Annotated in this window: 43 protein-coding genes and 2 pseudogenes (2 of these 45 cut by a window edge); 21 read left to right on the forward strand and 24 right to left on the reverse strand. The window is 70.3% G+C overall.

Going from position 1 to position 57,671, the window contains the following annotated elements:
- Window positions 1–334, forward strand: partial view of a DoxX family protein gene (locus NF20_RS04935; protein WP_050593662.1) — the 3' end only. Its footprint begins 734 nt before the window's first position; the window shows 334 of its 1,068 coding nt (coding positions 735–1,068); its start codon lies beyond the left edge, outside the window; its stop codon occupies window positions 332–334.
- A 4-nt stretch (window positions 335–338) separates the two neighbouring features.
- Here NF20_RS04935 and NF20_RS04940 read toward each other — a convergent pair whose 3' ends face one another.
- From NF20_RS04940 to NF20_RS04960, 5 genes are all read right to left on the reverse strand, one after another.
- Window positions 339–917, reverse strand: coding sequence for an AAA family ATPase (locus NF20_RS04940; protein WP_003876749.1), 579 nt, complete (start codon window positions 915–917; stop codon window positions 339–341).
- 30 nt (window positions 918–947) lie between these two features.
- The gene (locus NF20_RS04945) at window positions 948–1,337 is read right to left on the reverse strand and encodes a TA system antitoxin ParD family protein (protein ID WP_033710872.1); all 390 of its coding nucleotides are present in this window, start codon (window positions 1,335–1,337) and stop codon (window positions 948–950) included.
- Between the two features lie 80 nt (window positions 1,338–1,417).
- Window positions 1,418–1,912 carry a gluconokinase gene (locus NF20_RS04950; RefSeq protein WP_033710858.1) on the reverse strand — a complete coding sequence of 165 codons (495 nt, stop codon included), beginning with the start codon at window positions 1,910–1,912 and terminating at the stop codon, window positions 1,418–1,420.
- Entirely contained in the window at window positions 1,909–3,906 is a 1,998-nt protein-coding gene (locus tag NF20_RS04955; protein WP_033710859.1) for a phosphotransferase, read from the reverse strand. Before NF20_RS04955 ends, NF20_RS04950 begins: the two co-directional genes overlap by 4 nt.
- Before the next feature lie 18 nt (window positions 3,907–3,924).
- Window positions 3,925–5,442, reverse strand: a complete 1,518-nt coding sequence (locus NF20_RS04960) for a carboxylesterase/lipase family protein (RefSeq protein ID WP_011724808.1) — start codon at window positions 5,440–5,442, stop codon at window positions 3,925–3,927.
- A gap of 123 nt (window positions 5,443–5,565) precedes the next feature.
- On the opposite strand from NF20_RS04960, the gene NF20_RS04965 reads away from it, so the two are divergent.
- Entirely contained in the window at window positions 5,566–6,201 is a 636-nt protein-coding gene (locus tag NF20_RS04965; RefSeq protein WP_322887914.1) for a hypothetical protein, read from the forward strand.
- A 97-nt stretch (window positions 6,202–6,298) separates the two neighbouring features.
- On the opposite strand, the gene NF20_RS04970 is transcribed toward NF20_RS04965, so the two are convergent.
- Window positions 6,299–7,522: a cytochrome P450 gene (locus NF20_RS04970; protein WP_081759503.1), complete on the reverse strand. Its 1,224-nt coding sequence runs from the start codon at window positions 7,520–7,522 to the stop codon at window positions 6,299–6,301.
- Window positions 7,523–7,615: 93 nt separating this feature from the next.
- On the opposite strand from NF20_RS04970, the gene NF20_RS04975 reads away from it, so the two are divergent.
- The gene (locus NF20_RS04975) at window positions 7,616–8,245 is read left to right on the forward strand and encodes a TetR/AcrR family transcriptional regulator (RefSeq protein ID WP_009976717.1); all 630 of its coding nucleotides are present in this window, start codon (window positions 7,616–7,618) and stop codon (window positions 8,243–8,245) included.
- 7 nt (window positions 8,246–8,252) lie between these two features.
- Here NF20_RS04975 and NF20_RS04980 read toward each other — a convergent pair whose 3' ends face one another.
- From NF20_RS04980 to NF20_RS04990, 3 genes are all read right to left on the reverse strand, one after another.
- Window positions 8,253–8,861, reverse strand: coding sequence for a hypothetical protein (locus tag NF20_RS04980; protein WP_033710862.1), 609 nt, complete (start codon window positions 8,859–8,861; stop codon window positions 8,253–8,255).
- 108 nt (window positions 8,862–8,969) lie between these two features.
- Window positions 8,970–10,052, reverse strand: a complete 1,083-nt coding sequence (locus tag NF20_RS04985; protein WP_033710863.1) for a dihydrodipicolinate reductase — start codon at window positions 10,050–10,052, stop codon at window positions 8,970–8,972.
- 24 nt (window positions 10,053–10,076) lie between these two features.
- Complete coding sequence (locus NF20_RS04990; RefSeq protein ID WP_009976713.1) at window positions 10,077–10,865, reverse strand: SDR family NAD(P)-dependent oxidoreductase; 789 nt, start codon at window positions 10,863–10,865, stop codon at window positions 10,077–10,079.
- A gap of 212 nt (window positions 10,866–11,077) precedes the next feature.
- Here NF20_RS04990 and NF20_RS04995 point away from each other — a divergent pair, with 212 nt between their 5' ends.
- The 7 genes from NF20_RS04995 (at window position 11,078) to NF20_RS05025 (ending at window position 16,355) form a co-directional block, all read left to right on the forward strand.
- The gene (locus NF20_RS04995) at window positions 11,078–11,677 is read left to right on the forward strand and encodes a TetR family transcriptional regulator (protein ID WP_033710864.1); all 600 of its coding nucleotides are present in this window, start codon (window positions 11,078–11,080) and stop codon (window positions 11,675–11,677) included.
- Between the two features lie 175 nt (window positions 11,678–11,852).
- Window positions 11,853–12,560, forward strand: a complete 708-nt coding sequence (locus tag NF20_RS05000) for a hypothetical protein (RefSeq protein ID WP_009976710.1) — start codon at window positions 11,853–11,855, stop codon at window positions 12,558–12,560.
- A 151-nt stretch (window positions 12,561–12,711) separates the two neighbouring features.
- Complete coding sequence (locus NF20_RS05005; RefSeq protein ID WP_033710865.1) at window positions 12,712–14,250, forward strand: nitric oxide reductase activation protein NorD; 1,539 nt, start codon at window positions 12,712–12,714, stop codon at window positions 14,248–14,250.
- A 22-nt stretch (window positions 14,251–14,272) separates the two neighbouring features.
- A complete protein-coding gene (locus NF20_RS05010; protein WP_033710874.1) occupies window positions 14,273–15,067 on the forward strand; it encodes a CbbQ/NirQ/NorQ/GpvN family protein in 795 nt (264 codons plus the stop codon).
- A gap of 17 nt (window positions 15,068–15,084) precedes the next feature.
- On the forward strand, window positions 15,085–15,213 hold the full coding sequence (locus NF20_RS28000) for a hypothetical protein (RefSeq protein WP_011724800.1): 129 nt from the start codon (window positions 15,085–15,087) through the stop codon (window positions 15,211–15,213).
- A complete protein-coding gene (locus NF20_RS05020) occupies window positions 15,210–15,908 on the forward strand; it encodes a hypothetical protein (protein WP_033710866.1) in 699 nt (232 codons plus the stop codon). Before NF20_RS28000 ends, NF20_RS05020 begins: the two co-directional genes overlap by 4 nt.
- A 12-nt stretch (window positions 15,909–15,920) precedes the next feature.
- Window positions 15,921–16,355, forward strand: a complete 435-nt coding sequence (locus NF20_RS05025) for a hypothetical protein (protein ID WP_033710867.1) — start codon at window positions 15,921–15,923, stop codon at window positions 16,353–16,355.
- A gap of 20 nt (window positions 16,356–16,375) precedes the next feature.
- Here the strand turns inward: NF20_RS05025 and NF20_RS05030 are convergent, their stop codons facing one another.
- From NF20_RS05030 to NF20_RS05040, 3 genes are all read right to left on the reverse strand, one after another.
- On the reverse strand, window positions 16,376–18,982 hold the full coding sequence (locus tag NF20_RS05030; RefSeq protein WP_033710868.1) for a sugar epimerase family protein: 2,607 nt from the start codon (window positions 18,980–18,982) through the stop codon (window positions 16,376–16,378).
- A 7-nt stretch (window positions 18,983–18,989) separates the two neighbouring features.
- Window positions 18,990–31,502: a type I polyketide synthase gene (locus NF20_RS05035; RefSeq protein WP_033717219.1), complete on the reverse strand. Its 12,513-nt coding sequence runs from the start codon at window positions 31,500–31,502 to the stop codon at window positions 18,990–18,992.
- A gap of 406 nt (window positions 31,503–31,908) precedes the next feature.
- Window positions 31,909–32,259 (reverse strand): hypothetical protein, encoded by a 351-nt coding sequence (locus tag NF20_RS05040; RefSeq protein ID WP_003878051.1) that lies wholly within the window; start codon window positions 32,257–32,259, stop codon window positions 31,909–31,911.
- Window positions 32,260–32,429: 170 nt separating this feature from the next.
- On the opposite strand from NF20_RS05040, the gene rbpA reads away from it, so the two are divergent.
- Window positions 32,430–32,765 (forward strand): RNA polymerase-binding protein RbpA, encoded by a 336-nt coding sequence (gene rbpA, locus NF20_RS05045; RefSeq protein ID WP_003872122.1) that lies wholly within the window; start codon window positions 32,430–32,432, stop codon window positions 32,763–32,765.
- A gap of 7 nt (window positions 32,766–32,772) precedes the next feature.
- Here the strand turns inward: rbpA and lnt are convergent.
- The 3 genes and pseudogenes from lnt to NF20_RS05065 all read right to left on the reverse strand — a co-directional run bounded on the left by lnt (window position 32,773) and on the right by NF20_RS05065 (window position 37,622).
- A pseudogene (gene lnt / locus NF20_RS05055) lies at window positions 32,773–35,456 on the reverse strand (apolipoprotein N-acyltransferase).
- A complete protein-coding gene (locus NF20_RS05060; protein ID WP_255343264.1) occupies window positions 35,449–36,981 on the reverse strand; it encodes an amidohydrolase in 1,533 nt (510 codons plus the stop codon). Before NF20_RS05060 ends, lnt begins: the two are co-directional and overlap by 8 nt.
- Before the next feature lie 125 nt (window positions 36,982–37,106).
- Window positions 37,107–37,622 (reverse strand): FxsA family protein, encoded by a 516-nt coding sequence (locus NF20_RS05065; RefSeq protein WP_033712191.1) that lies wholly within the window; start codon window positions 37,620–37,622, stop codon window positions 37,107–37,109.
- 72 nt (window positions 37,623–37,694) lie between these two features.
- On the opposite strand from NF20_RS05065, the gene NF20_RS05070 reads away from it, so the two are divergent.
- Window positions 37,695–38,396, forward strand: coding sequence for a dienelactone hydrolase family protein (locus NF20_RS05070; RefSeq protein ID WP_019733657.1), 702 nt, complete (start codon window positions 37,695–37,697; stop codon window positions 38,394–38,396).
- 23 nt (window positions 38,397–38,419) lie between these two features.
- Here NF20_RS05070 and NF20_RS05075 read toward each other — a convergent pair whose 3' ends face one another.
- Window positions 38,420–38,800 carry a PPOX class F420-dependent oxidoreductase gene (locus tag NF20_RS05075; RefSeq protein ID WP_003878054.1) on the reverse strand — a complete coding sequence of 127 codons (381 nt, stop codon included), beginning with the start codon at window positions 38,798–38,800 and terminating at the stop codon, window positions 38,420–38,422.
- Between the two features lie 226 nt (window positions 38,801–39,026).
- Between NF20_RS05075 and NF20_RS05080 the strand changes: the two genes are divergently transcribed.
- Genes NF20_RS05080 through NF20_RS05095 form a run of 4 tightly spaced genes read left to right on the forward strand, consistent with a single transcriptional unit; the run spans window position 39,027 to window position 42,871 of the window.
- Window positions 39,027–40,256, forward strand: a complete 1,230-nt coding sequence (locus NF20_RS05080) for a DUF1214 domain-containing protein (RefSeq protein ID WP_023899723.1) — start codon at window positions 39,027–39,029, stop codon at window positions 40,254–40,256.
- Entirely contained in the window at window positions 40,253–41,398 is a 1,146-nt protein-coding gene (locus NF20_RS05085; protein WP_019734571.1) for a sulfotransferase family protein, read from the forward strand. Before NF20_RS05080 ends, NF20_RS05085 begins: the two co-directional genes overlap by 4 nt.
- A 4-nt stretch (window positions 41,399–41,402) precedes the next feature.
- Window positions 41,403–42,050, forward strand: a complete 648-nt coding sequence (locus NF20_RS05090; protein ID WP_033712186.1) for a TetR/AcrR family transcriptional regulator — start codon at window positions 41,403–41,405, stop codon at window positions 42,048–42,050.
- A gap of 17 nt (window positions 42,051–42,067) precedes the next feature.
- A complete protein-coding gene (locus NF20_RS05095) occupies window positions 42,068–42,871 on the forward strand; it encodes an SDR family NAD(P)-dependent oxidoreductase (protein WP_019734570.1) in 804 nt (267 codons plus the stop codon).
- A gap of 58 nt (window positions 42,872–42,929) precedes the next feature.
- Here the strand turns inward: NF20_RS05095 and cobN are convergent, their stop codons facing one another.
- From cobN to NF20_RS05120, 5 genes are read right to left on the reverse strand one after another with little or no spacing between them, the layout of a single operon-like run.
- Window positions 42,930–46,505 carry a cobaltochelatase subunit CobN gene (cobN, locus tag NF20_RS05100; protein WP_033712181.1) on the reverse strand — a complete coding sequence of 1,192 codons (3,576 nt, stop codon included), beginning with the start codon at window positions 46,503–46,505 and terminating at the stop codon, window positions 42,930–42,932.
- Entirely contained in the window at window positions 46,498–47,181 is a 684-nt protein-coding gene (locus NF20_RS05105) for an alpha/beta hydrolase family protein (RefSeq protein WP_019733949.1), read from the reverse strand. Before NF20_RS05105 ends, cobN begins: the two co-directional genes overlap by 8 nt.
- A 52-nt stretch (window positions 47,182–47,233) precedes the next feature.
- Complete coding sequence (locus NF20_RS05110; RefSeq protein WP_009976677.1) at window positions 47,234–48,244, reverse strand: ABC transporter substrate-binding protein; 1,011 nt, start codon at window positions 48,242–48,244, stop codon at window positions 47,234–47,236.
- Window positions 48,241–48,996, reverse strand: coding sequence for an ABC transporter ATP-binding protein (locus tag NF20_RS05115; protein WP_019733948.1), 756 nt, complete (start codon window positions 48,994–48,996; stop codon window positions 48,241–48,243). Before NF20_RS05115 ends, NF20_RS05110 begins: the two co-directional genes overlap by 4 nt.
- A gap of 17 nt (window positions 48,997–49,013) precedes the next feature.
- Window positions 49,014–49,841 (reverse strand): ABC transporter permease, encoded by an 828-nt coding sequence (locus tag NF20_RS05120; RefSeq protein WP_003872134.1) that lies wholly within the window; start codon window positions 49,839–49,841, stop codon window positions 49,014–49,016.
- 90 nt (window positions 49,842–49,931) lie between these two features.
- Between NF20_RS05120 and cobG the strand changes: the two genes are divergently transcribed.
- Genes cobG through NF20_RS05135 form a run of 3 tightly spaced genes read left to right on the forward strand, consistent with a single transcriptional unit; the run spans window position 49,932 to window position 53,150 of the window.
- Complete coding sequence (gene cobG, locus NF20_RS05125) at window positions 49,932–51,032, forward strand: precorrin-3B synthase (RefSeq protein WP_019733947.1); 1,101 nt, start codon at window positions 49,932–49,934, stop codon at window positions 51,030–51,032.
- Window positions 51,033–51,036: 4 nt separating this feature from the next.
- On the forward strand, window positions 51,037–51,663 hold the full coding sequence (locus tag NF20_RS05130) for a precorrin-8X methylmutase (RefSeq protein WP_033712178.1): 627 nt from the start codon (window positions 51,037–51,039) through the stop codon (window positions 51,661–51,663).
- Entirely contained in the window at window positions 51,660–53,150 is a 1,491-nt protein-coding gene (locus NF20_RS05135) for a precorrin-2 C(20)-methyltransferase (RefSeq protein WP_033712176.1), read from the forward strand. The genes NF20_RS05130 and NF20_RS05135 overlap by 4 nt, the downstream gene beginning before the upstream one ends.
- A 3-nt stretch (window positions 53,151–53,153) precedes the next feature.
- On the opposite strand, the gene NF20_RS05140 is transcribed toward NF20_RS05135, so the two are convergent.
- Window positions 53,154–54,806 carry a PPE family protein gene (locus tag NF20_RS05140; protein WP_033712172.1) on the reverse strand — a complete coding sequence of 551 codons (1,653 nt, stop codon included), beginning with the start codon at window positions 54,804–54,806 and terminating at the stop codon, window positions 53,154–53,156.
- 176 nt (window positions 54,807–54,982) lie between these two features.
- On the opposite strand from NF20_RS05140, the pseudogene NF20_RS28005 reads away from it, so the two are divergent.
- Both NF20_RS28005 and sigC read left to right on the forward strand, forming a co-directional pair.
- A pseudogene (locus NF20_RS28005) lies at window positions 54,983–55,675 on the forward strand (DUF2275 domain-containing protein); the annotation flags it as partial.
- 114 nt (window positions 55,676–55,789) lie between these two features.
- Window positions 55,790–56,344, forward strand: a complete 555-nt coding sequence (gene sigC / locus NF20_RS28010; RefSeq protein ID WP_031348810.1) for an RNA polymerase sigma factor SigC — start codon at window positions 55,790–55,792, stop codon at window positions 56,342–56,344.
- Here the strand turns inward: sigC and NF20_RS05150 are convergent.
- Complete coding sequence (locus NF20_RS05150) at window positions 56,341–57,078, reverse strand: cobalt-precorrin-6A reductase (protein WP_165928402.1); 738 nt, start codon at window positions 57,076–57,078, stop codon at window positions 56,341–56,343. The genes sigC and NF20_RS05150 overlap by 4 nt on opposite strands.
- A protein-coding gene (gene cobM / locus NF20_RS05155; RefSeq protein ID WP_023899671.1) for a precorrin-4 C(11)-methyltransferase crosses the window boundary here: on the reverse strand, window positions 57,075–57,671 show its 3' portion. The gene runs 159 nt beyond the window's last position; only the last 597 of its 756 coding nucleotides appear in the window; its start codon lies beyond the right edge, outside the window; its stop codon occupies window positions 57,075–57,077. The genes NF20_RS05150 and cobM overlap by 4 nt, the downstream gene beginning before the upstream one ends.

Genomic DNA, 57,671 nt, shown 5'->3' on the forward strand with positions numbered 1-57,671 from the left:
GCTGGCCAAGAAGGCACGCAAGCGCGGCGAGGAATTGGCCGACGAGGCCGCCGAGCGGGCGGCCTATCTGGCCCAGAAGGCACGCAAGCGCAGCGAGGAACTGGCCGAGGAGGCCGCCGAGCGCGGCAAGCCGCTGGCCAAGAAGGCGCGCAAGCGCAGCGAGAAGCTGGCCAAGAAGGCACGCAAGCGCAGCGAGAAGCTCGCCGGCACGGCGCGGGTGCGCGGCGAGGAGCTGGCCGAAACCGCCCGGCAGCGTGGCAGCCTGCTGGCCGACACCGCCCGCGAGCGGGTCGGCGGCCAGGTCGGGACCGGACGCCGCAAGCTGTCCTGGTGAGCGGTTAGACCGGCCAACGCGACCGCAAGGTCTCGGGTGCCCACGCCGGCCAGTCGACGGCACCGACCGTCAGCCCGCCGCTGAGCCGGGCCACCACACGCGGCCCGCGCAGCCGGCTGTTGTCGTAGCCGGTGGCCAGGTCGGCCAGGGTCATCGCCTCGGCGACCGGAGTCCACAACCGGCGATGCCGCTCGCGGATCTTGGTTTCCGGCACGTCATGGCCGCCGGCCCGCACGCGGTGCCGGACCCGTTCGACGGCAAGGTCTTCCGGGATGAGCAGCACGTGCAGCACGACGGTGAAGCCGGCGCGGCGGGCGGCGTGCAGCAGGTCCAGCTTGGACGGGTGGGAGAACACGGTCTCGGCGATGAACGACCGGCCCAGGTCGATCAGCTTCGCCCGGGTGTCGGCGGCGACCTTCGCGGCGTCGTAGGCGTGCGACGCCGGATCCTGCGGCCAGCGCTGCCGCGCTATCTCGTCGGCGTTGACCACCACGCTGCCCGGCAGCAGCGGCGCCAGGGTCAACGCGATGAACGTCGACTTGCCGGCGCCGTTGGGCCCGACCACCACGTCGAGTCGCTCCATCCGGCCGCCGGACCGCCCGCCGGTGCCGGGTCAGCGCCGGCCGGCCAGCACCACCGCGGTGCCGTCGGGCCGGTGCTCGACGATCTCGCCGTCGTCGTTGAGGGCCACCGTGGTGACACCCTGCCCGGCCAGCGTCGCCCCGTAGTTGGTGCGCGCCAGGCTTTCGTCGATGGCCGCCGAGATCTCGGCGTTGAACACTACGCCCTCTTCGAGGGTGAGTTCGGCGGTGGACAGCCGGCCGGCCAGCGCGGCTTCGACCCGCCGCCGGGACGCGGTGTGCTGGCTGGACACCGCACGCCCGACCCGCGCCCAGTGGTCGAGCTGCTGCTTGGCCGAGCGGCTCTGACGGGCGCCCTCGGCCGCCGCGCTGTCCATCAGATCGGACGCGACCCGGGTGACCCGATCGACGGCCTCGGCCATCACATCCTCCTCGACGCCCCGCGACCGCAACACCCCGTTACAGTCCGTAGCAGAATGCTACACGACGGCCCGGGGGTCGGCTACCGGCGGGCCCGCAGGACGGCGTCGACGATCGAATCCACCTCGCGGCCGGCGTCCACGGTCAACCCCGCCTCGTCGGGGCCCAGCGGCTCCAGGGCGTCCAACTGGGACTGCAGCAGCGCGGCAGGCATGAAGTGGCCGGACCGGGCCGCCAGCCGGGGGCCGATGAGCGCCGCCGAACCGGACAGATGCAGGAACGCGACGTCCGGGCAGTGCGCGCGCAGCCGGTCGCGGTACGCCCGCTTCAACGCCGAACAAGCTGCCACGCCGCCGTCGCGGTGGGCGGCCAGCCATTCGCCGACCTCGTCCAGCCAGGGGCGGCGGTCGTCGTCGCCGAGCGGTGTGCCGGCCGCCATCTTGGCGATGTTGGCGGGCGGGTGCAGGGTGTCGGCGTCGACGAACGGCACCCGCAAGCGCCGCGCGAGCGCCACCCCGACCGTCGACTTGCCCGACCCGGAGACGCCCATCACCACGACGGGTGCCGATCCGCTCACCCGATCCGTTCGCCGAGATTGCGGTTCCATTCCAGCCAACCGACGCCCCGGCGGCCGTCTCCGGTGCTGACGGCGGCCCAGACACGGGGGAACTGGCTGACCCGCCCGTCGGCGGCAACCAGCCGGACCGGCGCCTGGCCGCGCACGTCCACCTGCGCGGTGATCTCGCCCGGGTTGAGTTCCAGCGTCGCGTCCAGCGGTAATCCGTTGTCGCCGAAGGATTCTCGCGAGTCGACGGTCTGCAGTTCGGTGACTTCGCCGTCGGCGCCCTGGGTGTAGCCGATGCTGAAGGCGGGTGCGCCGGGGATGCGGATGTTCACCCCGTGCAGATGGGTGCCGTCGTCGAGGTGTAGTGCGCTCCAGATCCAGTCCATGCTCCACCAGTCGCGCACCCCCCAGGAGTGATCGCGTTGTCCGGCAACGGATTCGATGCGGTAGGCGGTGTCGCCGATGGTGACGCTGCCGGTGACGGTGCACGGAATCTCGTAGCGGGTCGTCATCGCGTATTTGTAGGGCGTGCCGTCGGTGTGCCAATCCAGGTTCATGGTCATCGCGACGGGGGCGCCGGGCTCCCCGCGCAGCAGCGCCGCCGGGTCGGCGTAGGCCTGGGCCAGGGCCCGCACGTCGACGCGGTAACTGCGCAGCGGCACGCCGGCGGAATGCGTGATCTCGAAGGTGTCGGTGCGCACCGTCCACGGATCCGGCGGCAGCGGCACCTGCGCGTCGACGGCGACGGTCGGCATGTCGGGGCCGCACACCAACGCGTGCACCCACGCGGTCTGCTGATTGGCGACCAGGCCGAGGCGAAACCAGCCGCCCAATCCCTGTGCGGGATCGGCGAAGTCGGCGTACCAGCTCTCGCTCCACAGCGGTTCGGTGGTGGGATCGTGGGCGAGTTCGTCCTCGGGCGACGGCCGCAACGGCTCGGGCGCGCTCGCGGCCGGCAGCGTCGCCAGCGCGTCGGTGTCGAGCACGTGGTCGCAGTGCCGCCGCAGCATCGTCATGAACATCTGGTCGCCGCGGTCGGTGCGTTCCACCAGCATCGAGGAGACGATCGCCATCATCACCCCGAAGAAGCTCTGCCGGCGGACCCCGTCGGCGACGTCGGCCAGGGTGATGGGCGGCTGCGGGCCCAGCGCCTCGTGGTAGGCCCGCAGCAGCGCGTCGTAGTGTTCGCGGCGGTCCTCGGTGGGCAGCGCGCAACCCAGGAAATAGGCGAGATCGGTCAGCGCGGGTCCCCACGACACGGTCTGCCAGTCGACCACCGTCAGCGCGCGCTCGGCCCCGGCGGTGCCGAACAGCATGTTGTCCAGCCGGTAGTCGCCGTGCACCAGGCCCCGGACGCCCGGCTCCTGAGCAAGATAGCCGTCGAACGCGGCCACGAGGCGTTCGCACACCGCCCGATGCTCGGGCGCGATCTGGTCGCCGTAGCGCTCCACGAAACCCGCGTACAGCGGCGCGATCATGGCCTGGTTCAGCGGCGCGTCGCGATTGAGCCACGGCGCCTGCGCCAGCGAGATGTCGCCGAGCAGCGGGCCGTGCAGCCGCCCCAGCTCGACGACCCCCAGCCGGGCCTGTTCGATTGTGGCACCGGCGATTTCGTCGCCGACGACGGCCGGTCCGGCGTCGCCCAGCAGCAGGTCGAACACGCCGGTCGAGGTGTCGACGGCCGCGTGGTAGCAGGGCGCGATCGGTCCGCCCAGCCGCGGCGCGAGGTCACCGTAGAAGCGGACCTCCCGCTCGTAGAGGCCCAGCGCCAGGCCGGTCTGCCGGCTGACCGGATCGGTGGCCGCGACCTTGAGCACCACCGACTCGGGTCCCCGCGCATCGGCCTGCGCGTAGCGCAGCCGGATCCGGTAGCACTCGCTCATCTGACCGGTGCCGATGCGCTCGACCGAGAAGTCCGCGATGGGGCCGGTGCCGATCACCGCGGCCAGCCAGGAGGCACTCAGGTCGCTGGGTCGTTCGATGACTTGCTCGGTCTCGGCATGCATGAGGGTTAGCGTGCCAGGTCAACGCGCCAGTGAGAAGCCGTCCCAGGCCATCCGGCGGTGCGGGTGCGGATCGAACTCGACGCGCGATTTCCGGTCGAAGACCAGCACGGCGCGATCGGCGGCGGTGTAGCGCGGCCAGTCCTCCCCCGGCACGCCGGTGCGGCTGAAGGCCCGCCAGCGCCGCTGCACCTGATTGCTCACCCGCAGCGCGGCCCGCCGATCGGCCGCGGCGGTCAACAGCGCGCCGAACCTGGTGCGGTAGACGTCGAACACGGCGAGCAACTCGGTGGCGTGGGTGGCGCCGAAACCCGACCAGCGCAGCGTGCGCGGGGCGTAGTCGTACCGGTAGAGGTAGGTGGGTGCGTGCGCGCAGTGGGCCTCGGCGATCTGCCAGGCCGCCGAGCCGAAGGCGAAGTCACCGCCGAGCTGGATGCACGCGGACCGGTCGGGATAGTCCGGATAGGCGGCGGTAATGCGTTCGCGCACAGCCGGTTCCGCGTCGGCCAGCAGCTCTTCGACCATCGATTCGTTGGTCGGCAGCATGGCCAGGAACCGGGTGAACAACCGGCCCTCTTCGGCGTTGGTGCCCACGATGAGCGGCACCCGGTGCGCCTCGCCGCGCCGCATCGCCTCCACCGGGTCCGTCGGCAGGATGTCGTCACCGACCACGGGCCCGATCGGGAAGGCGCCCAGCCTGTCCTGCATGCCCTCGTCGATCAGCCGGTGCTGGGTCTTGACCAGTTGGGCCGCCGACGCCTGCATCAGCGCGTTGGCCGCGTCCTGGCGGCGCACACCGAGCAGGTTGGCGAAGCGGTTAGCGAATTCGGCGGCGACCTCCTGGGAACGCACCAGTCCTGAGGCCGGGCTTTCTGAAATCGCTTGGGCGAACAGGCCTTTGGCGGCCGGGACGGCCAGCAGCGTGGCGGTGATGCAGGCGCCGGCGCTCTCCCCGAAAATCGTGACGTTGTCCGGGTCGCCACCGAACTCGGCGATGTTGTCGCGCACCCACTGCAACGCCAGCACCAGGTCGCGCAGGTACAGGTTGCTCTCCAGGGGGATTTCCGGCGTCGACAGCGACGAGAAGTCCACGCAGCCCAGCGCACCCAGGCGATAGTTCACCGACACGTAGACACACCCGCGCCGGGCCAGCGCCGCCCCGTCGTACAGCGGTGTCGCCGAGCTGCCCAGGAAATAGCCGCCGCCGTGGATGAACACCATGACGGGCAGCGGCCCCTCGGCCGGCGCCTCCGGCGTGACGACGTTGAGGGTGAGGCAGTCCTCGCTCATGGGCTGATAGCGGCCGCCGAGGCCGGAGAGGCCGAGCAGGGTGTAACGGCGCTGCTGCGGCGCGCAATTGGCGAAGCCGTGGCAGTGCCGGACGCCCGACCACGGCTGCGCGGGCTGCGGCGCGCGGAAGCGCAGGTCGCCCACCGGCGGGCGCGCGTACGGGATGGACCGCCACCGGTGGACCCCGTCGCGGGTGAAGCCCTCGACGATGCCGGTGGCCGTGCGGGCGCGGACGGTGCGGTCATGCATGAATCGACGGTAACCGACGTGACGGCGCCGACGCGCGCGCAGCGCCTTGTTTGCCCGGCGCGCCGGTTAGCCTGACTGCATGCGGATAGCTGCGATGATCGCCGCGTCAGTACTGGTCGCCGGGTGCGCACACACGACGGGCGGCCGTTCGGAGCCCACCCCGAGCGGTGCGGCGACGCCGTCGGGGTCCGCCGCCGGTCCGTCGAGCAGCAAACCGCCGGGGCCTCGGCCGCGCCGGCCGCCGGTGCGGCGATGTCGGACGTCATCACCTGGATCGAGGCAGGCCACCCGGCCGATCCGAGCCGCTACCACACGGCGACCCGCGACGGCGTGGCCACGCCGCTGGGCGACGACATCGCGGTGTCGGCCCTGGCCGGCAAAGTCTCGTGCATGACGGATGCCAAGCACACCGGCGGCGCGGTGGTCTGCCTGGTGAGCCTGACCCATCCCGCCCCGCCGCCCGCGACGGCCTACGGCCAATGGCAAGGCGGCTGGGTCGATTTCGACGGGACGAGCCTGAAGGTCGGGTCCGCCCGGGCCGATCCGGGTCCGTTCGTCAACGGCAACGGGACGGAGCTGGCCAACGGGGACTCGCTGGCGTTCGGGGAGTACCGGTGCCGCGCCGACCAGGCCGGCCTGTATTGCGTGAACTACGCGCACCAGTCGGCGGCCAAGCTCAGCCCGACCGGGGTCGAACCGTTCGGCTGCCTGCGCTCGACGCCGCCGCCGGACGGCGTGGGCGCCGCGTTCAGCTGCTGAGGCGTTCGCTGCCCAACGTCGACTTGTTGCGTGAAATCGTGGCTTTCGGCGCCAACAACTCGACGCTCGGCGGTGGTGATGTGCGGCGCGGTGGTGGTCACCAGGTGACCGGGAGTTCTTTCATGCCATAGATGTTGGCGTCCTTGAACTTCAGCTGCTCCGGGGGCACCGCCAGTCTGAGCCCGGGCAGGCGGCGCGCCAGCGTGGCGAACGCGACCTGCATCTCGACCCGGGCCAGGTTCGCGCCGATGCATTGGTGCACGCCGTAGCCGAAGCCCAAGTGCCCGCGGGGGTTTCGGTCGGCGTCGAAGGATTCGGGATTATCCACGAATTCGGTGTCCCAGTTCCCGGCGGGCAGGTTCATCACCACGAACTCCCCCGCCCGGATCAGCTGACCGGCGATCGTCAGGTCTTCGGTCGCGACCCGGTCCACCTGGCTGTGCACGATGGACAGGTAGCGCATCAGCTCTTCGACGATGTTGGCGACGACGGCGGCGTCGTCCGTTTGTCCGAGCCTGGCGTAGATCTCCGGATGCCCCAGCAGCGCAACGGTTCCCAACGAGATCATGTTGGCGGTGGTTTCGTGGCCGGCCTGCATCATGATCACGCTGTTCATGGCGGTGGTGGCGTAATCGAGTTGGCCCGTCGCCACGTATTCGGTGATCAGCCGGCTGATCAAGTCGTCGCCCGGTTCGCGTGCCTTGCGCTGCACCAACTCCTCGATGTAGGCGTACATGGCCCCGAAGGCCTTGCCCTTTTCCTCGTCGGAGGATTTCTGGTCGAGCCCCTTGCTGGTGTTGAACTGGAAAAGTTCCAGGTCTTCCGGCGGCACGCCGAGCAGCAGCGCGATCACCAAAGACGGCACCGGCAGGGCGAATTCCCGCACCAGGTCGGCCGGCGCACCGCCGTCGAGCATCCGGTCGAGGTAGTGGTCGACGGTGTCCTGGATCTGCGGTCGCATCGATTCGCACCGCCGGAAGGTGAAGTTGCCGGTCAACATGCGGCGCAACCGATGATGCTCGGGATCGTCGGTCCGGGCGAACATCACCGGGACCTTGTTGTCGGCATCGGTGGGCATGATCGAATCCGGAATGGTCTTGGCGGACAAGCGCGGATCGACCAGCGCGGCGCGAATGTCGTGGTAGCGGCTCACCACCCAGACCGGGTTGCCCTGGAACAGCGCGCGGCGCAGCCCGGGTCGTTGCCGCCAGTCCACGAACTCGGGTGGCGGGGCGAGCGGGCAGTGCGCGGCCCGCGGCATCGGCAACACCGGAAGCTCCGCGTCGGCGCGGGATTCGGAGGTCTCGAAAGATATTGACATGACCCATGTTTCCAGTTAAGTGGCAGAAGCCTGACAGTTAAAGACTGTAAAGCCCCGCCAGTTGGCAGTCAACTGTCGGTTACGCTGGGTCTCATGACCGCGGTTGAGGACCGACCGTTGCGTTCGGACGCGGCACGCAACGTCGAGCGCATCCTGCGCGCGGCCCGCGAGGTGTACGCGGAGTTGGGCCCCGACGCGCCGGTGGAGGCGGTCGCGCGCCGCGCCGGCGTCGGCGAGCGAACGCTTTACCGCAGATTTCCGGCCAAGGCGGACCTGGTGCGGGCCGCCCTGGACCAGAGCATTGCCGAGGATCTCACGCCGGTGATCGACAGCGCCCGCCACGCGAAGGACCCGCTGCACGGGCTGACCCGCCTGGTGGAGGCCGCGATCTCGCTGGGCGCCCGCGAGCAGAACCTGCTGGCCGCCGCGCATCGGGCCGGGTCCCTCACCTCCGACATCTCGGTTTCGCTCAACGAGGCGCTCGGTGAGCTCGTCCGCGAGGGACAGCGGGCCGGCAGGATCCGCGCCGACCTGGTCGCCGACGATCTGCCCCGGTTGGTGGCGATGCTCTACAGCGTGTTGTCCACCATGGATGCGGGCAGCGAGGGCTGGCGACGCTATGTCGCACTGGTCGTCGACGCGATATCGGTCGATGAGCGCCGGCCGTTGCCGCCGGCCGCCGCCCTGCGTTATGCGTCCCAGCCGAACAGCTGGCCCCTGTGAGGTCCGATCAGCCGGCCGGCAAGCCCGCTTTGACCGCGGCGTCTTGTTTGCGGGCGAGGTCGAGCAGAACGTCAGCGGGCGTGGGGTTGCCTATCACACAATCGGATTCGAGGTCGACCATCGCCCTTCCCTCGACGAAGACCGCCTCGGAGATCTCCATCGGGTTGGCCGGATCGCTGCCCTGGCCGATCACCATGAACCCGTTGGAGCCGATGTCGATGGGCTGCTGTGGCCCGTTGACCTTTTTGCCGACGACGTCGCGCATGTTCGCCGCTGTCTGAGCGGCGGTGGCCGGGTCGGGGAACACCGCGATCGTGTCCATGATGGTGCGCTTGCCGTCGGCGTTCTTGAAAACCTGTCCCACGCCGGTGATGCCGCTGGGATTCTGGCTGGGCGGGCCGTCGGCGGTGGCGTTGGGGCCCACGTCGCCGGGCTTGATCAACAGGTTGCTGTAGTCCGCCGGCGCCCCCGCGGAGGGCGATGCGGCGCTGGTGGTGGAGGTCGCCGCGCTCGATGACGCCGCCGGGTTCTTGTCCCCGCCGCAGCCCACCACCGTCGCGCCGACCAGCACCGCGGTGGCCGTCAGGCCGAGCGCGGACGTCCGCACCTTGGTCATGAGCCCTCCTTCCGAAGTCGGCTGTCCGGCCGCCGAACGAATCGTTCACCTGAGGGCACAGCCTATGGGTTCGACGCGATTCGTGAAGCGATCTCGCCCAACGGTGGACTAGCGGTCCTGCCACAGCGCGCCGCGCATGGTCGCCGCGAGCGGAATGTCCTCGACACCGATGAGCCCCTGGGGCGCCCGGCACACCCAGTCGATCGCGTTGACCACCCGGGCGGCCGTCGAAATGCACCCGGCGTCAGTGGAATCGAACAGCGGATGGGAGACATGGGTGTTGATCTCGACCCGCGGCTCGCCCGCCACGACCACGCGGTGCACCCCGGTGTGACCGTCGGGCGGATATTCCCAGTCGGGCGCCGCGGCCCGGGTGAGCCGGGTGACGTGCTCGAGGGTGATGACGGGCTCGCCGTCGCGGACGCCCTCGGTGGCGAACCGGACCGCGGCCATCCGTCCGGGCTGCACCGTCATCATGGTGCAGTCGATGCGCTCCGGGGTGAACCAGCGCTCGATGCGCTGGCGCACGTCGTCGAGCTCGACGCCCAGATGGTCCGCGAGGCTGCGGACCTGACCGCCCCACATCGCCACGATCACCCCGGGCAGAAACATCATCGGCGAGTCGTCGTCCGGGGCGGTTCCGAAACCCATTGCGGCACCGGTGAACTCGGCGTCGTCGTAGTTTCCGTAGTCGAAGATCTCCTGCACGGTGATCGACGAGACCCGGGTGGCCAGGCTGACGGCGGCGTGCACCAGCGTATCGCCGGAGAAGCCGGGATCGATGCCGTTGACGTAGAGCGAGGTGTTGCCCGCCTCGCAGGCACGCTGCAGGGGTTCGCGCAACCACTCGTCGGCGTGACGGGGCGCCACCAGCCAGACCATCGACGTGCCGACCACGTTGGTGCCCGCGGCCAGGAACCTGGACATCTGCTCGATGGCGTCCATCGGCCGGGTCTCCCCCTGCGACGTGTAGACCACGCAGTCGGCGTTCAATGCCACCAGGGCGTCGATGTCGTCGGTGGCGATGATGCCGGTCGGTTCGTCCAGCCCGCACAGCTGCGCCGCGTCCCGGCCGATTTTCTCCGGACCGGCGGCGTGCACGCCGACCAGTTCCAGATCGGGCCGGCCGATGATCGCCCGCAACGAATGCCGGCCAACGTTGCCGGTGGAGAATTGAATGACTCTGCGCACGACTGCCTCGTCCTTTGCGGGGGTTCAGTAATCCGGTATCGGCAGCGGCGAATTGTTCGAGTCGAGGCCACCGTCGACGTGAAAGATCGCATTGGTGGCATAGCAGTCCCGGGTGCACAGGTACACCGTGAGCCGGCCGAGGTCCTCGACGTCGCCCAGCCGGTGCAGGGGCGTGGCCGCCAGCATCTTCTCCAGCGATCCGGGCATCAGGTCCAGGCTGCCCCGCAGACCGTCGGTGGCGAAAGAGCCCAGCGCAATGGCGTTGACCCGGATCTTGGGCGCGAGTTCCTGCGCCATGGCGCGGGTGAGCGCCTCGAGGCCGCCCTTCGCGACGCAGTAGGCGGTCAATGCCCGGATCCCGAACCGGGCCGAGCCCGACGAGATGTTGACGATCGAGCCGTGCCCGGCGGCGAGCATGTGCGCGGCCACGAGCTGGCTCATGATGAACGCCGAGGTCACGCACCAGTCGAAGGTGTGCCGGAAGTCCTCGTCGGTGATGTCCAGAAACCGTGCATAGCTGGAGCCGCCTACGTTGTTGACCAGGATGTCGATGCGGCCGAGACGCTCCATGGCGGTGTTGACCACGCGCTCTCCGTCCGGGCGGCTCATCGCATCGGCCACCAGCGCCAGGCCCTTGCCGCCCGCCGCCTCGATGCCCTCGATCGTGCCGACGATATCGGCCTCGGTGCGCGCGGTCCCGACGACAGTGGCGCCCGCCTCGGCCAGCACCCGGGCGATGCCCGCCCCCACTCCCTTCCCGGCGCCCGTGACGATCGCGACCTGTCCGTCCAGCCGGAATTGCTCCAACGCCATGCCGGACTCCCTCGGTAGCGGGTGATGTCTGCGCCGTTCAATGTAGGTAGCGCGCTGACTATAGTCAATGACTATGCTCAGTTGCTATCCGGGTTTGCTCGATGCCGAGAAGAATAGTCGAGGTATGCAAGCGTTTTTGGTGATGACGCGGCATAATGGGTCGTTGAGCATGCCGTCTTTGGCATGAGTCGGGTCAACCGTAAGGAAGAGCGATGGCTGTGGCGGACCGGCTGTCGGCGCGTGAAGCCAAGCGCCTGCAGACGCGCGAGCGTTTGATGGGCGCCGCGATCGCCGAGTTCGCCCGCGCCGGGATGGCCGAGGCCGACGTGGGCGCGATCGTCGCCGCCGCGGGAGTTGCCCACGGCACCTTCTTCTTTCACTTCCCGACCAAGGAGCATGTACTGCTGGAGTTGGAGCGCCGGGAAGAGGAGCGGATAGCCAAGCAGTTCGCGCAATTCCTCAAGTCCGAGCACGATCTGGCGTCGGCGTTGAACGAGGCGGTCCGCTTGGTGGTCGGGCTGGAGCGCCGATTGGGCCACATGCTCTTCAATGACTTTCTCGCGCTGCACTTCTCCCAGACCCGCCCGCAGACCGAGGATGGCCGCGACCACCCGTTGATCGTCTTGGTGGCCAAGGAGATCGAAGGTGCCCAGCAACGCGGCGAGACGGACCCCCACGTCAATCCCATGAACAGCGCGGTGTTCTTCCTGTTGGGCCTGTACGCCTTGTTGATCACCACCAACCACTGGCCCACCGGACACGCCCTGCTGGAGGACTACGTCGCGAGAACTCTGCGCAGTCTGAAACCCTGACGCCGCAACGCCTTACGGGTGCGGGCCGTCGACTGCGCGGAACAGCCTCGATTCAGTACTCCTTTGCATTGTGCTGCACCGAGGTGTTCGGACGCGGTGTCTTTCGCTGACTATAGTCAGTCTGTTATAGTGCAGGCGCCGATCCAATCAGTGTCGATGGCGGGGAGGGTTCGCGATGCTGCCCAGGCTCGAATCGAGTGACGCCGCCCAGGCCGGCCTGAGCATCGACGAGCACCTGCACCGGTCACAACTCGCGCAGCGGCGGGCGGACAAGTGGCTGATTTCCGGCAGCCTGCTGATCGGCACCGCGGCGCTCGGCGTCTTCGGATTGCCGCTGTTTCTCTGGGGAGTCCGGTTGCTGCGCCGGGCCCAACGCGAAGGCCTGTCCGTCCGGCCGATGCTGGTCACCCTGCTGGGCTATCTCGTGATCATCGACGCCGCCATCAACACCGTCGGGTGGGCGCTCGACCTGGTGGCCAACCACACCCTGCTGGCCCGGGTGCTGCTCAACGGGTGGGGCAACATGTTCGACGCCGGCTACTTCTGGCACTACAACGAGCTGTGGGTCGGCGGCGCGGCCGGTCCCGGCGAGAAGGCCTTGGAGGTCGGGCTCATCCTGACCGTCTTCACCATGCGGATCGCCGCTGCCATCGGCTTCCTGCAGATGAAGCGGTGGGGCCACCAGTGGATGGTCATCACCTGCTGGATGGGCGTGGTCATTTGGATCACCTACGTGTTCAACATGACGATGTTCGCCGACGTGCGTTTTGCCGGCGTCGTGTTGCCGGTCGTCGGCTGGTGGCTCTACGACATCTTCTACATCACCCCGTTTTTGGCCATCCCCTATCTGCACACCGTCAACCGCGAACTCTTCGCCGACTGAACCGCGCGCACGCTGAAAACCACTACGCCACCGAGGAAGTCACATCATGAGCTATCTATGGGAGATCCTCCGCTACGTCGCCGCGTGGGGCGGCACCGGGCTGATCATCTGGTTCTGGTACTGGCTGTTCTCCAACATCGGTACGTTCTGAATGACCGAGCGTTCCGAGTACTCCGACGGCCGCGCGATGGCGCTGGAACGCAGTTGCGCCGTGACGGCGGTCGCGCTGAGCGAGCAGCGCCGCGAAGGCGTGCGGCTCGTCACCGGCGAGCGGCGGGGCTTCGGACTGGATGCGGCACTCACGTTCGTCCACGTCCCCTACCCCGCACCCTCCGACTGGACACGCAGAACCCTGACCTGCGGTGTGGCCCTGCAATGCTCGCCATCCAAGGAACGCGTCACCGAATTCCGGCTGAACGAGCTGTCCGCGCGGGAACTGCGCGCGCTCACGCTCGTCGAAGGCGCCGTGGCGCTCGGCTGGATCGCGTCGCGGTGGCCCGGCCTGCTTCCCGAGGTCCAACGGCTGCTCCCCGACGTCCACCCCCAGGCCGCGGACATGGACGGCGCCCAGATGCTCGACAGGGCAATCGGATTGGCGGCGACCGGCCTGGAATTAACGGTGCCTCCGCTGCTGGGCGCTCTGCCGCTGGCCTACACGGCGCCGCAGGGATTGACCGACAGACTACGACGCAGCTTCGGGAGGATGCCGTGGACCACCACACAGAAGCGTCGTCCGCGGCCGTACTCGGTGCCCGTCGGCGGCGACGGGGGTGTGCGCAACCCGAATCTGCCGCCGCCGAGCCGGCCGCAGGACAACGATCTCGACGTCACACCCCAGCACCGGCCGGGCATCCCCTATCCCGAGTGGAACATGTGGACACAGCGATTCATGCACGACCACGTCGCTGTCGTCGAGCACGCCGACGGCCGGCGCCTCCGCCGTCCGGTGCCGGTGGCCGTCGATGTCCGCAAGTGGTTCGAAGAACACACCCACCGTGCAATGACCAGCCGCCTCGAAGACGGCTCGGACCTCGACGTCGACCAGTACGTCAGCCACTACATCGACCTGACGACGGGCGAGGCCAAGGAGCCGAGGGTGTTTCGCGACCTGTTGCCCAGCAGCCGCGACGTCACCACCGCACTACTGCTCGATGGCAGCTCGTCACTGGGGGTGCACGGGGGACGCGTGTTTCAGCTCGAATTGGCCTGTGCCGACGCGCTTTCGCGTGCCATGACGCTGGCGCGGGAACGCCATGGCGTTTTCGTGTTCACCGGCAACACCCGACACCGGGTCGAAGTCCGGTGCCTGAAGGACTTCGAAGACCGCCGGTTCGTGCCGCCGAGCACACTCGGCCTGTCCACCCGCGGCTACACCAGACTCGGTGCGCCACTTCGCCATTTGACCAGCCGGCTGCTCGCCCAACCCTCCGAGCGGCGCCTGCTGATCGTCATCGGGGACGGGCTGATCTCCGATGAAGGCTACGAGGGCCGTTACGCCTGGGCCGATGCCGCGCACGCCGTCGCGGAGGCCAACGACGCCGGCGTGTCGATGTATTACGTGGGCGTCGGGCCGACCCGGGTGGACCCCCTTCCGGAGGTATTCGGGCCGCGCCGGTCGCAACGGATCCGGCGTATCGAGGAATTGCCCCGCGTATTGGCCCATGTCCATCGCGAACTGGTCGCCGCGTGAATGCCGGCCGATTGAGGAAGAGATGACCACGGACACATATTTCGCCAACGGCAACGAAGTTCAGCTGTTCGAGCAGGCCTTTGCGCGGCGCCTGCCGGTAATGCTGACCGGCCCGACCGGGTGCGGCAAAACCCGGTTCGTCGAACACATGGGCTCGCTGCTGCAGCGCCCCGTGGCCACCATCAGTTGCCACGACGACCTCACCAGCTCCGACCTCGTCGGGCGCTTCATGGTGACCGGCGGCGACGTGGTCTGGACCGACGGTCCGCTCACCAGGGCCGTCAAAGCCGGGGCGATCTGCTACCTCGACGAGGTCGTCGAGGCCCGCCACGACTCCTTGGCGATCCTGCATTCGCTCACCGATCACCGACGATCGTTGTACCTGGACCGCGCCGGCGAGGTGGTGAAGGCCCCCGAAGGGTTCATGCTGGTATGTTCGTACAACCCGGCCTACCGCAGCTCACTCAAGGAGCTCAAACCCTCGTTCCGCCAACGGTTCGTCACGCTGGCGATGCATTATCTGCCGCCCGACCGCGAGGCCGACGTGATCGTCGCCGAATCCGGAATCCCGTTGGCCACCGCCCAGCGGCTGGTCAGGTGCGCGGTCGCGATCCGCACCGCCGACGAAGCCTTCCACTTCGAACCGCCGTCGACGAGGGTGCTGGTCACCGCCGCCCAGCTGATCGCCGCCGGCGCAACCGAATTGGACGCCGCCGACGCGTGCATACTCGCGCCGCTGAGCAGCGACGGCGCGGTCACCGATGGGCTGCGTGAAGTCGCGGCAGCCAGCCTGGCCACCTCGAACAGTTCGCCCTAGGGAAGGGAGTAACCGGCATGGACCGACAGGAACAGAAGCGCAAGAGGGCGCTCATCGTCTTCCAGATCTTCATCTACGGCTATCTGCTGGCGATGTTCGGCGTCCAGCTCTACATGTCGTTCGCCCGCGGCTGGTGGGATCTGTGAATCTCGCCGCCGCGCAAGCAAACAGCGCGACCACCCTCGAGGACCACCACGACGAATCCCGCCAGGCCCAGCGCCACGCCGATAAGTGGATGATCGTCGGCGCCGCCCTGATGGGCATGTGGGCGCCGGGCCTGATCGGGTTCCCGATCTTCATGCGCGGGGTGTGGTTGCAGCGCCGGGCGCTGCGCGCCGGATTGTCGGTGCGGCCGATGATCGTGACCCTGATCGGCTACCTGGTGCTGATCGACGGAATGCTCAACTCCCTGGGCTGGGCGCTCGACCTGGTCGCCAACCACACCCTGATCAACCGGGTGCTGATGGTGGGCTGGGGCAACATGTTCGACGCCGGCTACTTCTGGCACTACAACGAACTGTGGATCGGCGGCGCGGCCGGGCCGGGCGAAAAAGCTTATGTCGCAGGGCTGATTCTCACGGTCTTCTCCATGCGGGTGGCCGCCGCGATCGGGTTCCTGCAGATGAAGCGGTGGGGCCACCAGTGGATGGTCGTCACCTGCTGGATGGGCGTGGTGATCTGGTCGGCCTACGTGTTCAACATGACCATGTTCGCCGACGTGCGCTACGCCGGTGTGGTGTTCCCGGTCATCGGCTGGTGGCTCTACGACATCTTCTACATCACCCCGTTCCTGGCAATCCCCTACCTGCACACCGTCAACCGCGAAATCTTCTCCGACTAAAGGAGCCGTGCCATGACTAGTCCGTCCGTACCGTCTACCACCGACGACAAGGACTCGGCCGCCGGCCTCGAACCCGGCACCACGCCGTACTACGCGCGAATGCACAAATGGATCAAGCGGGTCGTGTTGGTGTGCCTGGTGGCCCTGGTGATCGAGGGCGCCTTCACCTTGCCGTTCATGGCGGTCTACTACGGCTACCCGACCCTGAGCCTCACCCAGATCTGCAGTGAGCTACTCAAGATCCGTTATTCCAACGACACTTTGGAGTGCAAATACCCCTACCCGCCGTTCGGACCGCCCGAGGGCGCCGAGGGCAAAGCCACCGCGCAGGACGTCTGGGGCATCCAGCCGATACCGAAGTATCACCGGCTGGGGTTCCGCGAACTCGTCAAGATCCACAACGACAGGCTGGCTCGCCAAGCGGCGCAACAACATTCGGCGCCATGATAGTGGGCCGCCGTAAGCGCCTACGCGCCGCCGGTGGCCGGCTCCGAAGCAAGTTCCAGCACCCTGATCTCGCCGGTCGCCCCGTCGACCTCGACGAGCGCACCCGGCGGCAACGACTTGGTGGCTCCCTGCACATCCACCACGCAGGGGAAGCCGAACTCGCGGGCCACCACGGCGGCGTGCGACATCGGCCCGCCGAGTTCGGTCACCACGGCCGCGGCATAACAGAATGCGGCGGTGTAGCCGACGTCGGTGGCCTCGGCCACCAGGATCTCGCCGGGCTGTAGGTCGTCGATGGTCTCGGGCCGCACGATGCGCACCCGACCGCGGACCCGTCCGCCGCACACCCCGACGCCGCGCAGGGTTCCGCCACCGGCCAGCGCCGGCACGGAAGTTGCCGTCGGCTGCCAGCTTCCGCTGAACACCGTGGGCGGTGCGATGCCGGCGAGCCGGCGGTGCTCGGCCCGACGCCGCGCCACCACCGCCGCGACGTCGGCCGGCAGGGCGTCGAGTTCGTCGACCAGCAGGTAGAACACATCGTGGGCGCTGCCGAAGACGCCCGCGTGGGTCAACCGGCGACCGTATTCCCGCAACAGGGCGCGCAACACCCAGTTGGCGCGCACCACCTTGTCGCGGCGGGCTTCGCGGTCGCGGAGTTGACGCGCAGCCAGCGCTGCAATCGGCTTGGCCTGCAACGGAATACGAGGATACTGCGGCGGCGGCGCCGCGGTCGCCGCCATCGCCTTGGCCACCATGCGGACCAGCAGCTCGGGGTCGTCGGCGTAGCTCGTCGACAGCATCTCCAACTCCGCCGGACCGCGGTGCCCGATCAGCGCCAACTCGGCCAGCACCGCGGCATGGAATTCCGGCGCGTCGACGGCCAGCTTGTCCAACCGCTCCCCCGGTTCGGTCAACACCCGGGCCACGTTCGGATCACGCTGTGCGGCAACGACCAGGCGCTGCATGGCCTCCACCGATCGCGCACTGACCAGTTCCGGGCCGGCCGGCGCCGAGGTGTCCCGTCCGCACACCGCGCGCAGCAACACGTTGAACGCCGCACACAGCATGAACGACGCGGAGGCCAGCACCCAGCCGTGCACGACCTGGTCGCGCGCCAACGCGATCAGGCTCAGCAACCGGCGCTCGTCGAGTTCGGCGGCGTCGCCGGCCAGCCGCTCCAGCCGATCCACGTCGGCGATGAAGTCGTCGGTGTCGCGCGCCGCACCGGAGCTCAGGCCCACCAGATTGACGCCGAACACCCCGATGTTGCGGGTATTGCGCAACAGCCTTCGGGCCCAGCCGGTTTCGGCCGGCCGCTGCTCACCGAAGACGGGCAGCGAGGCCATGCTGGGGCCGAAGAACCCGCTGTTACTGACGATCATCGACGGCTTGGCGAACGGCACGGTCTCGGCCATGAAGTGCGCCGAGGTGATCGCACCGTAGAGGCGGTGCGCGAACACGCCGACGGTGCGCAGGGCGATTTCGCGCTGCACCAGACCACCCGGCCGCAGCCGCTCGGCGATGGTGACGCCGCCGGCGCGTACTCCGCGCACCGTCGCCGACGCCGAGGACGGCGAGAACGGACCGGGCAGCGCCTCGGACAAGTTGGTGGCCAGGAAGGTGGGGAAACGCGGATCGATCGGCGTGTCGAACTCGCCGTTGACCCCTTCGGGGCCGGCCGGTACGGGCACCACACCGTCCTGCGCGGGGGCATCGACGGCGGGCAGGTCCGCGACGTTGGCCAGCCGCCAGGGCAGCGACACGACGCGGCGCCCCACCGTGACGCGCCCGCGCACCGCCAGCGCCATATCCTCGACACATTCACCGCACTGCCATGCCGGCCGAAAGCCCCACCGCTCGTGCAGCAGCGCGGTATCCATCAGCGGCGCGCTGAGCACCGGCTCCAGCTCGGCCGGCGCCGGGCGGCCCAGCCGCAGCACCGGGCGGCGCAGGGTGGCCGCGATCCGGCGAAACGTCGTCGTCCCCGGTGCGGCGAGATTGACTGTGCTGCTGGGTATTTCGGTGCTCAGCACCGCCGACTCCAGTAGTCGCAGCGTGTCGTCGAGGTGCACCAACTGGATGGGGCGATCGACGGTCCCGCCGGGGAAGGCGGGCAGCGCCAGAACCCGGCGCACCCAGTTGTCGACGTTGCGGCCGACGACGAGCGCGCAGCGGATGGTGACGGATTCGAGTCCGGAGGCGACGAGCATCTCCTCGACGCGGGCTTGCTGCACCGCGTCGGCGGCCGACGGGGCCGGCGCCTCGGCCTCGCTGCGCGGGGTGTCGCCACCGCCGTAGACGTGCGGCGACGATGGGAAAACAATGCGGCGCGCCGAGGTTTCGGCCATCGCCGCCAGCACGTTGGCGGTGCCGGCGATGTTGACCTGCGAGCCGGTCCCCTCCCGAGTGTCGTGGGTCCACGCGAAATGCGCGACGACGTCCGCACCGGTGACCGCGCGGTTGACCGCGGCGGCATCCCGGATGTCGGCCTCGATGAAATCCGCTGCGCTCGACCAGCTGTCGGGCCGATGCCGGGCGATGCCGACGACGTCGTGGCCCTTGCTGAGTAGCCGGGCGGCGAGGCCGCGACCGAGCACGCCGCTGGCCCCGGTGACCGCGATTCTCATCGACCGCCTACTCGTCGTCGTCATCCAGCAGCGCGGCGTTGACCAGGTCGTCGAGATCCATGTCGGCGATGTCCTTTTCGGTGGTCACCGCCGGGGTTGCGGATTGCGCGGCCCCGGTGGACTCGTTCGCCAACGCCAGCAACAGCTCCAGGACCCCGGCCTGGCGAAGACGCTTGACCGGAATCGATCCCACCACGCGCTGGATCTCGGCTTCGCCCGGCGCCGCGGCCGCCGCCGGCTGTTCGGACGTGCCGACCAGTTCCCGATACATGTAACCGGCCAGCGCGGCCGAGTTCGGGTAGTCGAAGATCAGCGTCGGCGAAAGGGCAAGTCCGGTCGCGGCTTTGAGCCGGTTGCGCATCTCCACGGCGGTCAGCGAGTCGAACCCGAGTTCCTGGAAGGCCCGGTCCGGGTGGATCGCCTCCGGGCTGGAGCTGCCCAGCACGGTGGCGATATTGGAGCGGACCAGGTCCAGCAGGACCGCTTGTTGCTCATCCTCGGGCAGCCCCTCGAGGCGTTGCAGCAGAGCCGATTTCGACTTGGCCGCGGCCAGCGAGTCGTCGACCTGGCGGCGGGTGGGCGCGTTGATCAGGTCGACGAACATCGGCGGCAGCGTGCCACCGTCGAACTTGACCCGCAGCGCCGCAAGGTCGATGTGGGCCGGCAGCAGGAACGGCTCGTCGACGATGAGCGCGGTGTCCATCAACTCCAGCGCCTCCTGCGACGACATCGCGACGATACCGTCGCGGCCGAACCGGGCCAGGTCGGCCGCACCCAGCCCGCCGGTCATGGCGCTGGCCTGATCCCACAGCCCCCAGCCCAGCGAGATGGCCGGCAACCCGTGGGCCCGCCGATGAGCGGCCAGGCCGTCCAGGAACGAATTGCCGGCCGCATAGTTGCCCTGACCCGACGCGCCGGCCAGCCCGGCGATCGACGAGAACATCACGAACGCACCGACATCCAGGTCGCGGGTCAGCTCGTGCAGGTTCCACGCCGCGTCCACCTTGGCCCGCAGCACGGTGTCGATCCGTTGCGGGGTCAGCGACGTCACCACCGCGTCGTCGAGCACCCCGGCGGCGTGAATCACCCCGGTCAGCGGGTGCTGCATCGGGATGTCGGCGATCACCTTGGCCAGCGCCTCCCGGTCGGCGGCATCACAGGCCACCACCTCGGCGTGCGCGCCGGCCGCGGTCAGCTCGGCCACCAGCTCCGCGGCGCCCGGCGCGTCCAGTCCGCGCCGGCTGACCAACACCAGGTTCCGCGCGCCGTGGCGGGTCACCACATGTCGCGCGACCGCCGAACCGGCCATCCCGGTGGCGCCGGTGATCAGCACCGTGCCCGCCGTCCACGCGTCGGGCATGGTCATCACCACCTTGCCGACGTGGCGGGCCTGACTCAGGTAGCGCAATGCGGCCGGCGCACGTCGCACGTCGAACCTGGTGACCGGTAACGGCCGCAGCACGTCCTCGCCGAACATCGCGGCCAATTCGTCGAGCAGCCGGGCAATGCGGTCCGGCCCGGCCTCGAAGAGATCGAAGGCGAGGTAGCGCACACCGGGGTGCTCGGCGGCGACGACCTCGGGGTCGCGGATGTCGGTCTTGCCCATCTCCAGGAAGATCCCGCCGGGGGCGACCAGGCGCAGCGACGCGTCGACGGAATCACCGGACAGCGAGTCGAGCACGATGTCCATCCCGGCCCCGCCGGTCACCGCCCAGAACTTGTCCTCGAAGTCCAGGCCGCGCGAGTCGCCGAGGTGATCGTCGTCGAAGCCCATGTCGCGCAACGTGTCCCACTTGCCGCGGCTGGCGGTGGCGAACACTTCCAGGCCCAGATGCCGGGCCAGCTGCACCGCGGCCATCCCGACGCCGCCGGCGGCGGCATGCACCAGCACCCGCTGGCCGGGCCTGGCGTCGGCGAGGTCCACCAGCGCGTAATAGGCCGTGGCGAACACCACGGACGCCGTCGCGGCCGCGGTGTGCGACCATCCGGCCGGCACCTTGACCAGCAGCCGCTGATCGGTGATGGCGACGGTCCCGGTTCCGTCCGGGAAGAGGCCCATCACGCGGTCGCCGACCGCGACACGCCCGTCCTGCGAGGCCGTTTCGATGACCACGCCGGACGCTTCGATGCCCATCACCGCGTCCGGATCGGGATACAGGCCCAACGCGATCATCACGTCGCGGAAGTTGGCGGCAAGGGCCGAGGTCGCCACCCGAACCTGGCCGGGCCCCAACGGCGCGTCGGCGTCGGGGATCGGCTCCAACCGCAGGTTCTCGATGGTGCCGTAGCTGCTCATGCCCAGCCGCCACGGTCCATCCTCCGGCGGCACCAGCAGGGCACCCACCGCCCGGCTGCCGAGCACCCGCGCGGTGTACACGGTTCCGTTGCGCAGCAACGTCTGCGGCTCGCCGACCGCCAGCACCGCCGCGACCGCATCGGCGTCCAGCGGCGCATCGGTATCGACCAGCACGATCCGGCCGGGGTGCTCGGTCTGCGCGGAGCGCACCAGGCCCCACACCGCCGCACCGGCCAGATCGGTGACGTCTTCTCCCGGCAGCGTCATCGCGCCGCGGGTCGACACCACCAAGGTGCCGGCCCCGTCGCGGGCGAGCCACGACTGCAGCACCGGCAGCACCGCCCGGGTCGCGGCATACACCTCGGTCACGACGTCCCCGGCCACCGGCGCCGATTCGAACAGCACCGCGAAACGCCCGCTGTCGGAGTCGGCGTCGGTGGCGTTCAATTCCGTTGCGCCCCAACTCAACAGCGACACCGGCTGCACGGCCGTCGACGGCTGGACCGACCAGATCAGTTCGAAGAGGCGGTCCGGGCCCGAGTTCGACACCGCGGCCAACAGCTGCTGGTCGGTCACCGGCCGCGCCACCATCGACGCCACCGAGAGCACCGGCAGCCCCAACCCGTCGGCCAATTCGATCGACACCGCGGACGGACTGACCGGCACGATCCGTGCCCGCACCGCCGCCGCGCCCGCGGCATGCAACGACACCCGCTGCCAGGAGAACGGCACCAACATCGAGCCCGCCGGGAGTTCGTCGCCGTCGGACGCCAACATCACCGCGTGCAACGCCGCGTCCAGCATCACCGGGTGCACGCCGAAACCGGTTGTGCTGACGCCGGCATCGGTGGGCAGGTTCACTTCGGCGAAGATCTCGTCGCCGCGGCGCCACATCGACGTCAGGCCGCGGAACGCGGGCCCGTACCGGTAGCCGCGCTCGGCGAGTTGCTCATATCCGTCGCCGAGATCGACCGGCACCGCGCCCACCGGCGGCCACGCCGACAGGTCCGTGGCCGGCTGCGCCGACCCGGCGCGCAGCACACCCTCGGCGTGCAACAACCAGCCCGCGCCCGCGTCGGCGCGGGAGAACACCGACACCGCACGCGCACCTGAATCATCCGGGCCGTCGACCACGACCTGGATCGCGACCGAGCCGCCGGCCGGCAACACCAGCGGCGCAGCCAGATTCAGCTCGTCGATGATGCCGCAGCCCACCTCGTCGCCGGCGCGGATCGCCAGTTCGACGAACCCCGCGCCGGGGAACAGCACCACGCCACCGACGGCGTGGTCGGCCAGCCAGCCCTGGCTGGCCGGTGACAGCCGGCCGGTGAGCAGCACGCCACCCGAGGCGGGCAGTTCCACCACCGCGCCCAGCAGGGCGTGGTCGCCGGCGGCCAGGCCCAGCCCCGCCGCATCGGAGGCCGCACCGTCGCCGGAAAGCCAAAAGCGCCGCCGGTCAAAGGCATACGTGGGCAAGTCGACCAGGTGCCCCGTACCGAGTGCGCCGCGCCAGTCCACGTCCATGCCGCAGACCCAGCCCTGGGCGACGGCGTTGACCAGAGCGACCGGCTCTGGGCGGTCCTTGCGCAGGGCGGACACGGTGACGACGGGCGCGTCGGCCAGCGTCTCTTCGATCGCTGCGGTCAGGCCACTGCTCGGCCCGACCTCCAGGAAACGGGTCGCACCGGCCGACTGCGCGAACCGCACGCTGTCGGCGAAGCGCACCGCGTCGCGGACATGGCGCTTCCAGTACTCCGGCGACCCGAAGTCGTCGGCCGCCGGTTGCCCGGTCAGATTGGAGATGATCGGGATGACGGGTTTGTCGATAGCGAGACCGGCTGCGACAGTTCCGAATTCGTCGATCATCGGTTCCATCAGCGGGGAGTGGAAGGCGTGCGACACCGACAGCCGGTGCACGCGGTGACCCTCGGCGCGCAGCCGCTCGGCGATCGCGACGGCCGCATCGTGGTCACCGGAAATCACCACCGCGGCCGGGCCGTTGACCGCGGCGATGCCGACGCCCGGGCCCAGCAGCGGGCGCACCTGCGCCTCGGTGGCCTGCACGGCGATCATCGCCCCGCCCTCGGGCAGCGCCTGCATGAACCGGCCCCTCGCCGCCACCAACACCGCGGCGTTCTGCAACGACAGCACACCGGCGACGTGCGCGGCCGCCAGCTCCCCGATCGAGTGGCCCATCACGAAATCGGGTCGCACTCCCCACGATTCGAGCAGCCGGAACAATGCGACTTCCACCGCGAACAGCGCCGGCTGCGCGAATTCGGTGCTGTTCAAAACGTTTTCGTCGTCACCCCAGATGACGTCGCGCAGCGGGCGAAGCAGATGGCGGTCGAGTTCGGCGACGACCGCGTCGAACGCCTCGGCGAAAACCGGATATCCGGCATGCAATTGCCTTCCCATACCCAGCGTTTGGGATCCCTGGCCGGGGAAGACGAACACCGTCTTGCCCGCCGGTGTGGCGACACCCCGGATGATCGATGCGGCCGGGTCGTCGGCGGCCAGCTCGTCCAGCCCGGCCAGCAGGCGGTCCCGGTCACCGCCCACCACGACGGCCCGGTGCTCGAACGTCGCGCGTCCCGCCAACGTCCAGCCCACGTCGGCGACGTCCAATTCCCCATGCGCGCGCACGTATTCGGCCAACCGCGCCGCCTGCGCCCGCAACGCCGCCGCGGACTTGGCCGACACCACCCAGGGCAACACCGGCAGCGCGGGCGCATCGGCGTGCGCCGGCTCGGCGGCCGGGACCGCCTCGATGATGACGTGCGCATTGGTGCCACTGATGCCAAACGACGACACCCCCGCCCGCCGCGGCCGCTCACCCGGCCACGGTTGGGCCTCGGTCAACAACGACACCGCCCCCGCCGACCAATCCACATGCGGGCTGGGCTCATCGACATGCAGCGTGGCCGGCAACAACTCGTGGCGCATCGCCAGCACCATCTTGATCACCCCGGCCACCCCCGCAGCCGCCTGAGTGTGACCCATGTTCGACTTGATCGACCCCAACCACAACGGCTGGCCACGATCCTGACCGTACGTCGCCAACAACGCCTGCGCCTCGATCGGATCACCCAACGTCGTGCCGGTGCCGTGCCCCTCCACCACATCCACCTCGGCCGCCGACAAACCCGCGTTGGCCAACGCCGCACGCACCACCCGCTGCTGCGACGGCCCATTCGGCGCCGTCAGCCCATTGGAAGCACCGTCCTGGTTCACCGCCGAACCCCGCACCACCGCCAACACCGGATGCCCCAACCGCCGCGCATCCGAAAGCCGCTCGACCACCAACATGCCGCCGCCCTCGGAGAAGCCGGTGCCGTCGGCCGCGCCCGCGTACGCCTTGCAGCGGCCGTCCACGGACAACCCGCGCATCCGGCTGAACTCCACGAAGATGTCGGGCGTGGCGTTCACCGTGACACCGCCGGCCAGCGCCAGATCGCACTCGCCCGATCGCAGCGACTGCACCGCCATGTGCAACGCCACCAACGACGACGAGCAGGCGGTGTCCACCGACACCGCAGGGCCCTCCAGCCCCAACACATACGACACCCGACCCGACGCCACGCTGGACGACTGGCCGGTCAGCCGGAAGCCCTCCGCGATGGGTGCGGCGCCCATGCCGTAGCCCTGCGTGTACACCCCGGCGAACATGCCGGTGGCGCTGCCGCGCAGCTTGACGGGGTCAATTCCGGCCCGCTCCAACGCTTCCCAGGACAGTTCGAGGAACATGCGCTGCTGGGGATCCATCGCCAGCGCTTCGCTGGGCGCGATGCCGAAGAACGCCGGGTCGAAGTCGGCGACGTTGTCGACGAAACCGCCGGTGCGGGTGTAGCAGGTGCCGGGGACGTCCGGGTCGGGGTTGTACACGCCGGCCAGGTCCCAGCCGCGATCGGTCGGGAATTCCGAGAGCACGTCGCGGCCCTCGGCCAGCATTTGCCACAGCGCCTCGGGGCTGTCCACTCCGCCCGGGAAGCGGCACGACATCCCGACGATCGCGATCGGATCGTCGTCGGTGGCGCGGACGACGGGCGCGTGCGTGATCTCCTGCGGGGCGCCGGCAAGCTCGGTGCGGATGTAGCCGGCCAGGGCGTTGGGTGTGGGGTAGTCGAAGATCAAGGTCGGCGAAAGCGCCAGTCCGGTCGCGGTTTTGAGCCGGTTGCGCATTTCGACCGCGGTCAGCGAGTCGAAGCCCAGTTCCTGGAACGCCTTGTCCGGGTCGATCGCCTCGGCGGTCGGGCTGCCCAGCACGGTGGCGATGTGGGAGCGCACCAGCTCCAGCAGCACGGCGTGCTGCTGGGCTTCGGGCAGCCCGTCGAGGCGATGCGCCAGCGCGGATTTCGATTTCGCGGCGGCCAGCGAGTCGTCGACCCGGCGCCGGGTCGGCGCGTTGACCAGATCGGCGAACATCGGGGGCACCGCGACCGCGTGTGCGCGCAGCGCGCCCAGATCGATACGGGCCGGCGCCAGGAATGGCTCGTCGACGATCAACGCCGTGTCGAACAATTCCATGGCCTCGTCCGAGGACAACGCCAGGATGCCGTCGCGGCCCAGCCGGGCCAGGTCGGCGGCGTCCAGGCCCCCGGTCATGGCGCTGGCCTGGTCCCACAGGCCCCACGCCAGCGAGATCGCCGGAAGCCCGTGCGCCCGCCGATGCGCCGCCAATGCATCCAGGAAGGAGTTCGCCGCGGCGTAGTTGCCCTGTCCGGACGAGCCGACCAGCCCCGCCATCGAGGAAAACATCACGAACGCCGACAGATTCATGTCGCGGGTCAGCTCGTGCAGGTTCCAGGCCGCGTCCACCTTGGCCCGCAGCACCGCGTCGATCCGCTCCGGTGTCAGCGAGGTGATCATCGCGTCGTCGAGCACGCCGGCGGCGTGGATCACGCCGGAAAGCGGCCGCTGCGCGGAAATCCCGGCGATGACGCCGGCCAGCGCGGCCCGGTCGGCCGCGTCGCAGGCGATCACCTGCACCCGGGCCCCGGCCGCTTCCAGTTCGGCGACGAGCTCGGCCGCGCCGGGCGCGTCCGGGCCGGTGCGGCTCAGCAGCGCCAGGTCGCGAACGCCGTGGCCGGTCACCAAGTGGCGCGCCAACGTCGAGCCCGCCATGCCGGTGCCACCGGTGATCAGCACGGTGCCGGCGGAAAGCGCCCCGGGCACCGTCATGACGACCTTGCCGATGTGGCGGGCCTGGCTCAGGTAGCGCAGCGCGGCGCGGCCACGCCGGATGTCAAATGTGGTGACCGGCAACGGGTTCAACACGCCGGCGTCGAACAGCCCGGCGAGTTCCACCATCCACTGGTGCATCCGGGGACGGCCCGGCTCGAACAGGTCGAAGGCGCGGTAGCGCACACCGGGGTATTCCCTGGCCACCACACCCGGGTCGCGGATGTCGGTCTTGCCCATCTCCAGGAACACGCCGCCGGGCGCGACCAGCCGTAGTGAGGCGTCGACGAACTCCCCGGCCAGCGAGTCCAGCACGACGTCCATCCCGGCCCCGCCGGTGGCCGAGCGGAACTTGTCCTCGAATTCCAGCGTGCGCGAGTCGCCGATGTGGTCGTCGTCGAATCCCATGGCGCGCAAGGTGTCCCACTTGCCGCGGCTGGCGGTGGCGAACACTTCCAGGCCCAGATGCCGGGCCAGCTGCACCGCGGCCATGCCGACACCTCCGGCCGCGGCGTGGACCAGCACCCGCTGCCCCGGTTTGACGTCGGCCAGGTGGATGAACGCCATGTAGGCGGTGGTGAAAACCGCCGAGATGCCGGCGGCTTCGGGGTAGGACCAGTGGGCGGGCTTGTGCTGCAGCAGACGCACGTCGCCGGGCACCAGCGTGCCGCTGCCGTCGGGGAAGAAGCCGTACACCGAGTCGCCGACCGAGAATTCGGTGACGCCCGGCCCGACCTCGACGACCACGCCGGCGCCTTCGCCGCCGAGCAGGGCGTCGTGGGTGAACATGCCCAGCGTGATCATCACGTCGCGGAAGTTGGTGGCGATGGCGCGCAGGGCCACCCGAACCTGGCCCGGCTGCAGCGCGGCATCCGGGTTGGGAACCGGTTCGAGCTGCAGGTTTTCGAAGGTGCCCGCGCTGCTGATGCCGAGCCGCCAGGGCCGGTCTTCCGGCGGTGTCATGATGCCGTCGACCGCGCGGCTGCCGTGCACGCGTGCCGTGTAGACCGTGCCGTCGCGGAGCAACACCTGGGGTTCGCCGGTCGCCAGGGCCGCGGTCAGCGCGGAATCGTCAAGTGCGGCATCGGAATCGATTAGCACGATCCGTCCGGGGTGCTCGGTCTGCGCCGAGCGCACCAGCCCCCACACCGCCGCGCCGGAAAGGTCGGTGACGTCCTGGCCGGCCAGCGCCATCGCCCCCCGGGTCACCACGACCAGTACCCCGGAATCGTGCTCGGTGAGCCACGACTGCACGGCGGCCAGCGCCTCGTGGGTGCGCCGATACGATTCGCCGACCGGATCGTCTTCGGCCGCAAGGGATTCAAAGACCTGGTGGACGGGTGGTTCGCCGTGGGCCGCCGGCACGGTCACCGGTGCCCAGGCCACCTCGAACAGCCGGTCGGGGCCCGCGGCCGACACCGCGGCGCGCAGTTGGCGCTCGCTCACCGAACGCGCCACCATCGCGCGCACCGACAGCACCGGCAATCCCAGCCCGTCGGCCAGCTCGAGGGAAACCGCCCGGGAGGCCGCTGTGCCCGGCGCCTGCGCGGGGGCCAGGCGGGCGCGTACCGCCGACGCCCCGGCGGCGTGCAACGACACGCCCTGCCACGCGAACGGCAGCACCACTTCGTCTGTGTCACCGGCGATTTGGTGGCCGACGATCAAGGCGTGCATGGCCGCGTCGAGCAGCGCCGGGTGCACACCGAACCCGGTGACGCCGCCCGCGGCGTCGGGCAGCCGCACCTCGGCGAACATTTCGTCGCCGCGCACCCACGCCGCGGTCAGGCCCTGGAAGGCCGGGCCGTAGCCGTAGCCGCGCGCGGCCAGCCGTTGGTAGCCGTCCGCAATGTCGACCTTGGTCGCCCCGGCCGGCGGCCACGCCGACAGATCGGCGCCCGGCTCGATCGATCCGGTGCTCAGCGTTCCCTGCGCGTGGCACACCCACGGCGAGTCGCTGTCGGGCCGCGAGAAGATGGACACGTCGCGCCGACCGGATTCGTCGGCCTCGCCGACCACCACCTGCACGGCGACCGATCCGATCCCGGAGTCCTTGGCCGGCAACATCAACGGAGCCTGCAGCGTCAGCTCCTCGACCGTCGAACAACCGACTTCGTCGCCGGCGCGGATCGCCAGCTCCACGAAACCGGCTCCGGGGAAGACGACCGTGCCGGACACGGCGTGATCGGTCAGCCAGCCCTGCAGGCTCGGGGACAACCGGCCGGTCAGCACCGCCCCGCCCGAGGCGGGCAACTCGACGACCGCGCTGAGCAGCGGGTGCTCGCTGGCGCCCAGGCCCAGGCCGCTGGCGTCGGCCGCGGCGCCCTCGCCGGACAGCCAAAACCGGCGGCGGTCAAAGGCATACGTGGGCAGCTCCACGAAGCCGGCTCCGTCCAGCACACCGCGCCACGCCACGTTCACTCCCGCGACGAAGGCGGTGGCCGCCGACGTCAGAAAGCGCTCGAGCCCGCCGTCGTCGCGGCCCAGGGTGGGAATGACGATGGCCTCGGTGTCACCCGGCAGGCTGTCGTTGACGGTGTCCTCGATCCCCGCGACCAACGCCGGATGCGGACTGGATTCGATGAAGGTCCGGTATCCGTGCTCGGCCGCGCTACGCACCGCCTGGTCGAACTGCACGGTTTGCCGGATGTTGCGGTACCAGTAGTCGGCGTCCAATCCCGCTGTGTCCAAGCGGTTTCCGGTCACCGTGGAGAAGAAGGCGATGCGCGAGGAACGCGGCTCGATACCGGTCAGCGCCTGCGCGAGGTCCTCGCGGATCGCCTCGACCTCGACCGAATGTGAGGCATAGTCCACGTCGATGCGGCGGGTCCGCAGCGCAAGGTCGGCGCAGAACGCGGCGAGCTCGTCGAGCGCGGCCCCCTCCCCCGACACCACGACCGCCGAGCGGCCGTTGACGGCGGCGATGCTGACCCGGTTCCCGTACGGCGCCAACAACTCTCGCGCCCGCTCGGTGCTGCAGGCGATCGACAGCATGCCGCCGGGACCGGCCAGTGACCGCAACAGCTTGCTGCGCAGGGTGACCACTCGGGCGGCGTCACGCAACGACAGCGCGCCGGCGACATAGGCCGCGGCGATCTCGCCCTGCGAGTGGCCGATCACGGCGTCGGGGCTCACCCCGACGGACTTCCACAGCTCGGCCAGCGACACCATCACCGCGAAGAGCGCCGGCTGCACGACGTCGACGCGATCCATCCCCGCTGCGCCGGGTGCGCCGCGCAGCGCATCGATCAGCGACCAGTCCACGAATTCGGCGAAGGCCTCCTCGCACGCCTGGATGTGCTGCGCGAAAACCGGTGCGGTGTCTAGCAATTCGGTTGCCATGCCCAGCCATTGGGATCCCTGGCCGGGGAAGACGAACACCGTCTTGCCCGCCGGTGTGGCGACACCCCGGATGATCGATGCGGCCGGGTCGTCGGCGGCCAGCTCGTCCAGCCCGGCCAGCAGGCGGTCCCGGTCACCGCCCACCACGACGGCCCGGTGCTCGAACGTCGCGCGTCCCGCCAACGTCCAGCCCACGTCGGCGACGTCCAATTCCCCATGCGCGCGCACGTATTCGGCCAACCGCGCCGCCTGCGCCCGCAACGCCGCCGCGGACTTGGCCGACACCACCCAGGGCAACACCGGCAGCGCGGGCGCATCGGCGTGCGCCGGCTCGGCGGCCGGGACCGCCTCGATGATGACGTGCGCATTGGTGCCACTGATGCCAAACGACGACACCCCCGCCCGCCGCGGCCGCTCACCCGGCCACGGTTGGGCCTCGGTCAACAACGACACCGCCCCCGCCGACCAATCCACATGCGGGCTGGGCTCATCGACATGCAGCGTGGCCGGCAACAACTCGTGGCGCATCGCCAGCACCATCTTGATCACCCCGGCCACCCCCGCAGCCGCCTGAGTGTGACCCATGTTCGACTTGATCGACCCCAACCACAACGGCTGGCCACGATCCTGACCGTACGTCGCCAACAACGCCTGCGCCTCGATCGGATCACCCAACGTCGTGCCGGTGCCGTGCCCCTCCACCACATCCACCTCGGCCGCCGACAAACCCGCGTTGGCCAACGCCGCACGCACCACCCGCTGCTGCGACGGCCCATTCGGCGCCGTCAGCCCATTGGAAGCACCGTCCTGGTTCACCGCCGAACCCCGCACCACCGCCAACACCGGATGCCCCAACCGCCGCGCATCCGAAAGCCGCTCGACCACCAGCATCGCCCCGCCCTCGGACCAGCCCACGCCGTCGGCGGCGCCCGCGTACGCCTTGCAGCGGCCGTCGGGCGCCAGGCCCCGGTGCCGGCTGAACTCGACGAAGACCGTCGGGGTGGCGTTCACCGTCGCGCCACCGGCCAGCGCCAGATCGCACTCGCCCGATCGCAGCGACTGCACCGCCATGTGCAACGCCACCAACGACGACGAGCAGGCGGTGTCCACCGACACCGCAGGGCCCTCCAGCCCCAACACATACGACACCCGACCCGACGCCACGCTGGACGTCATGCCGGTCAGGCGGTAGCCCTCGATCTCCTCGGCCAACATGCCGTAACCCTGGACGATCAAGCCGGCGAACACGCCGGTGGCGCTGCCGCGCAAGCCGCTGGGGTCAATTCCGGCCCGCTCCAACGCTTCCCAGGACAGCTCCAGCAACATCCGGTGCTGGGGATCCATCGCCAGCGCCTCGCTGGGCGCGATGCCGAAGAAGGCCGGGTCGAAGTCGGCGACGTTGTCGACGAAGCCGCCGGTGTTGACGTAGCACTTGTGGCGGGCGTCGGGGTCGGGGTCATACAGCGCCGCCAGGTCCCAGCCGCGGTCGGTGGGAAACTCCGAGATCACGTCGCGGCCCTCGGCCACCATTTGCCACAGCGCCTCGGGGCTGTCCACTCCGCCCGGGAAGCGGCACGACATCCCGACGATCGCGATCGGCTCGCTCGACCGCTCCAGGAGCGCGCGGTTGGTGCGCTTCAGGCGTTCGACCTGGACCAGCGCTTTGCGCAGCGCCTCGGTCGCATGCTGGAGTTGGTCCACCATCACAAAACCTCGCCTAACCCTCACCTAATGTCTGGCCGTCTGGTGCCGCCGGATGCGGTTCTCGCCGAGTCACGGAATTTGCTGCACGGGGCGACGCCGTGTTCCGTTCGACCAGCATCGTGCCGCTCTGGAACGCAAGAATGTTGCTGGTGAGTATGGCCAACTCCGACTGGATTTCAAAACGTCCGCTGCTCCCGGCTGCTACAGGAGGACCGGCTGGGACGGGCGAAGCGCCCCGCGCGGGCGGGATGCGACGCCGCGCGCCCGGTGCGCTCGCTGGACAGCGGTCCGCCGTGAACGTGGCCCCTGGTCCATGGCGCGACTGTACCCGGCCGCCCGTCGTGCATGGTCAGGCGCGGGTCGCGGCCGGTTCGGCCGCCGAAGCGGCGCGGCAGGCACGAAGCCGTCACACACCGGCGCGGCGCCAGCCGTCGGCGGCTCGGGCGGCCTGGATCAGCGCGTCGCACAACTGGCGCAGCTCGGCGGGCCCGGCGCCCTCGTCGACCGCGGTCGCCACGTCCTCGGCCGCGCAGCGCACCTGGTAGACGCGATCGGACAGGTCGGCCGCGTCGTCGGCGGACAGCACCACGGCATCCTCAGGCACCGCCGCGGCGCCGTGCCGGTTCAGCGAGCTGCGCTGCTCGTAGGCCCGCTGCCGGCAGGACTGGCGGCAGTACTGGCGGCGACGGCCCATGCCCGCGTCGGTGACGTCGCGACCGCACCAGCGGCAGGGCTGCGGATGGGTACGGCGGCTCACGCCTGCCGACTTTAGTCGGGGATTCTCGGCGATCCCGGTATCATGGATGGTCGCGTCGCGTATCCCGGTCCGCCGCCGGGAACTGCGCAGATCGCCACAGCGTTGCTTAGCGAGGAAGAATCGCCCTACGGGAGCCGCAGAGCTCCAGAAGATTTAAAGGAGTAGCACACATGGCTGATCGCGTCCTAAGGGGCAGCCGGCTCGGAGCCGTGAGCTACGAGACCGACCGCAACCACGACCTGGCCCCGCGTCAGATCGCGCGGTACCGCACCGAGAACGGCGAAGAGTTCGAGGTCCCGTTCGCCGACGACGCCGAGATCCCCGGCACCTGGCTGTGCCGCAACGGCATGGAAGGCACCCTGATCGAGGGCGACCTGCCCGAGCCGAAGAAGGTGAAGCCGCCGCGGACGCACTGGGACATGCTGCTGGAGCGCCGCTCGATCGAGGAGCTCGAAGAGTTGCTCAAGGAGCGCCTCGAGATCATCAAGAGCCGCCGCCGCGGCTGACCCCCGCTCAGCTGCGGTGGTCGGCCCGGGTCGGGCGCGCCCGCCGCGCACCCGACCGGCGGCCCTGAATGCCCCAGCGGGTGACCTTGACCAGGGCCTCGCGGATGTTGGATCCGCTCATCTTGGACACGCCGAGCTCGCGCTCGGTGAACGTGATGGGCACCTCGGCGATGGTGAACCCGTTGCAGATGGTGCGCCAGGTCAGGTCGATCTGGAAGCAGTAGCCCTTGGAGTCCACGCCGTCGAGGTCGATCGCCTCCAGTACTTCGCGGCGGTAGGCCCGGTAGCCGGCGGTGATGTCGTGCACCCCGATGCCCAGCGCCAGCCGCGCGTAGGTGTTGGCGGTCCAGGACAACGCCCAGCGCCGCCACGGCCAGTTGCGCACCGTGCCGCCGTCGACGTAGCGGGAGCCGATGGCCAGATCGGCGCCGCCGTCGACCGCGTCCAGCAGGCGGTGCAGCTGCTCGGGCGCGTGGCTGCCGTCGGCGTCCATTTCGACCAGCACGGAGTAGTCACGGCTCAACCCCCAGGCGAAGCCGGCCAGGTACGCCGCGCCCAGTCCGTCCTTGGCGGTGCGGTGCATCACGTGGGTGCGACCGGCGTCGGCCGCCGCCAGCTCCTCGGCCAGCCGGCCGGTGCCGTCGGGGCTGCTGTCGTCGACGACGAGCAGGTGCACGTGCGGGCAGGCGTCCTTGAGCCGCCGGTGGATGACCGGCAGGTTCTCCAGCTCGTTGTAGGTGGGGATGATCACCAGGACGCGCTGGCTGGGTCGGGTGCCCGGGTCCGGGGGCGCCGGTTGGCCGGTGGTCATGTAGCTCCTCTGTGTCGCCCGATATGGGGTCGGCCGCCCTCGGGCGGTCCAGTGTCGTCGCCGCCGTCCTCTGGCGGAGCGTGGTCGCCGTCCTCGTCGGGCGCGGCGTCGTGCGCCGGGTGTGTGTCGCCCTCGGTTTCGGCCGGGGAGGCATCGGGATGCTTCGGCGCACCCGAGCGTCCCGGCCTCTGCCGGATCGAACGCGGGAACCATTCATTCTGCCGTATCCCGACCAGGATCACCGCCCCGGCCACCGCGACCATCACCCATTGCAGCAGCGGCGCCCAGCCGGTGGCCGGCGTCAGCCTGGTTTTGAGGCGCACCTGCATGTCCAGGTAGGCGGGCTGGAAGAAGTCGGTGCGCGCCAGTTCGGCGCCGTCGGGGGCGATCACCGCGCTGATGCCGGTGGTGCCGGCAACCACCACGTAGCGGTCGTGCTCGACGGCCCTGACCTTGGCGAACGCCAGCTGCTGCTCGCTCATCCGCTGGTTGAAGGTGGCGTTGTTGGCCGGCACGACCAGCAGCTGGGCGCCGTGGGTGACGGCGCGCCGCGGGACACGGTCGAAGATCACTTCCCAGCAGGTGGCGACCCCGACCGGCACCCCGGCCATGTGCACCACGTCGCTGCCCGCGCGGGGAACCATGGCGCCGGCGAGGTCGGCGTACCCGGACAGATGCTTGAACAGCCACGGCATCGGCAGGTACTCGCCGAACGGCTGCACGATCTCCTTGTCGTGGCGGTCGGCCGGGCCGATCGCCGGGTTCCACACGATCATGGTGTTGGTGTAGCGGGGATCCTGCGCCGGGCGTCCGGGGACTTCGAGCACGCTGCCGATCAGGATCGGCGCGCCGATGGCCGACGCGGCCTGCGAGATCTCCAGGGCGGCGTCGCCGTTGACGAGCGGGTCGATGTCCGAGGAGTCTTCCGGCCAGATCACGAACTGGGGTTGCGGGGCGGCCCCGGCCCGCACGTCCTCGGCCAGCCGCAGCGTCTCCCGGACGTGATTGTCCAGCACCGCCCGGCGCTGCTCGTTGAACCCGAAACCCAGCCGCGGCACGTTGCCCTGGACCGCCGCGACGGTCACCGAGGGCTCGCCGCCCGAGCCGGTACCGGAGTGCCGCACCTGCGGCCAGACGATGACCGCCGCGAACAGCACCAGGCAGATGCAGACGCCGGGCAGCACCACCGCCGGCGGCGCGGCCGGCCCGGCCGATGACTGGGCCGCGGGGTAACCGGAGCGCCACCACTTGACGATCTCCAGCGCGAGGGCCGTCGCGCTGAAGCCCACCAGCATGATGGCGAACGAGAGCAACGCGACGCCGCCCAGCTGGACCAGCGGCAGGAACGGTCCGTGCGTCTGGCCGAACGCCACCGAGCCCCACGGGAAGCCGCCGAACGGGAAGATCGACTTCAGCCACTCCTGGGCCGCCCACAGCAACGCGAACCAGACCGGCCAGCCGGGCAGCCGGCGCACCAGCACGGCGAACAGCCCGAAGACGGCGGGAAACAGCGCCGACACCTCGGCCAGCACCAGCCACGGGACGGCCCCGACCAGCAGCCCGACCCACGGCAGCAGCGGCAGATAGAAGGCCAGCCCGAAGACGAAGGCGTACCCCAGCCCGCCCGCCGGCGTCGTCGCCGGATGGGTGAGCACCCACGCCAGCAGCGCGGCGGCGGGGACGGCGGCCCACCACCAGTTCACCGCCGGGAAGCTGGCGCACAGCAACCCGCCGCCCATGACGGCGCAGATCAACCGGAGCAGTCGGGGCCGCATCGCCGCCTGCGCGGCCGGCAGCCGGGCGATCACCGCGGCGCCCAGCCCGGTCGCCGCCCGGCGCGCGGCGCTGCCCAGCCGGGCTGCGGCCCGCTCGTCAGCCATGGATGACAGCGCCCCGATGCACCGTTCGCCGGCACCGCGGCAGGGCGTCGGTCGGGCCCAATCGCGGCAACGCGGGCACCCGGGACCGCGGATCGGTCGACCAGCGCGCGACCGTGTCGCGCGGGGCGCTCACCTCCAGGTCGCCGGCGTCCCAGACGGCGTAGGAGGCGGGCGCGCCGGGCACCAGGGTGCCGGTCATGCCGTCGCGGACGCCGGCCGCCCGCCAGCCGCCGCGGGTGGCCGCAGCAAACGCGGCGCGCACCGAGATCGCGCTGCCCGGGGTGCGATGGTGGGCCGCAGAGCGCACGCTCGTCCAGGGGTCAAGCCCGGTGACCGGGGCGTCGGAACCTAGCGCGAGGGGCACGCCTTGGGATGCTAACAGCGCAAACGGATTGAGCTGACTGCCTCGCTCGGCCCCGAGCCGCTGCGCGTACATGCCGTCGGCGCCGCCCCAGAGCGCGTCGAAATTGGGTTGCACGCTGGCGATGACGCCCCATCGGCCCAGCTTGGCGGCCTGCTCGGCGTCGATCATCTCGACGTGTTCGAGGCGATGCCCGCAGCGGGCGACGGCGACCGGGCCGAGCCGGGCGGCGACCTTCTCGAAGGCGTCCACCGCCGCGGCGACGGCCGCGTCGCCGATGACGTGGAACCCGGCGGTGATCTCCGCCTCGGTGCAGGCAAGCAGATGCGCCTCGACGGCGTCGGGGTCCAGGTAGCAGGTCCCGGTGCGGTCGGGCGCGTCGGCGTACGGCTCGCGCAGCCAGGCGGTGCGGGACCCGAGCGCCCCGTCGATGAACAGGTCGCCGGCCAGCCCCCGGGCGCCGGTGGCCTCGATCAACGCCCGCGCGTCGGTGGCGGTGCTCACCGGCTCACCCCAGTAGCCGATCACCTCCACACCGTGGTCGAGGGCCCGCAATTGCAGCCAGTCGTCCATGCCGCCGATCTCGGGTCCGGCGCATTCGTGCACCGCCACGATGCCGGCCGCCGCGGCGGCACGCAGCGCCGCGGCGCGGGCTTCGGCGAGTTGCTCGGCGGTCAGCAGGTTCCGCGCGGCCGCCCGGACCAGATGGTGGGCGTCGCCGACCAGCGGCCGGTCCGGGCTGAAACCGGTGGCCGACGGGAGTTGGGCGACCCGGCGCCGCAGCCCGGTGGAGGCCAGCGCGGAGTGCACGTCCACCCGGGTCAGGTAGGCCGGCCGGTCGCCGAGCACGGCGTCCAGCTCGGCGGTGCTGGGCGGGGTGCGCTCCGGCCACGACGTTTCGTCCCAGCCGTGTCCCCAGACCGGCCGGCCGGGGTGGGCGGCGGCGTGGTCGGCGATCAGTTGCAGGCAGTGGGCGCGGGAGCGGGCCGGGCGCAGGTCCAGCCCGCACAGGGTCAGGCCGGTGGCGGTCAGATGGATGTGACTGTCCACGAAGCCGGGCGTGACGAAACCGCCGTCGAGGTCCTCGACGTCGGCATCGGGGAACAGGCTGCGGCCGACGTCGTCGCCGCCCAGCCAGGTGATGACACCGCCGCGGACGGCCATCGCGGTCGCGTCCGGCGCCGCCGGGGTGTGCACCCGGCCGTTGACCAGCAGGGTCACCGGTGTCGGTCGGTCGGCCACGTCCACACGCCAAAACTACGTGCCGCCGCGCCGGGCGCGGCAACGGCTCATCCGGTGGCTCGGCGGCCGTCGAACGGTTGGTTGCGCGCCGGTGCCGGCACGTCGTGGACGTCGATGACCTCGCCGTCGATGTAGTCGCGGTGCTCGTACGGGCCGCGCGGATCGGTGCCGGCGCGGAATGCGGTCGGGTACGGCGGGGCGTGCCGCTGCAGGGTGCGCAGCGTCAGCGCGGTCAACCGCGGCGCGGCGGCGCCGCGTACCGGCGGGATGAACAGCATCAGGCCCAGCGCGGTGCTCAGCAGTCCGGGAATGAGAACCAACGCCGTGGCCACGCTGAGCAGCGCGCCGTCTCCGGCCGCGGCCCGGGGCTCGGTCAACCCCGAGCGCAATTGGCCGATCCGGCGCAGCAGCTGCGAACCAGCCATCGGCGCCACCACGCCCCAGCCGAGCAGGAAGGTCGCCAGCAGCACCAGCAGGGTCCAGCCCCAGCCGATCGTCGACACCAACGCGAAGGTCACCGCGAGTTCGACGACGGCGTAGAGGAGCAACAGCCGGGCCACCATGTCAGGCCAACGGCCGCGCACCGGTCGGAGTTCCCGTGGTGCGATCCGACGCGATTGCAGTTAGATGACGCTATGACCACGATTCAGATCGATACCCCCGACGGACCGATCGATGCGCTGCTGAGCACTCCGGCCGGACAGGGCCCTTGGCCGGGTGTAGTGGTGATCCACGACGCGTTCGGCTACGGCCGGGACAAGCAGTCGATCAACGACCGCATCGCCCGGGCGGGCTACCTGGCGCTCACCCCGAACATGTACGCGCGCGGCGGCCTGGTCCGCTGCATCACGCGGGTCATGAAAGAGCTGGCGGCCCAGCGGGGTCGCGCGCTCGACGACATCCTGGCCGCCCGCGACCACCTGCAGGCCATGCCGGAATGCACGGGCCGCGTCGGGATCGCGGGGTTCTGCATGGGCGGGCGCTTCGCTCTTGTCATGTCGCCCAAGGGTTTTGGCGCGTCGGCACCGTTCTACGGCACTCCCCTGCCCGGCAACCTGGACGAGGTGCTCGAGGGCGCATGCCCGGTGGTAGCGAGTTTCGGCGGCCGCGATCTCACCGGCAAGGGCGCGCCGGAAAAGCTGCGAAAAGTGACCGCGGACAAGAACATCACCGCCGATATCAAGGTCTATCCAGAGGCCGGGCACAGCTTCGCCAACGAGCTGCCGGCCCAGCCGCTGCTGCGGATCGCCGGTTTCGGCTACAACGAGGAGGCCACCGAGGACGCCTGGCGCCGCGTTTTCTCCTTCTTCGGCGAGCATCTGGCCGCCACACCGTAGTCCCGCCCCGGTTCGGCCGGCCGCTACGCCACTTTCAATTCGAGGCCGACGTTGTTGGCCATGCCGCCGCGCAGCTTGCTGAAGAAGTTGAACACCTTGCCGACCACGCCGTAGCGCTTGCCGATCGCGTCGTAGACCGCTGCGGTCTGCGACTTGTCGAGGATGGCGGCGGTGCCCTCGACGGCCTCACTGGTGGGCCGGCCGTTCATGGTGCAGGTGGCCAGCGTGACTCGCGGGGTGTGGCGAATCCGCTTGACCTTCCACGATTTTTCCTGGGTGATGACCAGCAGTCGGTCTTTGTCCGCGGCCGCCCAGATCGGGGTCGGCTTGGGCTTGCCGTCCTTGGTGAACGTGGTCAACAGGATGTATTGCGCCTTGGCGAGGTCGGCGAAGGTGGGGGTCACTCGATCAACGTACCGCTGGAGCCGATCACCGGCGCGCGCCGAGTGTGAGACCAGCCGTGCGTTCGGCGAACTGCCGGGCCCGCATGCCGCGCCCGCCCGCTTCCAGCAGCCGCTCGGCATTCTCACCGTTGACATTCCCGACGCTGCGCTGCGATAGTCAGGAGCAGCTTAACCGAAAACGATGTTTTCAGTTAACGCCGCGGAGCATCGACGGAAGCAGGCAATCGTGAGCGATCCGGAGAACCTGGCATGGTTGCCGTTCACCATTGCCGAGGCGACCACGGCGGACAGACCCGAGACCCCGGATCTGGCTGAGGCCTGGTCGCATCTGCTGGCCCGGCTCGGTGAAGCCGCGCAGATCGTCGAATCCGACCCCGCGAATCAGAACCGAATCGATGCCGCTGCGGGCCTTCGGCACCTGTTGGTCCTGCTCGCCGCGGGCATCGACGAGGCATTGCGGTTCGATCCCGATCCGGTGCTGCGGGTCCAGCGCACCAGCACCGACGACGTGGTGACCTGGGGAATGGAGTGCCCGGACTGTCTGTACACGCGGGCGGTGCTGCGCGGCGGGGAAAGTTATCGGTTGTTCGGTAACCGGGGTACGGCCCGCTATGTCGGGCTGCAGACCATTAACGGCATCGCGGCGACGGCGAATTGTTTGGTCGACGAGCTCGAGACCGACGCCGAGGGGAACTTCGAGGTGGTGCTCTCGGACTCGGAACAGACCCGGCCGGGTGGTAACTGGATGCGCATCGATGGTGAGCATCCCGCGCTGACGGTGCGGCACTTCTTCTACGACTGGGATGTCGAGGTGCCGTCGTCGCTCCACATCGAGCGGCTGGGCCACGTGAAGCGCCCAGCACGTTATGGAGTCGATCCGGAGCTAGCCGTGACCAGGCAACTGGTCGCCCTAGGCGACTTCGTGAAGAACAACCTGACATTCTTCCTGCAGTTCGGTGCTGCGGCGCCGAAGAACGGGTTCCTGCCGGCCGTCGACCGCACCGACATGGGTGCGGCCGCGGAGAATCGGCCGGTGATCGGTCGGTGGGAGCTGCGCCCGAACGAGGCGCTCATCGTGGAAGTGGAACCGCCGCAAGGGATTTACTGGAGCTTCTCGATCGGCAATCCGTGGTGGGAGACGATCCACTACGGACGCCACCAATCCAGCCTGAACGCGCATCAGACGGCGGTAGATGCCGACGGCATGGTGCGCGTCGTGCTGTGCGCCGAGGATCCCGGGGTTGCGAACTGGCTTGACACCGCGGGTCACGGCAACGGTCCGATCATCCTGCGCTGCGTGCGTACCACGACGGCGCCGACGCCCAGGACGCGTGTGGTGGCGTTCGACGACATCAGCTCCGAATTGCCCTCCGACACCGCACGAGTCACCGCAGGACAGCGTGAGTCGAGAGTGGCGGCCCGCCGTCGCGCAGTACACGAGAGGTTCGGACGATGACGTTCGACGTCGACGAGTTGGAGCAGGGCGCTTGCGCGGCGACCGATCTCGAGGACTTCGGCTCGCCGTACTACCGCGAGGGACTCGAACGCATTGTTGACGCGCTGAACACCGAGGCGGACCTGAACGACATGGGCCGGGTCATCCAGCACGCCACTATCAGCAACGCGCTGATCCAACGTCTCAAGGTCGAGCAGACCTACGCTGCGCACCCAGAGATCGACGAGCAGGTGGTGGGCGGCCCCGTGTTCGTGATCGGATTACCCCGCACCGGGACCACCGCCCTGAGCCAACTCGTCGGCGCCGATCCGCAGTTCCGGTCGCTGCGGATGTGGGAATCCCAATCACCCACCCCGCCACCGGAAGCCGCCACCCAGCACAGCGACCCACGGATCGCACAGGCCGCAGCCGGCCTGAAAATGCTCGACGAGATGTTCCCGCTGATGAAAACGCTGTACAACTCCGAGCCCACGGCACCTACCGAATGCCAGGACTTGATGGGAATGAGCTTTCGTACCTTTCACTTTGACGGTGCCGTGCGCGCACCGGGATATCTGTCCTGGCTGATGGGCTGCGACATGCGGGGCACCTATCTGTATCACCGGCGGGTGCTCAAACTCCTGCAATGGCACTGCCCACCGGTGCTGTGGCACCTCAAGACTCCGGTGCACATGTTCGCCCTCGACGCCCTCGTCGAGGCCTACCCGGACGCCAAGTTCCTGTGGAGTCACCGCGACCCCGCCAAGGTGATGGCCTCGGTATGCAGCCTCATTCAATACGTACGCAGCTGGAGTAGCGACCGCAACGACCCTGACGAGCTCGGCAGTGAGCAGGTCGACAGCTGGGTCGAAGGAGTCGGTCGCGCAATGGATTTCCGTCGCCGCAACGGCGACGAGCGCTTCGCCGACGTGTCCTTCGCCGACTTGCAGACCGACCCGGTCGGCACCCTGCGCGCCAGCTACCAGTCCCTGGGCCTGGACTTCACCGATGACACTTTGCACGCGGTCACGCAGTGGGCGCGGACGCATCGACCCGGTTCCCGTGGCCACCATGACTACGACTTGGCCGACTACGGCCTGACGCCCGAAGGTGTTCGGGAACGGTTCGCGGACTACCTCGCCGTCTACGACGCGACGGCATGAACTGGTGAACGCTCCCCGCACGCGGCGACGTGAGAAGGTCGGTCCCGATCCGGCGGTGCGCCGCGCGATCCTGGACGCCGCCTCGACGACCCTGCGCCGGCAGGGCGTCGACGGGCTCAGCATCGCCGCGGTGCTGAGCCGAGCCTCGTTGAGCACGCGAGCGTTCTATCGGCATTTCGGCTCCAAGGATGAACTGGTCGCCGCGGTATTTCTGGAACACGCGCGCGCGGAGAAGCGGCGGCTGCGGCGTCGAATGACCGGCGCTGCCAGCGAAGCCGAGGCCGTGGCCGCCTGGATCGACGGGCGACTCGACCTGGCTTTCGACGACCGCATCGGAAATGATCTGCGCCGCCTGTCACTCGAGGCCCAATCGCAGGCGATGGGACCCGCCGAGCTGATCCAGCCTGCATATGCCGAGATGCTCGAACCGCTCCGCGACGCGCTGCAACGCGGTTCGCAGAACGGGGTGTTTCACGACGTCGACCCGGTGACGCACGCCCAGTTCATTCATGGCGTGGTGTGGACGGGCATCGCTCGGCAATGGGCGAGTGGCGATTGCGACCGCGATGATCTGCGCCGACGGGTGCAGCGGTTCTGCCTGCGCGGGCTGGGGATCGCGGACGAGGTGATCGACCGGGTGTGTGCTTCGTGATGGAAAGGGGTTAGCCGATGGACCTGGGTCTTGCCGGATCGACCGCGGTCGTCACCGGTGGCAGCAAGGGAATGGGGCTGGCCGTCGCGGAAACCCTTGCGGCCGAAGGTGCCAAGGTGGCGGTCATGGCCAGAGGCCGTCACGCCCTCGACGCGGCCGTGGCATTGCTTCGCGAGGCGGGCGCTCCCGATGCGGTGGGCGTCAGCGTGGACATGGCGGATGCGGAGTCGATCGCCGACGGTTTCGCCGCAGTGGCACAACGGTGGGGCCGGTTGAACAGCCTCGTCCACACCATCGGGCCCGATGACGGCTCTTTCGAAGAGCTCGACGACACCGGATGGGACGAGGCGTTCGCCCTGGGCACGATGTCGGCCGTGCGATCGATTCGCAACGCGTTGCCGCTGCTGCGTGCCGCGGATTGGGGCCGCATCGTGACGTTCGCCGCGCATTCGATCCAGCGGCAAAATCCGCGCATCGTCGCCTACACGGCGTCGAAGGCAGCCTTGGCCAGTATCACCAAGAACCTTTCGAAAAGCCTTGCCGCGGAGGGCATTCTGGTCAACTGCGTGTGCCCAGGCACCATTGTCACCGCGAGCTTCACCGAAGCGCTCAAAGGCGTTCTCGCCGCCGACGGGCTGGACGCCACCGATCCGGTCGATGTGATGACCTGGATCGACGACAACTTTCACCAACCCTGCGATCTGGGACGGGCCGGACTTCCCGAAGAGGTCGCTTCCATCACGGTCTATTTGGCGTCGCGGCGCAACGGCTATGTCACCGGCGCCACGGTCAACGTCGACGGCGGATCGGACTTCATTTAGAAGGCCTCACCGGCGCGCGCCGAGTGTGAGACCAGCCGCATGCTCGGCGAGCAGCCGCTCAGCCCTCCAGGTCGCCCTCCGTTTCCAGCAGCGCCTGGCGCAGGCCGTCCAGGGTTTCCGGTTGTGGCTGCGCCCACATACCCCGCCCGGCCGCCTCCAGCAGCCGTTCGGCCATGCCGTGCAGCGCCCAGGGATTCGACTCGGCCATGAATTTCCGGTTCTCCGGATCCAGCACGTAGCGCTCGGTGAGCTGTTCGTACATCCAGTCGGCCATCACGCCCGCGGTGGCGTCGTACCCGAACAGGTAGTCGACGGTCGCCGCCATCTCGAAGGCACCCTTGTAGCCGTGCCGGCGCATCGCCGCCATCCAGCGCGGGTTGACCACCCGGGCCCGGAACACCCGCGTGGTCTCCTCCGACAGGGTGCGGGTGCGGATCGCGTCGGGTCGGGTGTTGTCGCCGATGTAGGCCGCCGGCGCCTGGCCGGTCAGCGCCCGCACCGTGGCGACCATGCCGCCGTGGTACTGGAAGTAGTCGTCCGAGTCGGCGATGTCGTGTTCGCGGGTGTCGGTGTTCTTGGCCGCGACCGCGATGCGCCGGTACTGGCGGTTCATGTCGTCGACCGCCTCGCGGCCATCCAGGTCGCGGCCGTAAGCGAAACCGCCCCAGGCGGTGTACACCGCGGCCAGGTCGGCGTCGTCGCGCCAGTTGCGGCTGTCGATCAGCTGCAGCAACCCCGCACCGTAGGTGCCCGGCTTGGAGCCGAAAATCCTTGTGGTGGCGCGTCGTTGGTCGCCGTGCTGCGCCAGGTCGGCTTGGGCGTGGGCGCGGACGTAGTTGTCGGCGGCGGGCTCGTCCAGGCCGGCGACCAGTCGCACCGCGTCATCGAGCATGGTAACCACATGCGGGAAGGCGTCCCGGAAGAAACCCGAGATCCGCACGGTCACATCGATGCGCGGGCGGCCCAGCTCGGCCAGCGGGATCGGGGCGAGCTCGACGACCCGGCGTGACGCATCATCCCACACCGGCCGAACACCAAGCAGCGCAAGGACTTCGGCGATGTCGTCGCCGGCGGTGCGCATCGCGGAGGTGCCCCACACCGACAGGCCGACCGATTGCGGCCACCGGCCGTGGTCGTCGCGGTAGCGGGTCAGCAGCGAATCCGCCAGCGCCACACCGGCTTCCCAGGCCAGCCGGGACGGGACCGCTTTGGGGTCGACGGAGTAGAAGTTGCGCCCGGTGGGCAGGACGTTCACCAGCCCGCGCAGCGGCGAGCCCGACGGGCCGGCCGGGATGAAACGGCCGTCCAGGGCGCGCAGCACCTGGTCGATTTCGGCGCTGCTGCCGGCCAGCCGGGGCACCACTTCGGCGGCCGCGAACCGCAGCACCGCCGCGGCGTCGGCGTTGTCGGTGAGCCGCCCGGCGGCGTCGGGATCCCAGCCGGTGGCCTGCAGCGCCGCTACCAGTTCCCGGGCTGCGGCCTCGGCCCCGTCGACCGCCGAGCGTTCGTCGGTGCCGTCCTCGGCCAGACCCAGCGCCTGGCGCAGGCCGAGGAGGACCTGCTCGCCGCCGAACAGTTGACGGGCACGCAGTATCGCCAGCACCAGGTCCAGTTCGGCTTCCCCCGTTGGCTTTTGGCCCAGGACGTGCAGGCCGTCGCGGATCTGGACGTCCTTGATCTCGCACAGCCAGCCGTCGACGTGCAGCAGCATGTCGTCGAAGGAGTCCTCCTCGGGGCGTTCGGTGAGCCCGAGGTCGTGGTCCATCTTGGCGGCCCGGATCAGCGTCCAGATCTGCTGGCGGATGGCGGGCAGCTTGCCGGGGTCCAGCGCGGCGACGTTGGCGTGCTCGTCGAGCAGCTGCTCCAAACGGGCGATGTCGCCGTAGGTTTCGGCGCGCGCCATCGGCGGGATGAGATGGTCGACGAGCACCGCGTGCGCGCGCCGTTTGGCCTGGGTGCCCTCGCCGGGGTCGTTGACCAGGAACGGGTAGATCAGCGGCAGGTCGCCCAGCGCGGCGTCGGGCGCGCAGCCCGCCGACAGGCCCAGCGTCTTGCCGGGCAGCCACTCCAGGTTGCCGTGCTTGCCCAGGTGCACCACCGCGTGCGCGCCGAATCCGGCGTCCAGCCAGTGGTAGGCGGCCAGGTAGTGGTGGCTGGGCGGCAGGTCGGGGTCGTGGTAGATCGCGACCGGGTTGTCCCCGAAGCCGCGGGGCGGCTGCACCATCAGCACCACGTTGCCCGATTGTATTGCGGCGATGACGATCTCGCCGTCGGGATCGTTGCTGCGGTCCACGAAAAGCTGCCCGGGTGGCGGGCCCCAGTGCTGCTGGACGGCGTCGGTGAACTCGGCGGGCAGGGTCGCGAACCAGGCGCGGTAGTCGGCGGCGGACACCCGGATCGGGTTGCCGGCCAGTTGCCCCTCGGTGAGCCAGTCGGGGTCTTGCCCGCCCCGCTCGATCAGGGCGTGGATCAGGGCGTCGCCGTCGTTCGCCTCGACGCCGGGCAGGTCGCCGATGCGGTAGCCGTGCGCGTGCATGGCCCGCAGCAGGGCGACCGCGCTGGCCGGGGTGTCCAGCCCCACCGCGTTGCCGATGCGGGCGTGCTTGGTGGGATAGGCCGAGAACACCAGGGCCACCCGTTTGTCGGCCGGGGCGACGTGGCGCAGCCGGGCATGCCGCACCGCCAGCCCCGCCACCCGGGCGCATCGCTCGGGGTCGGCGACGTAGGAGATCAGGCCGTCGTCGTCGATCTCCTTGAAGGAGAACGGGACCGTGATGATGCGGCCGTCGAATTCCGGTACCGCGACCTGACTGGCCACGTCGAGCGGGCTCAGGCCGTCGTCGTTCTGCAACCACTGGGCCCGCGGGGTGGTCAGGCACAGCCCTTGCAGAATCGGGATGTCAAGGGCGGCAAGGTGTTCGACGTTCCAGCTGTCGTCGGAACCACCGGCCGCCGCCTCCGCCGGTTTCAGTCCCCCGGCGGCCAGCACGGTCACCACCATGGCGTCGGCCTCGCGCAGCCGTTGCAGCAGTTCGGGTTCGGCGGTGCGCAGCGACGCGCAGTAGATCGGCATGGGCCGCGCGCCGGCGTCCTCGATGGCCGCACACAGCGCCTCGACGTAGCCGGTGTTGCCGGCCAGGTGTTGGGCGCGGTAGTACAGCACGGCGATGGTCGGGCCGTCGGTGTCGATCGCGTTGGGCCGCGCCGGTTCGCCCCAGGTCGGCGTCATGACCGGTGGGGCGAAACCGAATCCGGTCATCAGCACGGTGTCGGACAGAAAGGCGTGCAGCTGGCGCAGATTCTCGACGCCGCCGTGCGCCAAATAGATGTGCGCCTGCACCGCGATGCCGGCGGCCGGCGTGGACAGGCCGGTCAACTCGGCGTCGGCGGCCTGCTCACCGCTGACCAGCACGGTGGGCACGCCGCTGGCGAGCACCGTGTCGATGCCGTGTTGCCAGGCGCGGTAACCGCCGAGGATGCGCACCACCACGATGGCGGCATCGGCCAAGAGATCGGGCAGTTCGTCGTCGGACAGCCGCGACGGGTTGGCCCACCGATAGTTTTTCCCACTGGAACGGGCGCTGATCAGGTCCGTGTCGGATGTCGACAGCAGCAGGATGGTCGGCTCAGCCACCCAAGTACCGTAGCGTCGCCGCGATCCGGGCGGCGACCTCCCCGGCGACCCGCAGCGTCTCTTCCCGCGCGCCGGGTTGGTAGCGGTCGGCGACCGGGTCGTAGTCGGCGCCGGCGATCGACCCGTGATCGGCAGCCACCTCGACGAGCTGCACCGGCCGGCCGATCCGCTGCAGGTGTGCGGCGAAGTCCCGGCTGGCACTCACCGGCACCACATCGTCGGCGACGCCGTGCAGCAGCGTGAACGCGGTGCCGCTGCGGTCGGGCGGCACCGTGTCGGTGGCCGCCCGACCGGTGAGCGGGTCGGGAACCATGAACGCGCCGGCCAGGCAGAAGGTGTGCAGGGACGCCACGCCGAATCGATCCGCCTGCAGGGTGACGCCCGCCGCGGCGACCCCACCCAGCGACCACCCGACCAGCGCCACCGCCCCGGAGTCACCGGCGAGCCCGCGGGTGAAGTCCAGCGATCGCAACAGGTCGGCGCGTCCGCCGTCGGCGGCGTGGGAGTTCCAGTCCGGCGCCACCACCATCAGACCGTGGGCGGCGAGCAGGCCGGCCAGCGGGCCGACGGCGGCGCGGGCGTCGGTTTGCGCGCCGTGCCACAGCAAGACCGTGGGTGATGCCGGTTCGCCGAAGACGTCGGCCCAGCGGCCCGGGGCGTAGCGCAGCGTCCTCACCGCAACAGGGTGCCCGCCCCGGGCTGCCCCCAATCCGTGCCGAGCATGGGGTTCAGCTGACCAGGCCCGGCCGCAATGCCGCGTTGAACCGGCGGTCCACCCAGTTGGCGAACCTCGGCGCGGATTGCAGTTGGCCGGCCGCGGCGAACAGGTCGGCGAGCTTCTGTTCCGAGGCCACCACGTCATCGCCGAGTTCGGTGGGCAACCGCAGGCTCCGGGCCTGCGACACCGCCGCCACTTGAGGGTCCAATCCGACTGCGGCAGCATAGCTTTGGGCCCACTGTTGCGGATGCGCCCGCGCCCAGCGCACCGCCGTTTCGAACCGCACCAGCAGGTCACCCAGGGCGGTGTTGCGTTTCGGATCGGCCAGCGCCTGGTCGGATGCGACGCCGATCCAGTCGCCGTTGGTGACGCCCTGCGCCTCGGCGATGCTGCGCACCGGGATCTGCTGTTCGGCCTGGGCCGTGTAGGGATCCCAGATGGCCCAGGCGTCGGCCTGGTGCTGGCTGAACGCGGACAGCGCGTCGGCGGGCTGCAGGTACACGAACTTGACGTCGGCGGGTTTGATTGCCGCCCGGTCCAATTGGGCCAGCAGGTTGGCGTGCGACGAGCTGCCCTTGGCGACGGCGATCGCCTTCCCGCGCAGGTCGGAGACCGAGGTGATCGGCGAATCCGCGTGCACCAGAATGCGATTGCCCGCCCCGCCGCCGCCATAGGCGGAGACCGCCTTGATCCGGGCGTTGCTGGCCGCGCCGAAGATCGGCGGGGTGTTGCCGGTGATCGCGAAGTCGATCTTGCCCGCGGTGGCCGCCTCGACCTGCGGTGGCCCCGAGGTGAACGTCGAGAAGGCGACCCGGTAGGGAAGGTTGTCCAGCTGCCCGGCGGCGCGCAGCAGCGCCTCGGTGCCGCCCTTCTGGTCGCCGACCTGCAAGGTGAGGCCGGACAGCTCGGACAACGGCACCGCGGCCGGTGGTGGTGTGGGCCCGGAAGTCGTTGTCCGGGAAACGCATCCGGTCAGCAGCAGCCCGACGGTCGCGGTCAGCGCGACGACGCCGCGGATCACTGCCGCACGCCGAGACGATCCAGCAGCTCGGCGCGATACCACTCGGTGTGCGCGCCGGGCTCCCCGGGTGTGCGCCGGGGCGGGTCGATGGCCAGCTCGTGGACCACGCGGCCGTCCTCGAGCACCAGCACCCGATCGGCCAGCGCGACCGCCTCGTCGACGTCGTGCGTGACCAGCAGCACCCCGAAGCCGTGCCGTCGCCACAGGTCCAGCAGCAAAGTGTGCATGCTCAGCCGGGTCAATGCGTCCAGGGCGCCGAAGGGTTCGTCGAGCAGCAGCAGCCGCGGCTCGGCGACCAGCGCCCGCGCCAGCGAAACCCGTTGCGCCTGACCGCCGGACAGCGTCAGCGGCCAGGCCCGGGCGTGGTCGGCCAGCCCGACGTCGGCCAGCGCCCGCTCAGCGCGCCGACGCACCTGCGCGCGCGGCAGCCGGGTGCGGGTGAGCCCGTAGCCGACATTGGTCCGCACATCCCGCCACGGGAACAGCCGCGGCTCCTGGAAGGCCAGCGCGGGGGCGCCGGCCACCAGCCGCCGGCCGGTGTGGTCGTGTGACAGACCGGCCAGCACCCGCAACACCGTCGATTTGCCAGAGCCGCTGCGCCCGATCAGCGCGACGATCTGACCGCTCGGTATCTGCAGCGAAACGTCTTGGAGCACATGGCGGTTGCCGTACCACTTGTCGACGTGGCGCAGTTCGCCGGCAACATCGGTGCGCGACCCGGCGAGCGGGCCGGATTCTGCGGTCAGTGTCAAGCCTGAGCCTTTCGGTGTCAGTGTCGGTAGCGCACGGCGCGGCGCTCGATGAGGCGGACGACCGCGTCGGTGATGATGCCCAGCAACGCGTAGATGGTCAGCCCGAAGATGATGATGTCGATGCGCAGGAAATCGCGCGCGTTGTTGATCAGGAAGCCGATGCCCTTGTCGGCGTTGATCTGTTCGGCGACGATCAACGTCAGCCAGGCGATCGCCAGCGACTGGCGCAAACCGACCAGCACCTGCGGCGCCGTTCCGGGCACCAGGATCCGCCGGAACCGCTGAAAGAACGAAAAACCCAGCACCTGAGCGGTTTCCAGCATCTTGGGGTCGACCTGGCGGATCGCGGAGAAGGTGTTCAGGTACAGCGGGAAGACCACACCCAGCGCCACCAGCAAGACCTTGGGCAGCTCGCCGATGCCGAACCACAGGATGAACAGCGGGATCAGCCCCAGGTGCGGCAGCGCCCTGATCATCTGCAGGGGTGGATCCACGGTGGCCTCGACCCAGCGGGACAGGCCGACGGCGGCGCCCGCCACGATGCCGATAACCCCGCCCAGCGCCAACCCCTCGACGACGCGGACGGTGGAGATGTGCAGCGCGTCGGCGAGCTGGCCGTTGCGCGTCAACTCCACGCCGGCCTGCAGTATCAACGAGGGGGCGGGCAGCACATCCTGCGCGATCACGCCGATCGCGCTGCCCAGCTGCCACAGCGCCAGCAGCGCCAGCGGGGAAACCAGGCGCACCACTTCCCATTTGCGGCGCGCCCACAGCCCGCCCGGCGCGCCGGATGCGGCGCCCCCAAGGCGTTTCGGCGCAGCGTCGAGCGCGGTGGCAATGCTCACCGTGCCGACGGTAGGGGCGGTCGATGCCTTGGGTAAGGGTTTAGGTCTGGCTGAAGGCAATCCCCCGGCGCCGGGCCGTACCGTGGACGGGTGGCCAGGACGCGCGACGCCGACGCATGCCCGGGTGCGCTGCAGGTGCACCAGGCCGCCGACGGTGCCCTGGCCCGGGTGCGGTTGCCCGGCGGCATGCTCACACCGGCCCAGCTGACGGTGTTGTGCGACATCGCCGATCGGTCGGGCTCGCCGACGCTGGAGCTCACCGCGCGGGGCAACGTGCAGCTGCGCGGCCTCACCGACGTGACGGCGGCGGCCGGGGCGCTGGCGGCCGCGGGTCTGTTGCCGTCGGCGACGCACGAGCGGGTGCGCAACATCGTGGCCTCACCGCTGTCGGGGCGGTCCGGCGGTAACCTCGACGTGAGGCGGTGGGTCGGCGAGTTGGATGCCGCGATCCGCGCGCAGCCCCGACTGGCCGAGCTGGGCGGCCGGTTCTGGTTCAGCCTCGACGACGGGCGCGCCGACGTGTCGGGTCTGCGCGCCGACGTCGGCGTGCATGCGCTGCCCGACGGCTGCGCGGTGTTGCTCGCCGGGCGCGACACCGGTGTCCGGCTGCCGCCCGACCAGGTGGTCGCGACGCTGGTCGGCGTCGCGACGCGGTTCGTGCAGGTCCGCGGAAGTGCTTGGCGCGTCCAGGAATTGGATGACCCAAACCAGCTGCTGCCCGGCGCCGAGTGCGGGCCGATCGCCTATCCCACCGTCACCAAGCCCCCGGTGGGCTGGATAACACAGGACGACGGCCGGGTGACACTGGGCGCCGCGGTGCCGCTGGGGGTGCTGTCGGCCCGCGTCGCGGAGTATCTGGCCGCCCTGCAGGCGCCGCTGGTGATCACGCCGTGGCGCTCGGTGCTGGTGGGTGACCTTCGCGAAGAGGTGGCCGACGCCGCGCTGCGGGTGCTGGCGCCGTTGGGTCTGGTGTTCGACGAGAACTCGCCCTGGCTGAGCGTCAGCGCCTGCACCGGCAGCCCGGGGTGCGCGCGCTCGGCCGCCGACGTGCGGGCCGACGCCGCGCTGGCGGCGCGGGACGGGACTGCCCCGGGGCACCGTCATTTCGTCGGGTGCGAACGCGCCTGCGGCAGTCCGCTCGCCGGCGAGGTGCTGCTGGCGACCGGCGAGGGATACCGGCAGCTACGGTAATCGGGTGCTCGACTACATCCGCGATGCGGCGGAGATCTATCGCCTGTCGTTCGCGACCATCCGCGCCGAAGCCGACTTGGCCCGCTTCCCCGCCGATGTGGCCCGCGTGGTGGTGCGGCTGATCCACACCTGCGGGCAGGTCGACGTGGCCGAGCACGTCGCATTCACCGACGATGTCGTCGAGCGAGTGGGCACCGCCCTGCGCGCCGGCGCCCCGGTGCTGTGCGACTCGTCGATGGTGGCCGCCGGGATCACCGCGGCGCGGTTGCCGGCCGACAACGAGGTGGTGTCCCTGGTCGCCGATCCCCGGGCGGCCGAACTGGCCGCCCGCCGGCAGACCACCCGCTCGGCGGCCGGGGTCGAGCTGTGGGCCGACCGGCTGCCGGGCGCCGTGCTGGCCATCGGCAACGCGCCCACCGCGCTGTTCCGGCTGCTCGAGCTGGTCGACGACGGGGTGGGCCCGCCGGCCGGGGTGCTGGGCGGGCCGGTCGGATTCGTCGGGTCGGCGCAGTCCAAGCAGGAGCTCGTCGACAACCCGCGCGGCATGTCGTACCTGGTGGTGCGGGGCCGCCGCGGCGGCAGCGCGATGGCCGCCGCGGCCGTCAACGCGATCGCGAGCGACCGCGAATGACGGCACCGGCCAACCCGCGAGGGACGTTGTGGGGCGTCGGGCTGGGGCCTGGTGACCCGGAGTTGGTCACCGTCAAGGCCGCCCGGGTGATCGGCGAGGCCGACGTGGTCGCCTACCACAGCGCCCGGCACGGCCGCAGCATCGCCCGCGGCATCGCCGAACCGTACCTGCGGCCCGGCCAGATCGAGGAGCACCTGGTGTACCCGGTCACCACCGAGGTGACCGACCATCCCGGCGGCTATGCCGGCGCGATCGAGGACTTCTACGTCGAGGCCACCGCGCGCATCGCGGCGCACCTCGACGCGGGTCGCGACGTGGCGCTGCTGGCCGAGGGCGACCCGCTGTTCTACAGCTCCTACATGCACCTGCACACCCGGCTGACGCAGCAGTTCGACGCCGTCATCGTGCCGGGCGTGACCTCGGTGAGCGCCGCGTCGGCGGCCATCGCCACCCCGTTGGTGGCCGGCGACGAGGTGCTGTCGGTGCTGCCGGGCACATTGCCGGTCTCCGAGCTGACCCGGCGCCTCGCCGACGCCGACGCCGCCGTCGTCCTCAAGTTGGGACGCTCGTATCACGCTGTGCGGGAAGCTCTTTCACAGTCCGGTCAGCTCGACGACGCCGTCTATGTGGAGCGGGCCAGCACGTCGGCGCAACGCATCGTGCCCGCCGCGGACGTGGACGCGGCCGGTGTTCCGTACTTCTCGCTGGCCATCCTGCCGGGCGGGCAGCGCGCGCGGCGCGCGCCGGGCGCCGGCACCGTCGCGGTGGTGGGCCTGGGCCCGGGCGACGCGCAGTGGATGACGCCGCAGAGCCGCCGCGAGTTGGCCGCGGCGACCGATCTCGTCGGCTACGGCCGTTACCTGGACCGGGTGCCGGTTCGCGACGGTCAACGGCGCCACCCCAGCGACAACCGCGACGAACCCGAACGGGCGCGGCTGGCCTGCGCGCTGGCCGAGCAGGGCCGGGCGGTGGCGGTGGTGTCGTCGGGCGATCCCGGCGTGTTCGCGATGGCGACCGCGGTGCTGGAAGAGGCCAAGCAGTGGCCGGGCGTGCAGGTGCGGGTGATCCCGGCGATGACGGCCGCCCAGGCGGTCGCCAGCCGGGTCGGCGCGCCGTTGGGGCACGACTACGCGGTGATCTCGCTGTCCGACCGGCTCAAGCCGTGGGAGGTGATCGCGGCGCGGCTGGAGGCCGCGGCGGCCGCCGACCTGGTGCTGGCGATCTACAACCCGGCGTCCAAGGCGCGGACCTGGCAGGTCGGCGCGATGCGCGACATCCTGCTGGCCCGTCGCGAACCCGGCACGCCGGTGGTGATCGGCCGCGACGTGTCCGGCCCCGACGAGGACGTCCGGGTGGTGCGGCTGGCCGATCTGGATCCCGCCGAGATCGACATGCGCTGCCTGTTGATCGTCGGGTCCTCGCAAACCCAGTGGTACTCCGACGATTCCGGGGACCGGGTGTTCACGCCCCGGCGCTATGAGATGTAACGCTCAGTCGCGGTCCCAGGTGCTGGGCATCATCGGCACGCCGGGGCCCTCGCTCAACCCGTCCCGGGTCAGCGTCGCCAATCCGGCGGGCCTCGCCGCGTCGGATTTGGTTGCGGCACCGGCGAATCCGAGTTGGCCGGCGCTCGCCTCGGAGGCCACCGGGCCGTCGTCGGGGCCGCCGTCCTCGGGGCCGCTGTCGGTATCGAGGTCCATGTATTCGTAGCGGTAGGCGCGGTCGGTGGCGGTGCCGCGGCGGCGCCGACGCGCCCGCGCCTTCTTGCTGCCCGCGGCGGCGGCCGCGGCCGCCGCGGGCGCGTCGAGGTCGTCGGGCGCCGGTTCCTCCGACTTGCGGCGTGCCCGGCTGCTCGCGCTGCCGCGCGCCGACAGACCCGACAGTCCGACCGCGTACAGGGCGTCGGACATGCCGGCGCCGATTCCGTCGGTGGCGGTGGGGCCGAAGCCGACACCGGGTCCCCCGCCGACCGGTCCGCCGCCGGCGGATCCGGCCATCGTCGGGGCCGGGGCGGACGCCGTCGTCGGCACGTGGCTCACGCCGGCCGGCGCGCCGGCGATGGTGGGCGCGGGAACGGTGGCAACCGGCGCCGGCGCGGCGGCGACCGGGACCGGCGCGGCCATCGACAGCGGGGCCGCGACGCTGATCGCGGTCACCGCGGCCGCCGCCCCACCCGCCGCGGCCGCGCCGATCGCCGCCACCACCACCGGCGCGAGCACCACGGCCATCTGGATCGCCGCCTGCATGAACGGCCAGAAGATCATCAACGTGTGAAAGATGGCCCAGCCCAAGGCGGTCGACAGGGCCGGCGAGAACCCGAGCTGGCCGAAGAACGAGGCCAGGCCGTTGACGAACGGCACCGGCGGGAACGGCCAGCCGCCGGGATTGAGGTCCTTGGACACCGGCCAGGCGAAATTCTGCGTGTATTGCTTCAGCCACGCGGTCAGCTGATCCTGCCAGGACGGATAGGACTGCGCCGCCGTGCTGGCCTGCTGCTGGGTGCTCGACGTGTCGGCGTGGTTGAGATTGGAGCCGGAATCGGTGGCCGGGGCCGCCGCGGCGCTCTGGACCGCCGCGGCGGTGGCGGCGCCCGCCTCGGCGCCCGGGGCGACGATCGTCGGCGCGGGCGTGGTCGGCGGAACCGCGGCAAGCGCGGACTGACTGACGGCCTGGTAGGTCGACATCGTCGTCGCGGCCTGCACCCACATCCGCGCGTAGTCGGCCTCGTTGACCGCGATCGGGATGGTGTTGATGCCGAAGAAGTTGGTGGCGACCAGCGCCCCGTGCACCGCGTGATTGGTCGCGAGCTCACCCAGCGTCGGCATGGCCGCCAGCGCGGCGGTGTAGGCGCCGGCCGCCGTCTCGTGCAGGCTCGCCGCGGTCGAGCTCTTGGCCGCGCTCTCCAGCAACCAGGCGTGGTATGGGGCGTGGGCGGCCACGTACTGCTCGGCGCTGGGTCCTTCCCAGGCGCCGGCGTGCGCGGCGGCCAGCAACCCGTCGAGTTCGGCCGCCGCGGCGGCGTACTCGGTGCTCATCGACGACCAGGCGCTGGCCGCGGCCAGCAGCGGCGCCGGTCCAGGACCGCTGCCGAGCAGCGTCGAGTGCACTTCGGGGGGAAACGCGATCCAGACGGGGGCGGTCATCGTCGGGGGCCTTCGGGCAACAACACGAATACCTCTTCGGTGAATCTCGTGGATGGGCTGGCGAGCTTTCCCCCACAGGTCGGTCGCCGGGACCGTTTGGTTCCACGCGAATTCGCGCGGCGCCCCAACTCGCGGGAGTCTTTGCGCGCAGACCCGCCATGCGCAACGATGCAGGGATGCGGTGTGACGTTGCCCGGGAGGCGCTGTCGGCTCGGCTGGACGGTGAGCGTCCTCAGGTGCTCGCGCAGCAGGTCGATGCCCACCTCGAGGCGTGCCGGGGCTGCCGCTCCTGGCTGATCGGGGCGGCGGTGCAGACCCGTCGGCTGGCCTCGGTGACGCCGGGTGAGGGACCCGACCTGGTGGACAAGATCATGGCCAGCATTAGCGAGCAGCCGACCGGGCGCCCGGCCTGGATGCGCTGGTTGCGGTCGCACTATCGCCGCTGGGGGCTGATCGGAGTCGGACTGTTCCAGGTGGCGATCGCCGCCGCCCAGATCAGCGGGATCGATTTCGGTATGGTCGCCGGCCACATGCACGGCGCGATGTCCGGCGAGCACCTGATGCACGAGTCCACGGCGTGGTTGCTGGCGCTCGGGCTGGCGATGATCGCCGCCGGCGTCTGGCCCGCCTCGGCGTCGGGGGTGGCGGCGATCACCGGCGTGTATTCGGTTGCGCTGCTGGGTTATGTCATCGTCGACGCCTTCGACGGGGAGGTGACTGCCACCCGCATCGCCAGCCACATGCCGCTGCTGCTCGGCCTGGCGTTCGCGTTGCTGGTGGCGCGGGAACGGGTGGGATCGCGCCGGCCCGGCTCCTCCGACGCGACGGCCGACGCCGGCTTTGCGGCCTGGGCCGCTGACGCTCCCGCGGGCCGGCGGCGCGGACACCTGCGGCCCATCAATCGCGCGGCCCCCTACCCCACCGCATCGTCTACGACGACCCGTCGTAGGATCGGAAAACCCGCGCAATTAAGGTGGTTGGGCATGATCGCGCCGAGCGACGACGAGGCGGTAACCGAGCTCGCGTTGTCCGCCGCGCGCGGGAACGCCCGGGCGCTCGAGGCGTTCATCAAGGCCACCCAGCAAGACGTGTGGCGGTTCGTCGCGTATCTGTGCGATGCGGGCAGCGCCGACGATCTGACCCAGGAGACGTTCCTGCGCGCGATCGGCGCCATCGAGCGGTTCTCCGGACGCTCGAGTGCCCGGACGTGGCTGCTGTCCATCGCGCGCCGCGTCGTGGCCGACCACATCCGTCACCTGCAGTCGCGGCCGCGCGCCGCGGTGGGCGCCGATCCCGAACACGTGCTGCGCACCGACCGCCACGCCCGCGGATTCGAGGATCTGGTCGAGGTGACGACGATGATCGCCGGCCTCAATCCCGAACAGCGCGAAGCGCTGTTGCTCACCCAGTTGCTCGGGCTGCCCTACGCCGACGCCGCCGCGGTGTGCGGCTGCCCGGTGGGCACCATCCGATCGCGGGTGGCTCGGGCCCGCGACGCGCTGCTGGCCGACGGCGAGCGCAGCGACCTGACCGGCTAGTCCTTGATCGCCAGCGCCGCAACCCATTCGGCGGCCTCGGCCACACTGCCGACCGCCGACACGCCGGCCGGCAGCGCCGGCCTTGCCACCATCACGACCGGAATGTCCAGCGCTGCAGCGGCATCCAGCTTCGCGCGGGTCATCTGACCGCCGCTGTTCTTGGTGACCAAGGCGTCGATCCGGTGCTCGCCCAGCAGGGCGAGCTCGTCGTCGTAGCGATACGGGCCGCGGGAAAGCACCACCCGGTGACGACGCGGCAGTGTGGTCGCATCCGGTTCGGTGACGGCCCGGATCAGAAACCACGCGTCGCTGTCCTTGAACGCCCGCGCCCCCGAGCGGCCGGTGGTGAGAAACACTCGCGAATAGCCTTGCTCGGCAACGGTTTCCGCGGCGTGGGTATCCGAGTCGACGACGGTGGCCGCTCCCGGGTCCCAGGCCGGGCGGGCCAGCACCAGGTGTGGCAGCCCCAGCTCGGCGCAGGCTTGGGCGGCGTGTGCCGTCATGGTGGAGGCGAAGGGGTGGGTGGCGTCCACCACGGAGTCGATGTGTTCGTCGCGCAGCCACCGCCGCAGCCCGTCGACACCGCCGAAGCCGCCGATCCGCACCGGCCCGACCGGCAGCGCCGGATCGGGCACCCGGCCGGCCAGCGAGCTGATGATGTCGATCCGCGGATGCAGGGCCTTGGCCAGGGCGCGCGCCTCGCCGGTGCCGCCGAGCAGCAGCAGTCGCATCAGTGCCTGCTTCCGCGGGCGCGGCCGGTCGAATACAGGTAGCTGTCGGTGAATCCGCCGGCGGTCAGCGCGTCGCCGACGATGATGACGGCGGTCTTGGTGATGTGGGCGTCGTGCATCTGCGCGGCGATGTCGTCGAGAGTGCCGCGCAGCACCGTTTGCTGCGGCCAGCTCGCGAAAGCGACTACTGCGCAAGGTGTTTGGGGTTGACAGCCGCTGTCGAGAAGTTGCCCGACGATGCTGTCGATCTGCGCGGCGGCCAGATGGAGCACCAGGGTGCCGCCGGTTCGGGCCAGGGTGGCCAGGTCTTCGCCGGGCGGCATCGCCGTGGACAGGGTGGCCACCCGGCTCAGCGTCACCGTCTGCGCAACACCGGGGACGGTGAGCTCGCGCTTGAGCACGGCCGCGGCCGCGGCGAAAGCCGGTACGCCGGGCACGATTTCGTAGCCGATGCCCAGTGCGTCGAGCCGGCGGCATTGCTCGGCCAGCGCGCTGTACAGCGAGGGGTCGCCGGAATGCAGCCGCGCCACGTCGTGGCCGGCGGCGTGCGCTTGGCGGAGCTCGGTGGTGATCTGATCCAGCGTCAGCGGGCCGGT

The sequence above is a fragment of the Mycobacterium sp. MAC_080597_8934 genome (genome assembly GCF_000523975.1).
GTDB lineage: Bacteria > Actinomycetota > Actinomycetes > Mycobacteriales > Mycobacteriaceae > Mycobacterium > Mycobacterium avium.

Excerpts from the sequence above, each read along its gene's own strand:
- NF20_RS04990 (WP_009976713.1), bottom strand. The coding sequence starts at position 10,865 with ATGGCGTTGGAGCAATTCCGGCTGGACGGACAGGTCGCGATCGTCACG.
- NF20_RS04955 (WP_033710859.1), bottom strand. The coding sequence starts at position 3,906 with ATGCATGCCGAGACCGAGCAAGTCATCGAACGACCCAGCGACCTGAGT.
- NF20_RS28000 (WP_011724800.1), top strand. The coding sequence starts at position 15,085 with ATGGACCGACAGGAACAGAAGCGCAAGAGGGCGCTCATCGTCTTCCAG.
- NF20_RS04970 (WP_081759503.1), bottom strand. The coding sequence starts at position 7,522 with ATGTCAATATCTTTCGAGACCTCCGAATCCCGCGCCGACGCGGAGCTT.
- NF20_RS05000 (WP_009976710.1), top strand. The coding sequence starts at position 11,853 with ATGCTGCCCAGGCTCGAATCGAGTGACGCCGCCCAGGCCGGCCTGAGC.
- NF20_RS05095 (WP_019734570.1), top strand. The coding sequence starts at position 42,068 with ATGGACCTGGGTCTTGCCGGATCGACCGCGGTCGTCACCGGTGGCAGC.
- NF20_RS04940 (WP_003876749.1), bottom strand. The coding sequence starts at position 917 with ATGGAGCGACTCGACGTGGTGGTCGGGCCCAACGGCGCCGGCAAGTCG.
- NF20_RS05085 (WP_019734571.1), top strand. The coding sequence starts at position 40,253 with ATGACGTTCGACGTCGACGAGTTGGAGCAGGGCGCTTGCGCGGCGACC.
- NF20_RS05065 (WP_033712191.1), bottom strand. The coding sequence starts at position 37,622 with ATGGTGGCCCGGCTGTTGCTCCTCTACGCCGTCGTCGAACTCGCGGTG.
- NF20_RS04995 (WP_033710864.1), top strand. The coding sequence starts at position 11,078 with ATGGCTGTGGCGGACCGGCTGTCGGCGCGTGAAGCCAAGCGCCTGCAG.
- NF20_RS05060 (WP_255343264.1), bottom strand. The coding sequence starts at position 36,981 with ATGGCCGTCCGCGGCGGTGTCATCACCTGGCTGGGCGGCGACGACGTC.
- NF20_RS04945 (WP_033710872.1), bottom strand. The coding sequence starts at position 1,337 with ATGGCCGAGGCCGTCGATCGGGTCACCCGGGTCGCGTCCGATCTGATG.
- NF20_RS04980 (WP_033710862.1), bottom strand. The coding sequence starts at position 8,861 with ATGACCAAGGTGCGGACGTCCGCGCTCGGCCTGACGGCCACCGCGGTG.
- NF20_RS05010 (WP_033710874.1), top strand. The coding sequence starts at position 14,273 with ATGACCACGGACACATATTTCGCCAACGGCAACGAAGTTCAGCTGTTC.
- NF20_RS05070 (WP_019733657.1), top strand. The coding sequence starts at position 37,695 with ATGACCACGATTCAGATCGATACCCCCGACGGACCGATCGATGCGCTG.
- NF20_RS04960 (WP_011724808.1), bottom strand. The coding sequence starts at position 5,442 with ATGCATGACCGCACCGTCCGCGCCCGCACGGCCACCGGCATCGTCGAG.
- rbpA (WP_003872122.1), top strand. The coding sequence starts at position 32,430 with ATGGCTGATCGCGTCCTAAGGGGCAGCCGGCTCGGAGCCGTGAGCTAC.
- NF20_RS05005 (WP_033710865.1), top strand. The coding sequence starts at position 12,712 with ATGACCGAGCGTTCCGAGTACTCCGACGGCCGCGCGATGGCGCTGGAA.
- NF20_RS05025 (WP_033710867.1), top strand. The coding sequence starts at position 15,921 with ATGACTAGTCCGTCCGTACCGTCTACCACCGACGACAAGGACTCGGCC.
- NF20_RS05035 (WP_033717219.1), bottom strand. The coding sequence starts at position 31,502 with ATGGTGGACCAACTCCAGCATGCGACCGAGGCGCTGCGCAAAGCGCTG.
- sigC (WP_031348810.1), top strand. The coding sequence starts at position 55,790 with ATGATCGCGCCGAGCGACGACGAGGCGGTAACCGAGCTCGCGTTGTCC.
- NF20_RS04975 (WP_009976717.1), top strand. The coding sequence starts at position 7,616 with ATGACCGCGGTTGAGGACCGACCGTTGCGTTCGGACGCGGCACGCAAC.
- NF20_RS05140 (WP_033712172.1), bottom strand. The coding sequence starts at position 54,806 with ATGACCGCCCCCGTCTGGATCGCGTTTCCCCCCGAAGTGCACTCGACG.
- NF20_RS05030 (WP_033710868.1), bottom strand. The coding sequence starts at position 18,982 with ATGAGAATCGCGGTCACCGGGGCCAGCGGCGTGCTCGGTCGCGGCCTC.
- NF20_RS05135 (WP_033712176.1), top strand. The coding sequence starts at position 51,660 with ATGACGGCACCGGCCAACCCGCGAGGGACGTTGTGGGGCGTCGGGCTG.